This is a genomic window from Pseudonocardia sp. Cha107L01 (assembly GCF_052566575.1).
Window position 1 is genome coordinate 850541 of record NZ_CP199579.1, and the last position, 56577, is coordinate 907117.

The window sequence follows — 56577 nt, forward strand, 5'->3', positions numbered from 1 at the left end:
GTTTCGGGGGCAGGGGGTGGGCGCGGGGGTTCGCCGGGTGCGGGTTCGGCGCCGGGTGCGGATTCGGGCCGGGTGCGGATTCGGGCCGGGTGCGGATTCGGGCCGGGTGCGGATTCGGGCCGGGTGCGGGTTCGTCCGGGTGCGGGTTCGTCCTGGTTCAGGTTCGTCCGGGTTCAGGTTCGGCGCCGGGTGCGGGTTCGGCGCCGGGTGCGGGTTCGGCCGGAGGGCCGGTCGGGCGCGGGTTCGGTCGGGCGCGGGTTCGGTCGGGCGCGGGTTCGGTCCGGGCGCAGGTTCGGCCTGGGTGCGGGTTCGGCCTGGGTGCGGGTTTGGCCTGGGTGCGGGTTTGGCCTGGGCGCGGGTCCGGTACGGGTACGGGTTCGGCCGGGGTGCGGGTTCGGCCGGGGCGCGGGTCCGGTACGGGTACGGGTTCGGCCGGGGTGCGGGTTTGGCCTCGGTGCGGGTTTCACGCCTGAGTGCGGGTACGGGTGCGGATTGACCTTGGTGCCGGTTCGCCCCGGGTGCGGTTTGACTGGGTAGCCCGGTTCCGGCTGGCCGGGGTCCGGGGTGGTCCTAGGGCGGTTGGGCGTGTCGGGCCGGATGGTCGCTGGTCCGGGTTCAGCCGATGTGCCCGGCGCGGGCCGGTCCGGACCGGCTCGGGTTTGCCGGGCTGCGCCGGTTGCGACTGACCTACGAAGGTCGGGCCGGACCGGTTCGGCTGGGACTGGTCGCGGCGGCGCCCACCTCTCGGGTTCAGCTCAGAGGGTCACCAAAGCGTCACCTGGCCTCGCCACACACCGCGTATTTTCATGGTCAACTCAACCTGAGCCGGGTTTTTCCGGGCCAGAACCCCGTTGAGGTTGCGTTGACCATGACTTGCGGCGGCCCATCAGGAATGAGCAGACCCGAGCGATCCGCGCGCAGCGGCGAGCACCCCTCGCAGGTCCCCAGGTGCTCACCGTGATCGGGTCGGCACAGACCCCGTGGTGCTCGCACAGACTCTGCAGGGTCTGCGCGGGCGGCACCTGGTCTGTGCGAGCGGCACCAGGCTCTGCGCGAGCGGTACCAGGCTCAGTGCGAGCGATAACCCGGCTCTGTGCGGGCGATACCCGGTCTGTGCGGGCTGAGCGGCGGGGCGGTGGCCGCCGTCGGGGTTCGACTGGGCGCATAGAATGTGACCTGCATCACATCTACATGGTTGCCTGGAACCAGCGCTGCTTGGGTGGCGACATGACTCCCGGCGCGATGCTCGTGCACCGGTTACACGTCGATCTGCTCCGAGTTTGCACCTGCGCCTGTCACTGAGCCGTCCCCGGCCCGACCGCGCCCGTTGCGCTCCGGAGCGACCCTGAACTGCCAATGCGAGGAGCCACAGCATGTCCACGCACAGTGACCCGACGTTCTACCGCAGCCCCAGTGAAGCGGCCGCCGCTCCGGCCGAGAAGCTCGCCTACGTGGTGGCCTTCGACCGGGCCGGGCAGAAGCCGGACGCGTTGACCGTGCTCGACGTGGATCCGTCGTCCAGCCGCTACGGCCAGATCGTGGGCTGGACCGACCTGCCCACCAAGGGCGACGAGCTGCACCACTTCGGTTGGAACGCCTGCTCCAGCGCGCTGCTGCACGAGGGTCACGACCACGGCACCGACGGCCTGCAGCGCCGCTACCTGCTGCTTCCCGGGCTGCGCAGCTCGACGATCCACGTGTACGACACCCACCCGGACCCGACCCAACCCAAGTTGATCAAGACGATCACCTCGGAAGAGCTGGCCAGCAAAGCCGGTTACTCGCGCCCGCACACCTTGCACTGCGGGCCGGACGGGATCTTCCTGTCCTGCCTTGGCGGCGCCAACGGCGCGGACGGGCCCGGCGGCATCGCGCTGCTGGACCACAATACGTTCGACGTGCTGCGCGCCTGGGAAACCGACCGCGGCCCGCAGTACCTGGCCTACGACGCCTGGTGGCACCTGCAGGCGAACACGCTGATCACCAGCGAGTGGGGCACCCCGTCCATGATCGAGGACGGGATCAACCCCGAGCTGCTGCTGTCCAACAAGTACGGCCACAAGCTGCACTTCTGGGACCTGGCCAAGGGCGTGCACGAGCAGGAGATCGACCTCGGCGCCGAGCACCAGATGGTGCTCGAACTGCGCCCGGCGCACGACCCGGAGGCCGCCTACGGCTTCGCCGGCGTGGTGATCTCCACCGCCGACCTGTCCGCGTCGGTCTGGCGCTGGTACCGGGACGGGGACAGGTGGGCCGCCGAGAAGGTGATCACCATCCCCGCCGAGCCGGCCGACGAGGACGACCTGCCACCCGCGCTCAAGCCGTTCAAGGCGGTCCCCCCGCTGATCACCGACATCGGGCTGTCGGTCGACGACCAGCGGCTGTACGTGTCCTGCTGGGGCATCGGTGAGCTCAAGCAGTACGACGTGAGCGACCCGGCGCGGCCGAAGGAGGTCGGCTCGGTGCGCCTCGGCGGCATCGTCCGGCGGGCCGCTCATCCCGCCGCGCCCGAACTGGCACTCGCCGGCGGACCGCAGATGGTGGAGGTCAGCCGGGACGGTCAGCGGGTGTACCTGACCAACTCGCTCTACGGATCGTGGGACGACCAGTTCTACCCGGATGGCGTCGGCGCCTGGGCCGCCAAGCTGGACGTCGACCCGGCCGGCGGGATCAGCGTGGACCCGAAGTTCTTCCCGGAGGGCGAGGTGTGGCGCGGACTGCGTGCGCACCAGGTCCGGCTGCAGGGCGGGGACGCGTCCTCGGACTCCTACTGCTACCGCTGAACAGCACAATGGCGGGCCGGGTGACTACCCGACCCGCCATCAGCGGTTACTCCTGAGATCAGCTGGCCTGCGCGCGGCGCGGCTGGCGCTGGCTGGGCCGCCCGCCGGCGGAATGCGCCGCCAGTGAACTGCCGCCGCTACGGCCGCGACCGCCACCACGGGGGCCGGCACCGCGGCCGTTGCCGACGCGCGGGTTGCCGCCACGGGGGCTGCCGTTGCGCGGGCCGCCATTGCGGGACGGCGCATCGGGTATCGCCACGACCGGAGCCGGGGCGACGAACGTGCGATCCCCCGGCGCGAGCCGGGCGAGCAGCGGGTCACCGGGGCGCAGCCGCGTGGTGGTCGGCTTGATGCCCGCCCTCCGCGTCAGGTCGCGCACCTCGTTGGCCAGGTCGTCGGTCATCAGCGTGATCACCGTGCCCGATGCGTCACCGCGCGCGGTCCGCCCGGAACGGTGCAGGTACGCCTTGTGCTCGACCGGCGGGTCGGCGTGGATGACCAGCGCGATGTCGTCGACGTGGATACCCCGGGCGGCGATGTCGGTCGCCACCATCGTGCTCGCGGTGCCGTCGGAGAACGCCTGCAGGTTGCGCTGGCGGGCGTTCTGGGAGAGGTTGCCGTGCAGGTCGACGGCGGGCACCCCGGCTGCGATGAGCCGACGCGCCAGCGTGCGCGCGCCGTGCTTGGTCCGGGTGAACACCAGCGTGCGGCCCGGCGCGGCGGTCAGGTCGACCAGCACCGGCAGCCGGTCGTCGCGCTGGATGTGCAGCACGTGGTGCTCCATCGCGGTGACCGGGGACAGCGCCGAGTCGACGCTGTGCGTGATCGGGTTGTTCAGGAAGCGCCGGACCAGCACGTCGACGCCGGCGTCCAGCGTCGCGGAGAACAGCAGCCGCTGCCCGGAGCGCGGCGTCTGGTCCATCAGCCGCCGGACCTCGGGCAGGAAGCCCAGGTCAGCCATGTGGTCGGCCTCGTCGAGCACGGTGATCTCCACCGCGTCCAGGCTGGCGTGGCCCTCCCGGATGTGGTCGGCGAGCCGACCCGGGCAGGCCACCAGGATGTCGACCCCGGCGCGCAGGCCGCGGATCTGCGGGTTCGCGCCCACGCCGCCGAAGACGGTGAGCGTGCGCAGCGACAGCGCGTTGGCCAGCGGCGCGATGGCCGCCTCGATCTGGGTCACCAGCTCGCGGGTCGGCGCCAGGATCAGCGCGCGCGGCCGCGACGGGCGACGGGACGCACCGCCGGCGGACAGCCGGGCCAGCAGCGGCAGCACGAACGCGTAGGTCTTGCCGGAGCCGGTGCGACCGCGGCCGAGCACGTCACGGCCGGCGAGCGAGTCGGGGAGCGTCGCTGCCTGGATCGGCCTCGGCGTGGTGATGCCCTGCGCCGCGAGTGCCTTGACCAGCACATTCGGCACGCCGAGCTCGGCGAAGGTGGCTTCCGAGTCGTACTCGGTCACCGCGGCGGCCTGAGCCACTGGGGCGATGGAGGACGGCGCGGCGGCGCGGGCGCCGCGGTCGGCGGATCGGGGCGCGCCCCGGTCGGCGGACCTGTCGGGGCCGCGGCGGTCGCCGGAGCGGGTCGATGCGGCGCGGACGCCGGAGCGGTTGGCCGTGCCGCGGTCGTTCGACCTGGGCTCGTTCGACCTGGACTCGTTCGACCTGGGCGTGCCGGACCTGCCGGACGCGGGCCGATCAGCGGTCCTGCCGTTGGCGGACCGGTCGGTGGAACTGGAAGGCGCGGCCTGGTCGATGAAACTGGCGGGCGCAACAGTGGAAGTGAGGTGGGGGCGGCGGGCCGCCATACAATCTCCGAACGTGGAAGGGTCGTCCTGCCCGGCGCAGACCCACTGGTCGCGGCGCGTGGTGGTCGACATCGACATCGGCCCGAGGCAGAACTGTGCGGGCCGATGCCTGAAGTCTAGCCGATCCAAGACCAACATTGATCGACCCCACCTGTGATGCTGCCGATGTCTCGGCGATCACACCCACCCGGCCGCTGATCAACTACTGATCACTCACCGGGCGTCGCGAGCCGGGCGCGGGCATGCTGGACGGCGTGCCGACCGACGCCGCAGTCACGTCCACCCAGCCCTCGGACGACCACCCCGGTGGCGAACCAGGTGGCGAACCGGGCGGCGAACCGGTCGGCGAACCGGTCGGCGAACTGGGCGGCGAACCGGATGGCGCGGCCCACTACCCGCTGGGGGCGTACGGCTCCGGTGACGGCGGGCCCGAGGGCACCCCGGTCGGCGTCGGGCTGGACGCGCTCGCCGAGGCCGACCCCGACGCACCGGCCGTGACCTGCGGCGATCTCACGCTCAGTCGCGCGGACCTGGCCCAGCGGTCCAATCGACTGGCCAGGCAGCTGTCCCGGCTCGGCGTGACGCAAGGCTCGCTGGTCACCATCGGGTTGCCCAACAGCGCCGAGTTCTACGTGGCGGTGGTCGCCGCCTGGAAGCTGGGCGCGATCCCGCAACCGGTGTCCGCGCGGCTGCCGGCGAGCGAGCTGAGTGCCCTGCTTGGCGTCGCCGACCCGCCGGTGGTGATCGGTCTGGAAGCAGCCGACGGCCGGCCCTGGCTGCCGGCCGGCTTCGAGCCCGACCCCACGATCTCGGGCGAGCCGCTGCCGCCGTGCACCCCGCCGTCCTGGAAGGCCCCCACCTCGGGCGGCAGCACCGGCCGCCCGAAGATCATTATCGCCGGGGGCGCCGGGACCGTGGAGACGGTCACCGCCCGCTCCGCCGCGCTGCGCATCGCGCCGGACGAGGTGTTCCTGGTCACCGCGCCGCTCTACCACAACGCGCCGTTCATGTTCTCCCTGGTCGCGCTGGTGAATGGCGGGCACGTGGTGGTGCTGGAACGGTTCGACCCGGCCGACGTGCTCGAGCAGGTCCGCCGCCACCGGGTCACCTGGCTGTACGCGGTGCCCACCCTGATGGGCCGGATGCTGCGACTGCCCGACGAGGTCCGCGCGGCCGCCGACCTGTCCTCGGTGCGCACCCTGCTGCACGTCGGCGCGCCGTGCCCGGAGCACGTCAAGCGCGGCTGGCTGGCCTGGATCGAACCGTCGAAGATCGTCGAGTTGTACGGCGGCACGGAGTCGATCGCGGTGTGCATGATCGACGGGGAGAGCTGGCTCCGCCGGCCCGGATCGGTCGGCCGGCCGACCTCCGGCGAGCTGCTGATCACCGACGACGACTTCCGGCCACTGCCGCCCCGGGAGCCCGGCGAGGTGTGGCAGCGGCCGCCGACCGGCGTGCGCACCTACCGGTACCTGGGTGCCACCGCGCGCACCAGGGACGGCTGGGAGTCCATCGGCGACATGGGCTGGCTGGACGAGGACGGCTACCTCTACCTGACCGACCGGCGACAGGACATGATCCTGGTCGGCGGCGCGAACGTGTACCCCGCCGAGGTCGAGGCGGCCCTGGAGGAGCACCCCCGGGTGCTGTCCTCGGCCGTCATCGGGCTGCCGGACGAGGACCTCGGCAACGTGGTGCACGCCATCGTGCAGACGGACGACTCTCCCGGCGACCCGGTCTCCGACGAGCAGCTGACCGAGCACATGCGCCGCAAGCTGGCCTCGTACAAGGTGCCGCGCAGCTTCGAGCGCAGCCCCGAGCCGCTGCGCGACGACGCCGGAAAGGTCCGCCGCGCGGCACTGCGTGAGGCTCGACTGCCCCGCCGCTGACCGGAGCCGTGCCAGCTCGTTCTGAGTGGTGATGGTGAGTGGCGAGTGGTCCGGGGGAGACCACTCGCCACTCACGGGATAGGTCGGGCCAGGGGCGCCGCGGTGAGCAGCAGCCGCACGCAGTAGTCGGTCAGCTCCTGCTCGGAGGCTTCCAGGGTGCCGTCGAGCCAGCGGACGAACAGGTTGGACAGCGCCCCGATCAGGGCCGTCGCGGTCATCCGCTCGTCCAGCGCCGCGGTCGTCTGCGCCCCGCCTGGCGCTTCAGCGAGTTGCACCCTGATCAGCTCGCCGAACATGGGCATCAGGCCGACCGCGTGCGCACTCAGCGCGGCATCGGTCATCGGCGCGAGCAGGAGCACCCGACCCTTGCGCGGATCGCCGGTGAGCAACCCGACGAAGGCCAGCACCGCACTGCGCGCGACCGCCTCCGGCGCCACCGGCCCGGGCGCGGCCTCCGCCACCGCCGTGCCGACCGCCACCGCCATCGCGTCCCGGAACTGCTCGGCCACCTGCTGGTAGACCGCCACCAACAGTCCGTCCCGGTCGGCGAAGTTCTCGTAGAAGTACCGGTCGGTGAGCTTCGCGTGCCGGCAGACCGAACGCACCGTGACCGCCGCGCTGCCCTGCCCGCCGAGCAGCTCGAACCCCACCTCGAGCAGCCGCCGGCGGCGGGTGTCGCGGCGGGTGTCCAGCGTGGTGCCGCCCCACACCCGGGGCGCGCTCTCGGTCATCCGCGCCTCCCGACGGGCAATTGACGACAGGTGTCCTCGATCGTACAGTGAGGACAGTTGTCCTCAGTTGCGCTCACGCTGTTGGTCCCACACTGTTGATCTCGCACTGTCGATCCCGCTCTGTTGAGCTATGCCGATCGGAGCCACCATGACCTCGGAGGTGACCCGCGGCGCCCGGTTGGGCAGCGGCAACGCCCGGCAGCCGGTCCCGCTCGGGCCCGACTCGCTCACCTGGCAGCTCTTCGGCGACTGGCGCGGACTGCTGCAGGGGCCGTGGGCCGGCTCGATGCAGAACATGCACCCCCAGCTCGGCGCCGCCGTCGAGCAGCACTCCATCTTCTTCGAGGAGCGCTGGCAGCGGCTGTACCGCTCGCTCTACCCGATCGGCGGTGTGGTGTTCGACGGTGACCGCGCCCCGGCCACCGGCCGCCAGGTGCGCGACTACCACCGGGGCATCTCCGGGGTGGACGCGAAGGGCCGCCGCTACAACGCACTCAACCCGGACGTGTTCTTCTGGGCGCACGCCACCTTCGTGATGGGCGTCGCGCGCGTGCAGGACTATCTCGGCTACCCGCTGACCGACGCGCAGCGCGACCAGCTCTGGGTCGAGGGCCTCCAGTGGTACTCGATGTACGGCATGCCGATGGACAACCTCCCCGCGGACTGGACCGCCTTCCAGGCCTACTGGGACCACATGTGCGCCGAGGTGCTGGAGGACAACAAGGCCACCCGGGACGTACTGGACCTGTCCGAGCTGGCCAAGCCGCCGATGGCACCCTGGCTGCCGGAGGCGGCGTGGCGGCTGCTGCGCATCCCGGTCAGCAAGGGCTTCGTCTGGCTGACAGTGGGCATGTACGACGAGTCGGTGCGTCGGCTGCTCGGGTACCGGTGGACGGAGCGGGACGAGCGTGCGCTGAAGGTGCTGCGCTGGACGATCCGGAACGTCTGGCGACTGGTCCCGTTCGAGCGGCGCTACCACCCGAGGGCGCGGTCGGCGTGGCAGCGGGCGCGCGGCAAGCTCCCGGTGGACAGTCCGCTGCCCGAGACGCCGGACCGGAACCTGCCGCCACCGGCCTACCTCGACTCACCGCACCACTACGTCGGCACGCACAAGCCAGTCGACAGGGCTATCGACGAGGCGACCCGAGGGCGCACCGCCGACCACCCGACCGAGGGTGACATCGGGGGGCCGGCGGCCCCCTGAGCACGTACGGTGTACCCGGTCTAGCGAAAGGACCGGGGTGCCGGAGTCAGCCGAGTCGCCACGCGGTGCGTTGAGCCGGCAACGGATCATCCGCGCGGCCGTGGAGCTCATCGAGCGGGACGGCAGCGACGCGGTATCCATGCGCCGGGTGGCCGCCGCGCTCGGCGTCGGCACCATGTCGCTGTACAACCACGTGCCCAACAAGGCCGCCCTGCTCGACGGGGTCGCCGAGTTCATCATGGCCGACATGGCGTTCGCCGCCGACCCCGACGCCGCCTGGCAGGACCAGACCCGCGCGCTGGCCAGGACCTTCCGCGACATCGCACTGCGTTACCCGCGCAGTGTGCTCGTGGTGACCACCCGGCAGCCCCGGTCCACGGTCGGGCTGCAGCCGGTGGAGATCGCGCTGGCCGCCGTGCGCAAGGCCGGCTTCGACGACCGGGTGGCGGTCCGGCTGGTGCGCACCTTCGTGGGGTTCATCCTGGGCAGCCTGATCCACCAGGTCAGTGTGGCCGAGGCGGGTACCGCCGGCCTCGACGCGGTGGACAAGGCGGCGCTGGTGGCCGCCCTGGAACAGGCCCAGTACACCAACGTCCGCGACCTGCTGCCGGTACTCGCCGAGCACGACCACGACGGCGACTTCGAGTTCGGCCTGGAACTGCTGATCGGCGCCATGCAGTCACTGCCCCGAGACGGCTGAACCCGGCCCGCACGACGACCCGCACCTCAGCGAGAGGAAGGCAACACCCATGTCCGACGAAGTACTGGTGGAGCGCCGTGACCAGGTCCTGGTCATCACGATCAACCGCCCGCAGGCCCGCAACGCGGTGAACCGAGCGGTGGCCGAGAGCATCGCCGCCGCGATCGACGAACTGGACGGCAACCGCGAGCTGACGCTGGGCGTGATCACCGGCGCCGGTGGTTCGTTCTGCTCCGGGATGGACCTCAAGGGCTTCCTGACCGGGGAACGCCCGAGCCTGCCGGGGCGCGGTTTCGCCGGGCTCACCCAGGCGCCACCGAAGAAGCCGCTGATCGCCGCGGTCGAGGGTTACGCGCTGGCCGGCGGCTGCGAGATCGTGCTCGCCTGTGACCTGGTGGTGGCCGCCGAGTCCGCCAAGTTCGGCATCCCCGAGGTGAAGCGCGGTCTGGTCGCCGCCGCCGGCGGGTTGATGCGACTGCCGCACCGGGTGCCGCCACAGATCGCCATGGAGCTCGCGCTCACCGGCGACTTCCTGGACGCCGCCGACGCGCACCGGTACGGGCTGGTCAACCGGCTGACCCCGACCGGCGGTGCGCTGGACGGCGCGCTCGGGCTGGCGGCCAAGATCAGCGCGAACGGGCCGCTCGCGGTGCGGCTGTCCAAGCAGATCCTCGTCGAGTCCGCCGACTGGTCCAGCGCCGACATGTGGGACCAGCAAGCCAAGATCATCGAGCCGGTGTTCAGCTCGGCGGACGCACGGGAGGGCGCTCAGGCGTTCGCCGAGAAGCGCGCCCCCGTCTGGACCGGCGAGTAGCGGCAGGCGAACTTCGTCGAGTTGAACACCACGCTGCTTCGATCATGACCTGCCAGCGTGGTGTTCAACCCGGCGGCGCGGTTCCGGGACTCAATGCAGCTCGGGGCTCAGCGCAGTTCGGGGCTCAGCGCTCGCGAGTGCCGGAGAGCAGCCGGATGAAGTTCAGTCGGGGCACCACGCTCGCCACGTCGTCGATCGTGCTCTCCAGGCGAGGGAACCGGACGGCGATGCCGGCGACGTCCTCGGTCACCTGGATCATGGCGAGCGCCAGCTCACCGAAGATCCGGACCAGCGCGATGGCACCGAGCACCGGGAACGGCACGGTGACCAGCGCCAGCAGGCCCAGCCAGAACGCCGTGCTGAATGCCGCCACGATGGCGGTCACACCCCCGACGCCGGCCAGGACGGTGAACCCGAGGAACAGCGGGGGCACCAGCCGAGGCGTCAGTGGCAGGTCGAAACGGGCGCGCAGCAGTGCGCGCAGCGTGCCGGCGGGATCGGGGAGCACGCGGAGCGTGTCGGCGGGATCCGGCAGCCCGGTACTTGGGGGCTCGTCCTTCATGTTCGCTGCCTCCTCGTGCGTCGGTGAACTGCTAACTCTAGCAAGCAAAGTGCTTGCTGGAGTAACGCACTCGCTGCCTGCACTGAGCTGCACCGGGAGCGGCGATCGCCCCGTCAGCCTTGTTTCCACTCGCGCTACCCCTGCGGTGGCATCCGTCTCACTCTCGCGGACTGTCAAACATGGGATGTTAGTTTCATCCCATCGGGGAAATCAGTTCACCCCGTAGAGGGGGATGACGTGCCACTGCGCACCGCGGAACGGTCCAGCCTGGTCGGCCGGGTGATCGACCAGCTGCGCTCGCTGATCGAGTCCGGCGAGTGGCCGATCGGCACCAAGATCCCCGCCGAACCGATGCTCGTGGAGAGCCTCGGGGTGGGGCGCAACACGGTGCGCGAGGCGGTCCGCGCGCTGGTGCACAACGGCATGCTCGAGCCGCGCCAGGGCGACGGCACCTACGTCCGCGCCGACGACGACCTGGGCGCCGCGATGCTGCGCCGGTTGCGCCGGTCCGGGCACCTGGAGGCGATCGAGGTACGTGCCAGCCTGGAGCGCGACGCCGCCCGGCTGGCCGCGCTGCGCCGCACCCCCGCCGACATCCGGGCCCTGCGCGCCGCGATGGCCCGCCGGGAGGCCGCCTGGGCGGAGCGTGACGACGAGAAGCTGATCACCGCCGACATCGACTTCCACCGCATCGCGGTCGCCGCCGCGCACAACGGCATGCTCGCCGACCTGTACGGCCATCTCACCGAGGGTCTGCGCGCGGTGCTGGAGACGATCGTGCACAGCGCGCTGACCGAGGAGGAGCGCTACCAGCACCCATCGCACCAGGCGCTGGTCGACGCCATCGAGTCCGGCGACCCGGATGCCGCACAGCGCTGCGTCGAGAACTACCTCGGCGCCTCGGTCAACTCGGTCCGGACGCTGCAGGACGCGGACGAATGAGCGAGGCCACGAGCGAACAGACAGCGCTGAGCGAGGCCACCAGCGAACACAAAGCGCCGAGCGAAGCCACCAGCGAACACACAGCGCCGAGCGAGCTGGCGAGCGAACACACAGCGCCCAGCGAGCTGGCGAGCGGACAAGCAGCGCTGAGCGAAGCCACATGCGAACACCCGGCGCCGCGCGGGCGCGGTCAGACAGTCCTGCTGGCCGCCGGTGTCATCCTGCTGGCGCTGAACCTGCGGCCGCTGGTGGTCGCGGTGTCCCCGCTGCTGAGCACGATCCGGGCGGACACCGGGATGTCGGCGACCATGGCCGGCCTGCTCACCACGGTGCCGGTGCTGTGCTTCGGCCTGCTCGCGCCGCTGGCCCCCCGCCTGGGCCGCCTGGTCGGCATCGAACCCGCGCTGCTGATCACCATGGTGATGATCGGGGCCGGTGCCGCGGTCCGGCTGCTGCCGCCGCTGCCCGCACTGCTGGCCGGCACCGTCCTGATCGGCGCCGGCATCGCGCTGGCCAACGTGCTGATCCCCAGCGTGATCAAGCGTGACTTCCACAACCGGGTCGGCATGATGACCGGGCTGTACACCATGACGCTGTCCGGTGGCCCGGCGATCGCGGCCGGTCTCACGGTGCCGATCGCGCAGATCACCGGGTGGGGTTGGCGGCCGGTGCTGGCGTCGTGGGGACTGCTCGCGGTGCTGGCGGCCGTCGTCTGGCTGCCGCAGGCGCGCCGGCACACCCGGATCCGGGCGGCCGAGGCGCGGGCTGCGGCACACCCGGTACGCGGACTGTGGCGCAGCCCGCTGGCCTGGGCGGTCACCTCGTACATGGGTCTGCAGTCGCTGAGCTTCTACGCCCCCGCTGCCTGGCTGCCCACGCTCCTCGCCACCGCCGGGATGAGCAAGGCGGCGGCCGGCGGGATGCTGGCGCTGTCCAGCCTGGTGAGCATCGCCGGTGCGTTCGCCGCGCCGACACTGGCCGGGCGTGGTGTGCGGCCGGGGTTGCTGGTGGTGATCGGTACCGCGTGTTCCGGGGTCGGCTTCGCCGGGCTGCTGGTCGCGCCGGTGGCAGGGGCGTACCTGTGGATGTCGCTGCTCGGTATCGGTACCGGCACGGCGATCAGTCTGGCGCTGCTGTTCATCGTGCAGCGGGCGCCGGACATCCGGCACGCCGCGCAGCTGTCCAGCATGGCGCAGTGCTTCGGCTACATCCTGGCCGGCCTCGGCCCGTTCGCACTGGGCGCGGTGCACGACGCCACGGGTGGCTGGACCGTCCCGTTGCTGCTGCTCATCGCGCTACTGGTACCCCAGGCGGTGGCCGGCGTGATCGCCTCCCGGGACCGCCACGTCGCCGGGCGCGACCGCGCGGCCACCCCCGCCCCCACCGCCGCCGTGCACTGACGTTCCGCGAGCCCTACAAAACCCCCGACTCACCCTGACAAATTCACCGACTCGCCGGGGAGGCGAGCGCCGAGCGCAGGAAGTCGACCTGCAGCAGCAGCAGGTTCTCGGCGACCTCCTCCTGCGGCGTCATGTGGGTGACGCCGGACAGCGGCAGCACGCTGTGCGGACGCCCGGCCGCCAGCAGCGCGGAGGACAGCCGCAGGGTGTGCGCGGCAACCACGTTGTCGTCGGCAAGGCCGTGGATCAGCAGCAGCGGGCGGGTCAGCTTCGGCGCGTCGGCGAGCAGCGAGGACCGCTCGTAGGCGGCCGGATCCACTGCCGGGTCGCCGAGGTACCGCTCGGTGTAGTGGGTGTCGTAGAGCGCCCAGTCGGTGACCGGGGCGCCGGCCACCGCCGCGTGGAACACGTCCGGGCGGCGCAGCACGGCCAACGCCGCCAGGTAGCCGCCGAACGACCAGCCGCGGATGCCGACCCGGCTCAGGTCCAGCTCGGGGTGCGCGGCGGCGGCCAGCTCGAGCGCGGCGACCTGGTCCTCCAGCGCCGGAGTGGCCAGGTCACCGGCCACCGCACGCTCGTAGGACGGCCCGCGCCCCGGAGTGCCCCGGCCGTCCGCGACCACCACCGCGAAGCCCTGGTCGGCGAACCACTGGCTGGTCAGGTACGCGCCTCGGGCGGCGAGCACGCGCTGCGCGTGCGGCCCGCCGTACGGGTCCATCAGCACCGGTAGCCGCTGGCCGGGGCGGTGGTCGGTGGGCAGCAGCACGGCGGTCCTCGGCCCGCGCGGCTCGGCGGTGGTGGCCGAGGTGTCCTGGGTGTCCGGTGCGTCCGGGACGAGCGACAGCCGCAGCGGCAGCTCCGGCGCGTCGGCCAGCGAGGTGATCGGGACCGAGCCGCCGTCCGCCCGGTGCACCCGGACGCTCACCCCGTCCTGCTCCAGGGTCTGGGCGGTGATCACCGTGGTGCCGCCGCGGCGGCGGCCGCCGAACACGCCCGGCTCCGGGGTCAGGCAGCTCAGCCCGTCGCCGGGGCGGTACGTCCACAGTCGCACCTCGGTGGGGTCCTCGCTGGCGGTGAACAGCACCGTGTCCGCGTCCACGTCCAGCACCGAGCGGACCCGCAGGCTCGGCGGCGTGACCAGCTCGCCGCCGACGTGCAGCCGCCGCGCGTCCTCGGAGTCGGCGACCCAGACCAGCGCGCCACTGTCCAGGTGCGCCGGCACCCCGGGCACGATGTCCACCCAGTGCTCGTCGGTGTTCTCGGTGACCGGGGTGCACGCGCCGGTCACCGGGTCCACCCGGAGCACCCGCAGCGCCCGCTGGTCCCGGGGCGCCGCGGTGATCAGCGGCCCGGAGTGGTCCCGCGCGTCGTCCCAGTGCACGTCGGCCAGGTACTCCTCGCCTCCCGTGTCACCGCCCGCGGCCCAGAGCACGTCGGTGCGGGAGCCGTCCTGGCCGAGCAGGTACAGCTCGGTGACCGCGTTCGGGGTGCCGGCCGCCGGGTAGGCAAGCTCGGTGGCCGGCCGCTCGGGGTTGGCCGAGTCGGCCACGTGCCAGCGGGTCACCGGGGCCTCGTCGACCCTGGCCACCAGCACCGCGCCGCCGTCCGGGGACCACCAGTAGCCCCGCATCCGGCCCATCTCCTCGGCCGCGATGAAGTCGGCCAGCCCGTAGCGGACGGTGTCGGACTCGGGCTCGGCCAGCGCGGTGGAGGTGCCGGTCGCGCGGTCGTACAGCCACAGCGCGCCACCGCTGACGTAGGCCACCCGGTTGCCTGCGGGGTCGGGGCGGGGGTCGATCACCCCCGGTGGCGTGCTGACCGGGCGTGGCTCGGCGTCCGGCTTGTCGAGCTCAGCCAGGTAGAGCGTGCCGGCGAGGACGAACGCCGCGACGGTGAGCGCGCTGTCGGTGGCGTAGCCGACGATGCCGCCGGCCTGCTCACGGGTGCGCTCCCGGCGGGCCCGCTCCTCGGCGGGTAGCTCGGCGTCCGGGTCGGCGAGCGCCCTCGGATCGGCCACCAGCCGTTCCTCGCCGGTCTCAGTGTCGAGGGACCAGAGGCAGGTCACCGGGTCGGTGCCGCCGCGACTGCGCAGGAACAGCACCCGCTCGCCGTCCGCCGAAATGCTGAAGCCGCGCGGAGCGCCCAGGGAGAACCGTCGGGTGCGGGCCTGTCGACGTGGAAAACTCTCGGTCACTTCGTCATCCTGCCGCGGCGCGATGGCCCGGCGCCCGGCGGAGCCGAAGCGCGGAACGTCGACATCGGGTTCGACCGGTGAGTGGCTCGACCCACCGAGATCGACAGGAGGGCGCTCCACTCCATGATCGAATGACCCGCACGTCGATCTCGGCGCCGGGACCTGCGCCGTTGCGTAGCCCTACGCAGAGCTGCACCGGGACCTGCGCTTTTGTATACCTAGCAGAGCCGCGCCGGGGCCGGGAACGTCCGGCCGACACGGCTTAGCATGGCGCCATGCCATCCACCGGGGGGTCGCCGGCATGACCGGAACACGTGGTCAGGCCCGCGAGCGGCTGCTCGAGGCGGCGATGACCTACTTCGGCACCCGGGGCATCAGCGACCTCAGCCTGCGCCAGCTGGCCGACGCGCTGGGCACCAGCCACCGGATGCTGATCTACCACTTCGGCTCGAAGGAAGGACTGCTCACCGAGGTCGTTCGGGCAGTGGAGGCAGCGCAGCGCGAGCTGTGGAACGAGCTGGTCGCCGATCCCGACCTGGACCCCACGGAGCGGCCGAGGCGCCTCTGGCAGCGAGTGTCCGATCCAGGGATGGAGCCGTTCGCACGGCTGTTCTTCGAGATCTACGGGCAGGCACTGCAGGGGCGGGAGCCGGCCACCGGACTGCTGGACGGTGACATCACCGCCTGGTTGCTGCCGAGCGTGCGGAGCCTGGTCGACAGCGGCGTCCCACCGGAACGGGCCGAACCGATGGCCCGACTCGGCGTGGCGGTGGCCAGGGGCCTGTTGCTTGACCTGCTGGCCACCGGACAGCGAATGGCGGTGAACGACGCGTTCGAGCTGTTCCTGACGTTGTTCCGCCAGCTCGCCGAGAGCAAGCCGGTCGCCGGGGCGGGCTGAGCGGCGGGCTCGCGTCCCCCGGGCGGGCGCTCAGCCGAGGACGCATCCGGCGGTTCCAGCTCGAAGCTCGCGGTCGTGTTCGTCACGTAGTGCCCGTAGATCCGCTCGATCGCGCCGAGGTCCGCAACCTCGGCCGGGCGGATGATCGGTACCTCGGCGGCCATCCCACCATCCTGGTACCTCTCACCACGTGAGATGGCCATATCAAGGCGTGGACTTCGAGACCTAGCATCGGGGGCATGCCGAGGCAACGCTGGGTGGTTCTGGTCGCCGGGCTCATCGCGGTCACAGCGGGTTGCGCGGTGCAGTACGGCGCGCCGTTCCTGATCCCGGCGCTGCGCGCGGACGGACTCACCCTCGCGCAGGCCGGGCTGCTCGCCGGCTGCCCGATCGCCGGGCTGCTGGTCACCCTGGTCGCCTGGGGCGCGGCGGCCGACCGGTACGGCGAGCGCCGGGTGCTGACCCTCGGTCTCGGCGCGGGTGGGCTGGTACTGCTGGCCGGCGCCCGGCTGCACGGTTCGGTCGCGCTCGGTGCCACGTTCCTGCTCGCCGGCGCCGCGACGGCCGCCGTGCACGCCGCGAGCGGGCGGCTGGTGCTCGGCTGGTTCGCCGCACACGAGCGGGGCCGGGCGATGGCCATCCGGCAGTGCGCACAGCCGCTCGGGGTGGCCATCGCCGCGCTGGCACTGCCGTCGCTGTCGCACCCGTCGGCGACACACTCCGGCCTCCCGCTGGCGGTCGCGGCTCTGGGCGGCGGCTGCCTGGCCGCGACCGGTCTTGCGCTCGCCCTGGTGCGGGATCCGGTCGGACCGAGGTCGGCGGCCGGGCAGCTCCCCGGGTCGCCGTACCGGTCGCCGACGCTGTGGCGGATCCACGGGGCGAGCTCGATGCTCGTGGTACCGCAGTTCGTGATCGCCACGTTCTCGCTGGTGTACCTGGTCGACGTGCAGGGTTGGTCGGCCGCTCCGGCCGGGCGGCTGCTGGCGGCGGCGCAGGTCGGTGGCGCGGCGACCCGGCTGGCCGCCGGGTACTGGTCGGACCGGGTGGGCAGCCGGCTGCGGCCGATGCGGCTGCTCGCGGTGGCCACCGGCGTGGTGCTGGCCGCCCTGGCCGCCGCGACGCTGGCCAGTGCGACGGCCGCCGCGGTAGTCGCCCTGGTGGTCGCCACCATGCTCGCGGTGAGTACCAACGGACTGGCCTTCACCGCCGTTGCGGAGCGCGCCGGCAGCGCCTGGGCCGGCCGGGCACTCGGTGTGCAGAACACCGCGCAGAACGCACTGGCGGCCGCCACCCCACCGGTGTTCGGGCTGCTCATCGGCGTACTGAGCTACGGCGTCGGGTTCGCCGTCGCGGTGGCGTTCCCGGTGCTGGCCTGCCTGCTGGTGCCGGTCGGCGACGAGGCGACCGGGGTGGGAGCGGCCCAGCGTCCCCCGGTCAGCGACCGCCGCGAAGGGCCTCGCGAACGGCGGTGATCACCTTCTGGCCACCGTCGCCCCGGCGCAGGACGTCGTAGCCGGTGCGGATGATCCGCGACGGGATGAGTTCGACGGCCGGCGGGTAGGTCCACACGTCGCCGCCGAACTTGGTCTTGAACAGGTCCGGTCCGGGCAGCGAGTCCTGGTCGACCGGGCCGGCGGAACGCAGCGCCTCGACCGACTCGGGGCGCAGTCCGCCGAAGTCGTAGGCGTGGTAGCCGTTCGCCTTGCCCCAGGAGATCGCTTCCCAGATCATCGCGCTGGCTACGTTCAGCTTCGCGGCCTCGGTGGAGGTGCGGTCCATCCCGGTGATCCGGCTCTTCAGCACGCCCCCGCAGCCGGTCAGCAGCTCGGCGGCCACCGGCGCGCCGGACAGCTCGCCCAGCAGCAGCACCACGTGCCCACCGGGGGCCAGCTCGTCATAGGTGACCTCGAGATAGTTCTCCGGGAACGGGGTGAAGCCCTGGTACTGCGCGGTGCTGGCGGCGAGGCGGGCCAGCACCGGGATGTCCCGCCGGTCGCCGACCCGGACCTTCACGCCGCGCTCGGGCCACTGCCTGGTCCAGGTCCGCAGCCGGCGGGTCAGATTGGCCCGCAGCGCGTCCTCGGACTGGGTCAGGTCGACCCGCATGGTGGACGCCGGGGCGATGCCGGCCTGGGAGAACCGGAACCCGCGCTGCAGCAGCGCGATGGCGATGTCCTCGCCACCGTCCGGCGGCTGCACGAACAGCGCCGCGTGCGAGCGGGTCAGGGTGTGCAGCGTGTCCGCCAGCTGCTTGTTCACCGAAGCCCTGATCGTGACCAGGTGGTCGGCGATCGTCGGGCCGTAGGGCAGGTAACCGACCCGGCCGAGGCCCCGGACCTTGCGGCACAGCACGGTCGCCCCGCCGAGCACTTCGGCGCCGGAGGTGGCGAGCAGGTACAGCGGCTCGTAATCGGCCAACCGGCGGATGTTGGCCCACGCGGACAGTTGGGCGACGTCGCTGTTGATGGTGCGGGCGAGCAGCTGATCCCACGCGGCGAGCAGCTCGGAACCCGGGTCCGGCGTGACCGTGACGGTCAGCCCGGACAGCAACTGCTTCTCCCGCGCCCGCTCGGCCGCGGTCACACCGGGGCGGTTCCCGCCGCCGGCCTCCTTCGGCAGCCCGCCGAACTCGGGGGGCTGCGATGCGGAGTGCACCTGCATGGTAGAGAGCATCCTTAGCTACAACGAGTGAAATCCGCCGGAGGTACGCTCACCGGAGGGTAGTCGGCCCACGCACTTTCACAATAAGGAAATGTCCCCGACGATGTCGGGACTGGACCCCGAACAGGGGCGCTGAAGTGGGCAAAGACCACTCAACTCAGTCTGCTCATAAGCGCCGGGACGAGCAGTTCGGGCCGTAGCCAGGTCCGTCGGACACACAGCTGAGCCAGGCCGGGCGATCACTGCCCCGGCGCGCCGTGCCACCGAATTCGAGCCCGGTCCGGGTAGCGTCCGCGGGTTCCGGCCGCGGGCGTCGCGAGACCCCAGCACAGGGGTTCGGACTGCCACGCCGCTCGTCACGGCGGCGAGATTACCGGAGATCCGCTGGGGGCCGGCGGGGCCGGGCCAGCGCCCCCGACCCCGGTTGCGGGCGGCCGAGCCCGTCGCGGCGGCGGCGTCCGGCCGGCCGATCTGGCGGCGGCGGGAATATCCGCCGGGCCCCAGGACTTGTCGGGGGTGGCTGCTGAGCTGCGTGTTCAGCCAGTTTCGGCGGCGCCGAGCCGGCGACCGGAGGGGGGTCGCCGGCTCGTGCCGGGGCTCTCGGCACCGCTGGTGCCGCCGGTGCTCACCGGCGGCCCGCCACCCGGATTTACCGCTGAGACGTGTGCTCAGGTCTGAGGGGTGATCTCAGGCCAGACCGAGTGCGGACGAGGCCGCCGGGTCGGAGTCGGCCAGGAACTGCCTGCAGCGGGCCGCCTCGTCCTGCTCACCGATCGCCTCGGCGGCCTTGGCCAGCGCCGCCAAGGCGCGCAGGAAGCCCTGGTTCGGCTGATGCGCCCAGGGCACCGACCCGAAGCCCTTCCAGCCGTTGCGGCGCAGCTGGTCCAGGCCGCGGTGGTACCCGGTGCGCGCGTAGGCGTACGCGGCCACCGGCTCGCCCTGCGCCAGCGCGCGCTCGGCCAGCGCCGCCCAGCCCGCGCTGGCCGCCGGGTGTGCCGCGGCCACCTCGGTGGGATCGGTGCCGCCGTCCAGCGCGGCCGCGACCACGTCGTCGGCGGGCAGCAGGGTCGGTTCCGGGCCGAGCAGATTGCCTTGCAGACTCATGTGTCCTCCGGTGGGTGAGTGGCTGTGCCGCTCACGGTTGCGTCACTTCAGGCTGTGGCCGGCCGAGTTCAGGTTCTGGCAGGCCAGGACGATCCGGTCGGCCATCGCCACCTCGGCGGCCTTGAGGTAGGTCCGAGGGTCGTAGAACTTCTTGTTGCCGACCTCCCCGTCCACCTTGAGTACGCCGTCGTAGTGGGTGAACATGTGCCCGGCGATCGGGCGGGTGAACGCGTACTGGGTGTCGGTGTCGATGTTCATCTTCACCACCCCGTAGCTCACCGCCTCCTTGATCTCCTCCGGCAGCGAGCCCGAGCCGCCGTGGAAGACCAGGTCGAAGGGCTTCGAACCGGCCGGCAGGCCCAGCTTCTCGATGGCCACCTCCTGGCCCTGCTTGAGGATCTCCGGGCGGAGCTTGACGTTGCCCGGCTTGTACACGCCGTGCACGTTGCCGAACGTCGCGGCCAGCAGGTAGCGGCCCTTCTCGCCGTGGCCGAGCGCGTCCAGCGTCGCCTCGTAGTCGGCGGGCGTGGTGTAGAGCTTCTCGTTGATCTCGTTGGCGACGCCGTCCTCCTCGCCGCCGACCACCCCGATCTCCACCTCGAGGATGATCTTCGCCTTGGCCGCCTGGGCGAGCAGCTGCTCGGCGATGGCCAGGTTCTCGTGCAGCTCGACGGCCGAGCCGTCCCACATGTGCGACTGGAACAGCGGGTTCTCCCCGCGCGCCACCCGCTCCGCGCTGACCGCCAGCAACGGCCGGACCAGCCCGTCCAGCTTGTCCTTCGGGCAGTGGTCGGTGTGCAGCGCCACGTTGATCGGGTACTTCGCCGCCACCACGTGCGCGAACTCGGCCAGCGCGATCGCGCCGGTTGCCATCTCCTTCACGCCGGTGCCGGAGAGGAACTCCGTGCCGCCGGTGGACATCTGGATGATGCCGTCACTCTCCGCCTCGGCGAAGCCGCGCAGTGCCGCGTTCAACGTCTCCGAGGACGTCACATTGATCGCCGGGAAGGCGTACTCGCCCGCCTTCGCGGCATCCAGCATCTGGTTGTAGACCTCAGGGGTCGCGATCGGCATGACGTCGCCTGTCCTGCTCGGTGGTCGGGTCGGGGCCCAGTATTCCGTAACTCGGCAGACCGGCAACGGCACAGCGCGCGGACGGGCTCGCTACCCTCGGGGTCGTGAGCTCGGAACCGATCGACGAATCCGTCGAGAACCCGCTGGCAGGGTTGATCGAGCGCACCCTGTCCCGGTTGCGCCGGATCGACACCGCACCAACCGACGACCGACCCAAGACGCTCGCCGACCTGTACGCGGAGCACCGGATGCGGCTGGTCCGACTGGCGATCCTGCTGGTCGACGAGCAGGGCACGGCGGAGGACGTCGTGCAGGAGGCGTTCACCGGGCTGCATCGGCACTGGTCGGAGCTCCGCGACGAGCGCGCCGCGCTGGGTTACCTGCGCACCGCCGTGGTGAACGGGTCCCGCTCGGTGCTGCGCCGGCGGCGCACCGCCCGGGAGTACGTCCCGCCACACCAGGTCAACGCCCGCTCGGCGGAGTCGCTCGCGATGCTCTCCGCCGAACACCAGGCGGTGGTGGCGGCACTGGGCTCGCTGCCCGCCCGGCAGCGGGAGGTGCTGGTGCTGCGCTACTACGGCGGGTTGTCCGAGGCCGAGATCGCCGAGTCCACCGGAATCAGCAAGGGCGCGGTGAAGTCCACCGCGAGCCGGGCGCTGGCCTCGGTCGCCAAGGTGATGGCCGGCCGGCCGGGCCCCGGCTGAGCAGCGGACGAGCGGACGAGGTGGGAGATGGACCCCGAGCGGATGGTGTCCGAGGCGCTGCGCGCGTCGGCGGTGCAGGGGCGGCCGGCGCCACCGGCGGGCACCCGCATGCCGGCCCCGCCGCCGAGGCCGTTCCCGATCGGCTGGGTGCTGCTGATCGCATTGCTCACCGGAGCGCTGGTGGGCGTGTCACTGGCCATGATCTCGATCTTTGCGCCGGGCGCGCTCCCGGCTCTGGGCGCCGGTTAGGGAGTATGTAGTGGGTAGCGAGCCGCGGCCATCGGGGTACGGCCGGTACCGTTGGACACCGTGACCCATCCCGCTTCGTCTCTGGCTTCTTCTCTGGCTTCTCCGGGTTCGGGCACGGTCCTGGCGCTCGGTCCGCAGTGGCTCGACCCGAGCTACCTCATCTCCGCGCTCGGCCCGTTCGTGCTGGTCGGCCTCTGCCTGATCATCTTCGCCGAGTGCGGCCTCCTGGTCGGTTTCTTCCTGCCGGGCGACTCGCTGCTGTTCACCGCCGGTCTGTTCGTCGCGTCCGGCGCGATCAGCACGCCGCTCTGGCTGGTCTGCACGCTGCTGGTGGTGAGTGCGCTGCTCGGCAACGTCTCCGGGTACTGGATCGGCCGGGCGGCCGGCCCGGCCATCTTCGACCGGCCGAACTCCCGGCTGCTCAAGCCCGAGCACGTGGAGCGCACCCACGCGTTCTTCGAGAGGTACGGCAACCGGGCCATCGTGCTCGGGCGTTTCGTGCCGATCGTGCGCACATTCATCACCGTGATGGCGGGCGTTGGCAAGATGGAACCGAAGCGCTACCTGACGTACTCCGTGATCGGCGGCGTTGCGTGGGCGGCGGGTGTCACCCTTTTGGGATACTTGCTGGGCGGCTTCACCTTCGTCCGTGAGCACATCGAGTTGATGCTGATCGCGGTGGTGGTGCTGTCGCTGATCCCGCTGGCCGTGGAGTTCCTCAGGGCCCGGCGGGAGCGGCGCAAGGAAGTCAACGGTAATCGAGAGGTCACCGAGCTCGGCTGAGGTCGACAACCCCAACCCGCCTAGTCACCCTGGAGCACCGTGAGCACCCTGCTGGCATCGGCCAACGGCCTGGCCTGGCCGCTGCTCGCCGGTCCGCTGGGGTCCGGGATGCACACGATCGACCTGGCGTCGTCGGGGTTCCTGATGCGGGCCGCGCCCACCACGGTGTGGGTCGTGGTGCTCTCCTTCGTGTTCCTGGAGTGCGCGTTCATCGTCGGTCTGTTCCTGCCGGGCGACTCGCTGCTGTTCGCCGCCGGCGTGGTGCTCGCCGCGCACGAACAGGAGCTCAGCGCCTGGCTGCTGGCCCTGGCGGCCAGCGTCGCGGCGGTCGCGGGCAACCAGGTCGGCTTCCTGGTCGGCCGGCGTACCGGGGTGAAGATCCTGGCCCGCAAGGGCGGCCGGATCCTGAGCCGCTCGAACCTGGACCGGGCCAGCGCGTTCTTCGACCGGTGGGGGTTCTGGTCGGTGGTGGTCGCACGCTGGCTGCCCTGGATCCGCACCCTCGCCCCGATGATCGCCGGCGCGGCCGGCATGGACAACCGGCGCTACATCACCGCCAACGCGCTCGGTGCGGTCATCTGGGTGCCCGCGCTGCTGCTGCTCGGCTACTACGGCGCCGGCCTGCTCGACTCGCTGCCCTGGGTCCGGCGGGCCACCACGATCGGCTCCATCGCGTTCTTCGTCGTCGGCACCGGGTACGGCCTGTACCGCTACCGCCAGGAGATGCGCAGGCCGATGGACGAGGACCCCGTCCCCGCCGAGTCCCGCTAGTGTCCTGAGTCGCTGGTCAGCGGCTCAACACGGTCTTGATGTCGCCGGTGCGATAGTGCGCATCGAGCACCCGGTGCGCATCGTCCAGCGCGCCGCGGGTGCTGATGACCCGCTCCGGCTGGAACCGGCCGTCGGCGATCAGCTCCAGCACCGAGGGAGCCAGTGCCCGTACGTCCGTGCGGCCGACGTGGAACGAGATGTTGCGGGCGTAGAGCTGCATCATGGGGATCCGCGCCGTGCGGTGCAGTCCGCCCAGGCTGCTGCACACCCCGTCCGCCGCGGTGTGCGACAGCGCCGCCCACAGACCACGCGAGGTGGCGCTCGCCGCCACGACCAGCGACGCCGGCGGCGTGGTCCGCAGCGCGCGCGGGTGTACCGGCTCCAGGCCGAGCCCGGCGGCGACCGCGCGCACGTCAGCCCGGCCGTCGACCAGCCGGACCCGCCGAGCCCCCAACGCCAGCGCGATCAGACCGGCGTAGAGCGGGACGCTCGCGCTGTAGATCGTCCGGCCGCCCAGGCACGCGATGACCAGCACCTCGGCGTCCGGGTCGCGGCGCAGCAGCCCGGGCAGGTGCGGTGCGACGTGCCGGTACGCGTCGCAGATGGTGTCCGCCACGCTGGCCGCCGCGACCGGGTCGACGCCCTCGGGCAGCGGCACCAGCATGGCGTCCGCGAACGGCACCGCGACCTGGTCGGCCAACACGCCGCCCCAATGGCCGCCGCCGAGTCCGAACCCGTACATGGACAGCGGCGGCACCCCGGTGCAGTTGCTGGTGAACCCCGCGCGGCAGGCGCCACAGAGACCGCAGTTGATCTCGAACTGCACCACGACACGGTCTCCGACCTGCACGTTCGCTACTTCGCCGCCGACCTCGAGCACCTCGGCGACGCACTCGTGCCCGATGCTCAGCGGCAGCGGGAACGGCGTGTCCCCGAGCGCGAGCGCCCGGTCGAGGTCGCAGGTGGCCACCGCGATCGGGCGGACCAGGGCGGCGTCCGGCCCCGGTGGTGGCGGCGCCGGTACCGATCGCCAGGTCAGCCGCCCGCCACCGGAGGCGATCAGGGCGCGCATCTGCAAAATGTCCCGACTCGCCGGGACCGAATCCCCGACTCGCCGGGCAAAAACCCCCGACTCACCCTGCAAAAATCCCCGACTCGCCGGGGGCGGGGGGTTACCAGGCGGCGTCGAGGTCGGCGTGCTGGCGGATCCAGGCGTGCATGGCCACGCCGGCCGCGACGCCGGCGTTGATCGACCGCGTCGACCCGAACTGCGCGATGGACACCGTGAGCGCGGCGCCGGCCCGGCCCTCGGCGGACACGCCGGGCCCCTCCGAGCCGAACAGCAGCAGGCACTCGCGGGGCAGCGACGCACGCTCGAGGCGCACCGAGCCCGGCGAGTTGTCCACCGCGACGACGGTCAACCCCTGCTCGGCGGCGAAAACCAGTAGGTCGGCGACCGTCGGATGGTGGTGAAGGTGCTGGTAGCGGTCGGTGACCATGGCGCCCCGGCGATTCCAGCGGGCCCGGCCGACGATGTGCACGGCCGCCGCCGCGAACGCGTTGGCGGTGCGTACCACGGTGCCGATGTTGTGGTCGTGGCCGAAGTTCTCGATCGCCACGTGCAACGGGTGCCGTCTGGTGTCGATGTCGGCCACGATCGCCGGCCGCCGCCAGTACCGGTAGGCGTCGACCACGTTGCGGCGGTCGCCGTCGCGCAGCAGCTCCGGGTCGTAGCGGGGGTCGCTGGGCCACTCATCGGGCCCGCCGGGCCACGGGCCCACGCCGACCGGCTCGCCCGCCGTCCACTCCGTCGGCCCCGGCCCGCCGTCAGCTCCCAGCTCGCCGTCGGCCCCGGACACTCCGTCAGCTCCCGGCCCGCCGTCGGCCCCGGACACTCCGCCAGCCCCCGGCCCGACGTCGGCCCCGGACACTCCGTCGGCGTCCACGACCGGTTTCGGCGAGTTCAGGACGGCAGGTCCAGGTCAGCGGGGCCGAGCACGGCGCGGTAGGTCAGCCCCTCCGCCTCGATGGCCTGCTGGGCGCCGGTCTCCCGGTCCACGATGGTGGCCACCCCGACGATGTTCGCGCCGGCCGCCCGCACGGCATGCACCGCGGTGAGCACCGAGCCGCCGGTGGTGGAGGTGTCCTCAACGACCAGCACCTGCCGGCCGGCGATGTCCGGGCCCTCGACCTGGCGCTGCATGCCGTGCGCCTTACTCTCCTTGCGCACCACGAACGCGTCGATCGCGATCCCGTCGGCCGCCGCCGAGTGCAGCACCGAGGTGGCCACCGGGTCGGCACCCAGGGTCAGGCCACCCACCGCGTCGTAGGCCCAGTCCGCGGTGAGCACCCGCATCAGCCGCCCGATCAGCGGCGCGGCCTCGTGGTGCAGCGTGACCCGGCGCAGGTCGACGTAGTAGTCCGCCTCCGCGCCGGAGGACAGGGTCACCCGCCCGTGCACCACCGCGAGATCCCGGACCAGCGCGGCCAGCTGCTCGCGGTCCCGGTTGTCCGACCCGCCGCCCAACGTCATCGCCGCCCCCGCTCGTACCGGGTCGCCATCCTCCGCACCAAGAACCGCGGCAACACGTCCCCCACTCCCACCAGCATCTTGTACGTCACGCTCGGCACCGAGACCACTCGCCCGCGCGCCAGGTCGGCCAGGGCGTCGGCCACCACCCGCTCGGCATCCAACCAGAGCGGCCCGGTGCGGGCGCCGACCCGCATTCCGGCCCGCTCGTGGAACTCGGTGCGCACGAAGCCGGGGCACAGCGCCAACGCCCGCACCCCGGTGCCCTCCAGCGTCCCGGCCAGGCCCTCGGTGAACGTCGTCACCCAGGCCTTGCTGGCACTGTAGGTGGCGCTGCGGCTGGGGAAGAAACCGGCCACGCTGGACACGTTGACCACCGCGCCGGTGCCGCGCGCCACCATCCCCGGCAGCGCGGCCCTGGTCAGCCGCAGCACGCTGGTCACGTTCACGTCCAGCTGGTGCTGCAGCGCGTCGAGGTCCAGCTCGGCGAATCTGCCGGACAGCCCGAGGCCGGCGTTGTTGACCAGCAGGTCCACCCCCGGGTCGACCAGCCGCGCCTCGACCGCCGCGCGCTGTCCCGCGTCGGCCAGGTCGGCGGACAGCACCTCGACCTCGATCCGGTGGCGGTCGCGCAGCTCGGTGGCGAGTGCCTCGAGCCGCGCCGCGTCCCGGGCGACCAGCACCAGCCGGCCGTGGTCGGTGGCCAGTCGGCGGGCGAACGCGGCACCGATACCGCTGGTGGCGCCGGTGATGAGCGCGGTACGCACCTAGTGGGGTCCCTGCATGAGCGACACGAACCTAGTACTCGTCCGAGGAGGAGCCGCCCGGGCCGGACCACCCGCGCGGCGAGTCGGAGCGGGATCCGGAGTCGCCGGAGCGGCGGTTGGTGAAGGACCTGGCCCAGTCGGCCGCGGCCGACGAGGACTCCGGTGCGTCGGACGGCGAGTCGGGTGCCGGCGAGGGCGGCAGCTGCGGAGAGCTCCCCGACCGGCTGGCCTCTTCCAACGCTCCGGCCACCTCGACCAGCTGGTCGAGCAGTTCCTGAAGCTGGTCCGGGACGTAGTCCAGCGGCGCGGTGCAGAGCACCCAGGAGTCCTCGGCCCAGAGCAGCTCGACGTCATCGCCGATTGCGTCGGCGGCGCGGACCAGCCGAGGAGTGATCAGGGGGCGGATCGCGGCCGCGTCGGAGACGAACGCGTAGCGCTGGCCGACCGGTTCCAGCAGGTCCAGACCGGCGTCATCGGGCAGCGGCGCGGACGGCAGCCGCAGCTCGACCGCGCCGCTCATCGCGCTGCGCCGTTGCACCGCGCACACCACCGAGCTCAGCCGGCCGGCCTGCTCGTGGTCGAACACGTACACCAGGCGGCGCCCCTCAGCGGTCGGCACCGAGCCGGTGACCAGGTTGCGCGCGATCCCGGGTCCGCCCTGGTGGATGGTGCCGTAGCGCCACCGGCTGGGCAGTACCGGATCGCTGTCGAGGTACTCCCACTCCTTCTGCGCGGCCCAACGCCGCCGGTCGCGAGACTGACCGCCGCCGCCCGGCTGCGAAGCCCGCAGCATGAGCAGGCCGAGCACGAGCGCGACAGCGGCGATGACGAACCACACCGAGGTCGGAATGCCCACGGAACCAGGGTAACCGCGACGGCCCGATATCCGTGGTAACCCGCTGTAGTGAGTCTGGGCGACCCCTTCAGCGACCGGAGCGGCTCGCCCTACCTCTGCCCGGCGAATCTCAGCAGCTCACAGTGGCGCCCAAGACTCGAGCCGCGGCCGACTCGCCCCGGTGGAGTCCACGTTCGTGCGTACTCGACACCCGCGCACCGCCCGGCCCGTGACCGACCGAATCGACAGAGCGACCCGCCGGGTACCCGGCGGGTCGCTCCACTGGAGATCGAGCCGGTCAGACCTTCGCGGCCACGCCCTTGCCGACGGTCAACCCGTTGCCCATCGAGCCGTCCAGCATCGAGCCGTTCAGATCCACCCGGACCGTGTCGCCGTCGGTGATCTCGCCGGCCAGCAGTGCCTTGGCCAGCGCGTCACCGATCGCGGACTGCACCAGCCGGCGCAGCGGGCGCGCCCCGTACAGCGGGTCGAACCCGTTCATCGCCAGCCACTCGCGCGCCCCGTCCGAGACGTCCAGGGTGAGCCGCCGCGCGGCCAGCCGCCGCCCGAGCAGCTCCAGCTGGATGTCCACGATGTGCGTCAGCTCCTCGGTGGACAGTGCCTGGAACACCACGATGTCGTCGAGGCGGTTCAGGAACTCCGGCTTGAAGTGGCCGCGCACGGTCCGCATCACCGCGTCCTTGCGGGCCGCCTCGTCCAGCGCGGGGTCGGCGATGGCGTGCGAGCCGAGGTTCGAGGTGAGGACCAGGATCGTGTTGCGGAAGTCCACCGTGCGGCCCTGGCCGTCGGTCAGCCGACCGTCGTCCAGTACCGCGAGCAGCACGTCGAACACGTCCGGGTGGGCCTTCTCCACCTCGTCCAGCAGCACCACCGTGTAGGGCCGCCGGCGCACCGCCTCGGTGAGCTGACCACCCTGGTCGTAGCCCACGTAGCCGGGGGGCGCGCCGACCAGCCGTGCCACGCTGTGCTTCTCGGAGTACTCCGACATGTCGATCCGGACCATGGCCCGCTCGTCGTCGAACAGGAACTCCGCCAGCGCCTTGGCCAGCTCGGTCTTGCCCACCCCGGTCGGGCCGAGGAACAGGAACGACCCGGTCGGCCGGTTCGGGTCGGCCACCCCGGCGCGCGCCCGGCGCACCGCGTCACTCACCGCCCGCACAGCTTCGGGCTGCCCGATGACCCGCTTGCCGAGCTCGTCCTCCATCCGCAGCAGCTTGGCGGTCTCGCCCTCCAGCAGCCGCCCGGCGGGGATGCCGGTCCAGGCCGACACCACGTCCGCGACGTCGTCCGGGCCGACCTCCTCCTTGAGCATCAGCTCTTCCTTCTTGGCGGAGATCTCGTCGGCGGCGGCCAGCTCCTTCTCCAGCTGGGGGATCCGGCCGTAGCGCAGCTCGGCGACCCGGCCAAGGTCGCCGTCCCGTTCGGCCCGGTCGGCCTCCCCGCGCAGCCCTTCCAGCTGCTCCTTGAGCACCCGGGCGCCCTCGATGGAGGTCTTCTCGTTCTGCCAGCGGGCGGTCAGTGCGGCCAGTGCCTCCTTCTTCTCGGCCAGCTCGGCACGCAGTGCGGTCAGGCGCTGCTTCGACGCCGGGTCGTCCTCCTTGGCCAGCGCCATCTCCTCGATCTCAAGGCGGCGCACCGCCCGCTCGACCTCGTCGATCTCCACCGGCCGCGAGTCGATCTCCATCCGCAGCCGGGAGGCTGCCTCGTCGACCAGGTCGATGGCCTTGTCGGGCAGGAACCGGGCGGTGATGTAGCGGTCGGACAGGGTGGCCGCGGCGACCAGCGCGGTGTCGGTGATGCGCACGCCGTGGTGCACCTCGTAGCGCTCCTTGAGCCCGCGCAGGATGCCGACGGTGTCCTCCACCGACGGCTCGCCCACGAAGACCTGCTGGAACCGCCGCTCCAGAGCCGGGTCCTTCTCGATGCGCTCGCGGTACTCGTCCAGCGTGGTGGCGCCGACCATCCGCAGCTCACCGCGGGCCAGCATCGGCTTGATCATGTTGCCGGCGTCCATGGCGCTCTCGCCGGTGGCGCCGGCGCCGACGATGGTGTGCAGCTCGTCGATGAAGGTGACGACCTGACCGGCGCTGTCGGTAATCTCCTTCAGCACGGCCTTGAGCCGCTCCTCGAACTCACCCCGGTACTTGGCGCCGGCCACCATCGAGCCCAGGTCCAGCGAGATGACCCGCTTGCCCTTGAGCGACTCGGGCACGTCGCCGGCGATGATCCGCTGGGCGAGGCCCTCCACGATGGCGGTCTTGCCGACGCCGGGCTCGCCGATCAGCACCGGGTTGTTCTTGGTGCGCCGGGACAGCACCTGCACCACCCGGCGGATCTCGGTGTCGCGGCCGATCACCGGGTCGAGCTCGCCCTTGCGGGCCCGCTCGGTGAGGTCGACGCCGTACTTCGACAGCGCCTGGTAGGTGCCCTCCGGGTCCGGGCTGCTCACCCGGGTCGAGCCGCGCACCTTGGTGAACGCCTCACGCAGCGCGTCGACGGTGGCGCCGTGGCGCTGCAGCAGCTGGGCCACCGCGTCCCTGCCGCTGGCCAGGCCGACCAGTAGCACCTCGGTCGACACGTACTCGTCGCCGAGCTCGGTGGCGAGGCGTTGAGCGGCGGTCAGTGCGGCCACCGCGTCGCGGTTGAGCTGCGGCGCGCTGACCGTGGCACCGGCGGCGGACGGCAGCCGGTTACCCAGCTGGGCCAGCTCGGCGCGCACGGTCGCCGGATCGGCACCGACGGCCTCCAGCAACGGGATGGTGATGCCGTCGGCCTGTGCGAGCAACCCACCCAGCAGGTGCGAAGGGCCGACGTCCGGATTCCCAGCGAGGGTGGCCGCCTGCACCGCGGCCGACACGGCCTGCTGGGTCTTGGTGGTGGGGTTGAACGAGTCCATCCTCGCTGTTTCCTCCTGCTTTGTCCTGCGTTGTCCTAGTTCGCGCGGGGCCACCAGCTCTCTCTGCCAGTGTGCCCGTCGCTATGCATAACGGCAGGAAACTTGAGTCTGTTCCGCTCAAGTCCATGTTGTGTCAAATTCCCCGACTCAGTGTGCTGAGCGCCCCGACTCGCGGACAGGGGGTGCGTCGGCCGCGGGGGTAACACCGGCCAACCCGTTGGCGATCACAGAGCGAAACGTTGTGTCGAGTGGCACGCTCGATACGGTGCCACGGAAGGACCAGGTCGTGACGCTCAGGGCCGGAAAGTGCCACCCTCTGCGCTCGACGGTCCGGCCAGCCACTACTATCGGCCATCCCCAACCGCCCGAAAGAGTGAAGGGCACTGTGATCGTTTAGTGAGACGTTCTTGCGTCGCGGTGCCGGACGGTCAACCCCGATAGACCGGCGCGACCCCGAACCGTTGCCGCTTCCCGAGGAGAGAGCCAGCCGCCTGCGATGACCGCCCAACCTCTGCTGACAGATCTCCCCCAGGTCCAGCCGACCCAGGAACGCGCCTCCGAGATGGTCACGATCATCCGGAACAGCTGGACCGAGGTCGAGGCGCAGGCCGATGACCTGGCCAAGCATTTCTACGCGGTGCTGTTCCAACACGCGCCGACTACCCGGGAGCTGTTCCCGGCCAACATGCAGATCCAGCGCAGCCGACTGCTGCGGGCCCTGGTGCACGTGGTGCAGATGGTCGACCGCCCCAACGACCTGATCCCGTTCCTCGGCCAGCTCGGCCGCGACCACCGCAAGTTCGGCGTCATCGCCCAGCACTACGACGCGGTGGGCTACGCGCTGCTCAGTGCCCTCGAGCACTACCTGGGCAACGCCTGGATCCCGCCGGTGGCCAAGGCCTGGACCGACGCCTACGGACTGATCGCGGAAGCCATGCGCACCTCCGCCGAAGCCGAGCGCGGACCGGCCTCCTGGCTCGGCCGGGTGGTCGGGCACCGCCGCCTGAGCTGGGACGTCGCCATGGTCCAGATCCAGACCGGGCAACCCATCCCGTACCAGGCCGGCCAGTACCTGAGCGTGGAAACGCCCCGGCGACCCCGGCTGTGGCGCTACCTCTCACCGGCCAACGCGCCCCGGCAGGACGGCGTGATCGAGTTTCACGTGCGCGCGGTCGAGGGCGGTTGGGTCAGTCGGGCGATCGTGGCGCACACCCAGCGCGGCGACACCTGGCGGATCGGTCCCCCGATGGGCCGGATGGCGGCGAACCGGCAGTCCGGCCGCAGCCAGCTGATGGTCGCCGGCGGTACCGGGATGGCACCGATCAAGGCGATCCTGGACGAGATGTCGCAACACCCAGACAACCCGCGCACCGAGGTGTTCGTGGGCGGCAAGAACTGGGACGAGCTGTACGACTTCGGCAGCCTGCGCCAGCTGTCCTACACCAACCCGTGGCTGAGTGTGGTCCCCGTGGTGGAGCAGGACGACGACGGAGCGGGCGCCGAGTCCGGCACGCTGGCCGACGTGGTCACCCGCTACGGCGCCTGGAAGGACCACGACGTGCTGGTCTGTGGCTCACCGGCGATGGTGCGGGCCACTGTGTCCCGGATGCTCGTCGCCGGCACCCCCCTCGACCAGATCCGCTACGACCCCTTCACGATGGACTGACGGCGCGCACAAGCCCAGTACGGGCCGCACAGAGGTTGCAGGGTCTGTGCGGCCGGTACTGGGTCTGTGCCGGCCACCTTGGTGCTCTGGCGTCAGCGTTGCGGGGGTTGCTTGGGGGTAGGGCGCCAGACCGCGATCGTGGTGTGTTGTTTCACCGGGACCAGGTCACGGCGGTAGGAGGCGTGCACGCTCGCGGCGGCCTGCTCGGCGGCGACCCGCGCGGCGGCCAACTCGTCCAGTAGCGCACCGATCTGGGTGCGCAGCTCGTCGACGGTGCGCTCCAGCTCGATGATCCGCTTCACGCCGGCGAGGTTGACCCCCTCGTCCTGCGACAGCCGCTGCACCTCACGCAGCAGGGCGATGTCCCTGGCGGAGTAACGGCGGCCACCGCCGGCCGACCGGCCAGGGCTGACCAGCCCCAACCGGTCGTAGCCGCGCAGCGTCTGGGCGTGCAGCCCGGCGAGCTCGGCGGCCACCGAGATGACGAAGATGGGTGAGTCAAGGTCGGTGCCCGGTGGCAGCCCCGACGCCTGGCCGGGGCGGTCCTGCGTGGTCATCTCATCACCTCGTTCCCTCCTAGGAGCGCCCTGAACAACGCATGCTCTGCTGCGCGGCGCCCAGTCGGCGCCTCGCGGCGTTGTCGTCGCGGCCGATACAACAACGGTATCGGCCACTCCTCCGCCTTGCGACGCATCCGACTGGATCACCGCTCGCGACGAGCGGCATCATTCAGGACCCTCCTAGCGCGTGCGGCTAACCGAGCAGGCCAGCTCTCGGATCGAACGACTTGGTGGACTCAGCGTAGGTCCGCAGCGCGGCCGTCGCCTCCTCGTCCAGCTGCCTCGGCACCGCGACCTCGACCGTGACCAGCAGGTCACCGCTGGTGCCGTTGGCCCGCCGGACCCCCCGGTCGCGCACCCGGAAGGTTCGCCCGCTCGCCGTGCCGGGTGGCACCTTGAGCGAGACCTTGCCGTCCAGGGTGGGCACCGTCAGGGTGGTACCGAGCGCGAGCTCCGGGTACGTGACCGGCACCCGCAGGGTGAGGTCGTCCGGGTTGCGCTCGGAGCGGCCGAACAGCTGGTCCGGGTTCACGTGCACCAGGACGAACAGGTCGCCGGCGGGTGCACCGCCGCGACCGGGCTCACCCTGGCCCTTGATCCGGATCCGCTTGCCGTCGGTCACCCCGGCGGGGATCCGCACGTTCAGCGTGCGGGTGCGCGGGGTGACCCCTTCGCCGCCGCACTCCGGGCACGGTTCGTCGATGATCCGACCGGTTCCCCGGCAGTCCCGGCACGGCTCGGAGAACGCAAACGCACCCTGGTTGCGGGTGACCAGGCCGACGCCGTCGCAGGTCGGGCACGCTCGCGGCGTGCTGCCGACCCGGGCGCCGGTGCCGCCGCAGGTATTGCAGCGGCCCTGCGTGGTCAGCCGCAGCGCCACCGTGGCCCCGCGCACCGCGTCGGCGAAGTCCAGCTGGATCTCGCTCTCCACGTCGGAGCCCCGCCGGGCCGTGCCGGACGGTCGGGTGCCGCCCCGCCCGGTACCACCGAACAGGCCACCGAACAGGTCACCGAGGCCGCCGGCACCGCCGCCGGCCCTGGCACCCCCGGTCCGGTTGAGAATGTCGTCCAGGTTGAAGTCGGCTCCCGCGCCGGTGCCGAAGCCCCCGGTGCCGGCGCCGTAGCCGCCGAAGCCGCCACCCGCGCCGCCACCGGAGCGGAACAGTCGCCTGGTCTCGTCGTACTGCTTGCGCTTCTCGGTGTCGGAGAGCACCGAGTAGGCCTCACCGACCGTCTTGAACCTGGCCTCCGCCTTGGCGTCACCAGGGTTCTTGTCCGGGTGCAAGGTGCGTGCGAGCTTGCGGTACGCCTTCTTGATGTCGTCGGCGGATGCGTCGGAGGAGACGCCCAGCTCGGCGTAGAAGTCCTTCTCGATCCAGTCCCGCTCGGTCACCGGGCGCCCCCTCTCGATCTAGTTCTGGCTGTTGCCTTCGTGTTCGGCTCCGTCGTCCGTGGGCCGCTCCGGCACCGGGCCGGCATCCGGGTCGCGGTCGGTCACGGCCACCATCGCCGGGCGCAGCAGCCGCTCGCCCAGCCGGTAGCCCGGCCGCAGCACGGCAGTCACCGTCGGTCCGGTGACGTCGTGCGACATGGTGTGCTGCACCGCCTCGTGCACGGCCGGGTCGAACTCGTCGCCCTCCGTGCCGAACGGGGTCAGCCCGATCTTGTTCAGTGCGCTGACCAGCTTGTCGGCCACCGACTTGAACGCGCCGGTGAGGTCGCCGTGCGCCTCGGCGCGGACCACGTCGTCGAGCACGGTGAGCAGCTCCCCGGCCACCTGGGCCCGGGCCGCCACCGTGATCGCCTCCCGGTCCCGGTCGGTCCGGCGCCGGTAGTTCGCGTACTCGGCGCTGACCCGCTGCAGATCGGCCGTGCGCTCGTCCAGCTGGGCGGACAGTTCCGCCAGCTTCTCCTCGGCCGGGTCCGGCGCCGGGGCGACCTGGGCCGCCCCCTGCGCCGGATCGCCGGGGCCGGCGCCGGCGGGTGACTGTGCACCCTCCGGCGACCGGACCTCACCGGTCAGCGGGTCGATCCGCCGCCGGTCACGCACCACGACCCGCTCGGGCTCGGCGGGACCGCGATCGGGCCGGGTGTCCCGGCCGTACTCGGTACCACTTTGCTCGTCGCTCACTTCTTGTCGTCCTCATCCACGATCTCGGCGTCGACCACGTCATCCGAACCGGCGTCCGCGCCGGCGGCACCCGGGGCACCCGGGGCGCCTGGCCCGGCCGGCCCGCCCTCGGCGCCCTGCTGCTGGTACAGCGCGGCGCCCAGCTTCTGCGACTCGGTGGCCAGCTTCTCCATCGCCGCCTTGATGGCGTCGGTGTCGGTGCCCTTGAGCGCTTCCTGGGCCTCGCCGAGCGCGCCGTTCACGTCGTCCTTGACCTCGGCCGGGAGCTTCTCGTCGTTGTCCTTGACGAACTTCTCGGTCTGGTAGACGAGCGTCTCGGCCTGGTTGCGGACCTCGGCCTCGTCGCGGCGCTTCTTGTCCTCGTCGGCGTGCTGCTCGGCGTCACGCATCATCCGGTCGATCTCGTCCTTGCCGAGAGCGGACCCGCCGGTGATCGTCATGGCCTGGCTCTTGCCGGTGCCGAGGTCCTTCGCGGAGACGTTCACGATGCCGTTCGCGTCGATGTCGAAGGAGACCTCGATCTGCGGCAGACCCCGGGGGGCCGGCGGCAGGCCGGTGAGCTCGAACATGCCGAGCTTCTTGTTGTAGGCGGCGATGTCGCGCTCGCCCTGGAAGACCTGGATCTGCACCGACGGCTGGTTGTCGTCCGCCGTGGTGAAGATCTCCGAGCGCTTCGTCGGAATGGTCGTGTTGCGCTCGATCAACTTGGTCATCACGCCGCCCTTGGTCTCGATCCCCAGGGACAGCGGGGTGACGTCGAGCAGCAGGACGTCCTTGACCTCGCCGCGCAGCACGCCGGCCTGCAGAGCCGCGCCGACCGCGACGACCTCATCGGGGTTGACGCCCTTGTTGGGCTCCTTGCCGCCGGTGAGCTCCTTGACCAGCTCGGTGACGGCGGGCATCCGGGTGGAGCCGCCGACCAGCACCACGTGGTCGATCGCGCCGACCGAGATGCCGGCGTCCTTGACCACCTGGTTGAACGGGGCGCGGGTGCGGTCCAGCAGGTCGGAGGTGATCCGCTGGAACTCGGCGCGGGACAGCGTCTCGTCCAGGAACAGCGGGTTCTTGTCCGAGTCGACCGTGATGTACGGCAGGTTGATCGTCGCGCTGTTGCTGCTGGACAGCTCGATCTTGGCCTTCTCGGCGGCCTCACGCAGCCGCTGCATGGCCATCTTGTCCTTGGTCAGGTCGATCCCCTGGGCGGCCTTGAACTTCTCGACGAGCCAGCTGATGACCCGCTCGTCCCAGTCGTCGCCACCGAGGTGGTTGTCGCCGTTGGTCGCCTTGACCTCGACCACGCCCTCGCCGATCTCCAGCAGGGACACGTCGAACGTGCCGCCGCCGAGGTCGAAGACCAGGATGGTCTGTTCCTTCTCGCCCTTGTCCAGCCCGTAGGCCAACGCCGCCGCGGTCGGCTCGTTCACGATCCGCAGCACGTTCAGGCCGGCGATCTGGCCGGCCTCCTTGGTGGCCTGGCGCTGGGCGTCCTCGAAGTAGGCCGGCACGGTGATGACCGCGTCGACGATCTCCTCGCCCAGGTACGCCTCGGCGTCCCGCTTGAGCTTCTGCAGCACCCGCGCGCTGATCTCCTGCGCGGTGTACTTCTTGCCGTCGATGTCGTCGGTGGACCAGTCAGTGCCGACGTGGCGCTTGACCGACCGGATGGTCCGGTCCACGTTCGTGACAGCCTGGTTCTTCGCCGACTGGCCGACCAGCACCTCGCCGTTGCGGGCGAAGGCCACGACCGAAGGCGTGGTCCGCGAACCCTCGGAGTTCGCGATGACCGTCGGCTCGCCACCCTCGAGGACGGCGACGACGGAGTTGGTGGTCCCGAGGTCGATTCCGACCGCACGAGCCATAGTGGTTGTCCTCCCAGCCAATCTTCCAAGTCATGCTTGAGTTGCTCTGACTCAAGTTTGAGCGAGCGGCCCGAGATCGTCAACTTCAATCTTGAGTCTCACACACTCAACCCTGTCGAGCTGCACAACGACCGGCCGGCCGGATCTGTTCCCAGCGCCGGCGAATTTTCCGGCGGGCGCTCAGACCCGGTCGTCGGCGGGGCGCGGCTCGATCCGACCGGCCGACGCCGGCGGGATCGGGTCGGTGACGGGCGCGAGCACCCGCGTGGCATGCGCGTCCGGGATCGGCTGCTCGGCGGCATCGCGGAAGATCAGCCCACCGTCGGCGTCCAGGTCGGCCACGTAGCCGACGAAGGCCAGCTGGTCCTCGTCCAGGTCGGTGAGCAGCTCGCGGCGGCTGGCCACCACCTGGTACACCGGCCAGTCCAGCTGGCGGTACGCATCGTGCAGGTCGGCCAGCAGCGCGACGAACACCTGCTGCCAGCGCAGCGGCATCGACTGGGCCAGTGACCGGGGCACCACCAGGTAGTCCGTCGAGGCACCGGGGCACGGCCGGTCCGCGTAGTCGCGCACCGGGGTGGACGACGCCGGTGGCGGGGCCGTACTCGACGAAGGGGCGAACGGGTCGCTCGACATGGGGGTAATTCTGCGCCGGAGGGCTCAGGCGGGGTTCGGCGCGGTGCCCGGGCGGGTCGCCAGCGGGACGAGCTCGCGGTTCTTCCAGTCCATCGGCCGGGTCCGCACCGGGACGCCGCTGTAGGGCGCCTCGGCGATCATCCCGTTGCCGAGGTAGAGCATCACGTGGTGGATGGTCGCCGGATCGTCCGGATCGGTGGCCAGGAAGAGCAGGTCGCCGGGCTGCGCCTGGGCCAGCGGCACGTGCCCGCCGGCCCGGTACTGCTCGCGGGACACCCGGGGCAGGTAGATCCCGGCGGCCTGGAACGCGCGCAGCATCAGCCCGGAGCAGTCGTAGGCGTTCGGGCCGGTCGCACCCCACACATACGGCTTGCCCACCTCGGCGAGCGCGAAGGTGATCGCGGTGCGCACCACACCCTCGGGCAGGTTGGCCGCGCCGATCCCGCAGCCCAGCGGGTCAGCGACGTCGCCGAGGGTCTGCACCAGCTGCGTGGCCAGCCCTTCCCACCGCGCGTAGGCGTCCGGGAACGCCGAGCGCTGGACGGTCTGCGCGGCGTCCGTCACCGCCAGCTGGTCCCAGCCGGGCACCTGGACCAGGCGCTGCAGGAACGTGGTGGTGGCGTACACCGGGTCGGTGACCTGCGCCGGGCTCCCCCAGCCCTGCGACGGCCGTTGCTGGAACAGCCCGAGCGAGTCACGGTCGCCGTAGCCCAGGTTGCGCAGCCCGGACTCCTGCATCGCGGTGGCCAGCGCGATCACCCACGCCTTCGGCGGCAGGTTCAAACCCTTGGCCACCCCGATGATCACGGACGCGTTCTGCCGCTGCTCGTCGGTGAGCTGGGCGGCGTTGGTGGCCCTCGGCGTCACCGAGCTGTCCGCGATGGCCCCCGGCGGGGCACCGCATGAGCTGATCGCGCCCCGGCCGCCTAGACCGCCGAAGCTGATGATCAGGCCGACCCCGAGGAACAGCAGCAGCGCGGCGCCGATCGCCACCAGCGGGAGCAGCAGGCGCAGCGCCCGGAACTTGCGCAGCGGGCTGGGCGGGCTCATCGACCCGGCGCCGGCGCTCCAGCTGGCTGCTGAGCGCCCGCCGCGTTCGGGTCGTCGGTGGCGCGGTCGTAGCCGGCCACCTTCCACTGGGTGCCTTCGGTGTTCACCACCAGTACCACCAGGTTGACCGCGTCGGTGGGCACCTGGACCCGCACCGACCGCGGCGACACCAGTACGGCCCTGGCCGGCCCGGTCACCCTGCTGGCCGGCACGTTGGACGGGTCGACCGTGGACAGCACGCCGAGGTACTCGTCGGTGGTGTAGGGCCGCAGCCCGTTGACCCAGCTCTGGGTGGTGGCGCCGGCCGGGTGGCGGGCCCATGCCTCGGTCCACCGGGTGGCCGCGGTGAGTGCGGCGCGCGGCGCCTGCGACGGGGCCAGTGCCTGCGGGGTCAGCTCGGGTACCGGGGGCAGCGCGGTGGCCTGGGCGGGCGGCGCCGCGCCGGCGGTCGGGGCGGCGGCCGCCGGCGGCGGCGAGGTCGAGTCGGTGTCGGGGCCGGCGAAGATGCCGGGCCGGCCCTTGGTGTGGCCGGTCACCAGCCCGAGCGCCGAGTTCGCCGCCAGCGCGAGCGCGACGAACACCACGAGGCAGCCGATCAGCCGGGCCGGTGAGCGCAGCGGCCACTGCCACAGGGACCGGTACGCGGCGCCCCGCCCCTTGGGGGACCTAATCGGCACTTCGCACCTCTGTGCTGGTCAGATTCGGGCTGGTCAGATTCGGGCTGGTCAGATTCGCGCTGGTCGGATACGCGCCGGTCGGGATCGCGCTAGTCGGCACGGCCGCCGCCGGACGGGTAGATCGGCTGTATCGGGCGCGGGCGGTAGATCCGGTACACCGGCACCCCGTCGACCAGCTCCGGCGCCACCGGCTGGCGGCGCGGGCGGTCGACCGGCGCGTCCGCCCGCCGGTAGATGACCCGGTCGTCGACCTCACCGGGCTCGCCGCCACCGGGGCGGAACCCGCCGGCCACGCCCATCCCGCCGCCGCCGCCGCCCAGTGCCCGCCGCGAGCCGACCGAACTCACCGCCCGCCCACCGGAGCCGTCCAGCTGGTTACCCCGGTCCGAGGCCCGCCAGCCGCCGGCGTAGCGCTGCTCGGGTACCACGGACGCGGTGGCCTGCACCGACTCCGGCCGGTACTCGCCGCGCTCGGGTGGGCGGCCGGCATCGGCGCGGCGCTCCTCCCACCAGCGCTGCTGCCGTTCGTCCTGCTCGTTGCCGCGCATCCGCCGCCACATCTGCGACATCGGGCCGGTGCCGGCACCGGGCACCACGCCGCCGAACTGCTCGCGGGTCAGCGACACCATCGACACCAGCCGCCGGAACGGCCGGGCCACCGCCCACAGCACCACCGTGGTGACCCCGGTGATGAGCAGCGCCAGCCACAGGTCGATGCCGCTGTCCGGTTTGAACAGGGAGATCACCAGCAGCGCGTGCAGGCCGGCAAGCGCACCCACCACCAGCGTGTTGACCAGCGCGGCGCCGGCCACCTTGGCCACCGTGGGCAGCACGTCCGGGCGCAGCACACCGATCACCGCGATGGCCGGCAGGCACATCACGATCAGCCGCAGCATCAGCATGGCGACCAGTACCAGCACCTTCGACAGCAGCTGGAACAGCGCGATGCAGACCGCCTCGATGACGGCCAGCACACCGTCACCGATGCGGCTGCCGGACTTGCCCTGGAAGTAGGGGTAGCGGTCGCCCATCTTGCCGGCGACGTCGGCGAAGGCCTTCTTCTTGGCGTCCACGTCGGCCTGCTGGGTCTTGCCCTGGGCGACGTCGTCGTTGGTGAAGGTCTGCGCGCGCAGCAGGTCGCGGCCCATCTGGACGGCCTTGGGGTCGGTCGGTGAGCCGAACTCGCCGCGCAGCCAGTTGTCGTAGATCACCTGGTCGGTGAGCACCGTGGGCAGCGTGTTCACATCGCCCTGGCCGAGCGCGTTCAGGAAGCCCTGCTGCATCTGGGTAACGCCGTCCAGCAGTAGCCCGTCGGCGACCTTGGCCCAGTTCACCGGGGCCAGGTATGCCGCGGACCCGATCATCAGCGCGAGCGCGGCGAACCCGGCCCGCTGCGCCTGTCTGGCCAGATCACCCCGGAACGCCAGCATCAGCAGGATCAGCGCGAGCAGCAACAGCGCCGGGCCGATGAAGGTGCTGAACACGCCGTCGTACATGGCCTTGGTGGCCTTGGTGAGCACCTGGTCCAGCGGCGTGAGCACGTCACCGCCGCCGGCCAGCAGGTAGTGCGCCCAGTTGACCCCGGCGACGGCGAACTTGGCCAGGTTGAACGTCTGGTTGCCGAGCCAGGTGTCGGTACTCACCGAGGGGTCCGCCACCGAGCCGGCGCAGCCGAGGTCGTAGGTGTGCCAGACCAGTCCGGCGTAGCCGACCTCGTTGTAGACGCTGCCCGGTTCGCCGACACCCACCGCCGAGTCGAGCGAGCCGACCAGTCCCGAGCCCGGCCGGTCCGGCTCCGGCGCGTCCTTGCAGTCGAACGGGGAGGCGTAGGCCGGCAGGCCGATCAGCATCGAGCCGGCCAGCAGTCCCGCCACCACGGCCACCCGGGCCCCTCGGGAGCTCCCGGTCCGGCGGCGCGCCTCGCCACCGCGCCGACGCAGGCCGAAGACCAGCGCCAGTGCGACGACGAGCAGCACCGCAATCACGCCCGGGTCACCGCACGCCCTCGCCGGAGTGATCCAGCTCGTCGAGGTCGTCGAGCAGGTCCATGCCCTCGTCGTCCGTCGGGCCGTGCCCGTTCCCGGTCCTCGGGACCACGATCCGGCCGCTCTCCAGCGAGCGCGCGGTGCCGTTGGCGCCGGTGACGGCGGCCGGCGCGGTGCCGTTCGGCGGCAGCGCGGGATTGTCGCCGCCCCGCCCGACAGCCGGCGAGGGCGGGCCCGACGCGGACACCCTGGCGGCGTCCGGGTTGGTGTCCAGTGCCTCGGCCAGGTGCGCCAGGTGCGGCGCCTCCATGTCGATCCGGATCTTCTCCACCCCGCCGTGTCCGTCGGCGAAGACGAACTGGCGCGGTGTGTCGTCCGGGCGGTCGTCGTGCCGCGGCCGGGGCGACAGCGTGCCCAGCATCTGCTCGTAGCCGACGCCGGTGGGCACCCGCAGCAGCCGCAGCGCCTCGGTCTGTGCCTCGTCGTCGTCCGTGCGGCCGACGAACACCGCGTTGACCAGCGAGGCGAACCCGGACACCCGCAGCAGGTCGCCGGCCAGCTGGGAGGCGAACAGCGCCCGGACGTTGAACTTGCGGGAGTCGCGGGCCAGCCGGTCGATCAGCACCTTGCCGGTGGGCACCTGGGACAGGAAGTGCGACTCGTCCAGCGCGACGCCCTTGCGGGTGTTGCGGTTGGCGTCGTAGATGGTGCGCTGGGTCAGCCAGGACGCCAGGTTGAGCAGCTCGACGGCCAGCGACTCGCCGTCGGTCCACTCCTCGCGCGGGCTGCCCGGGCGGGGCAGCGTCATGCCCTGCATGGTCAGCACGGTGAGCCGGTACTCCCGGTCGGCCTGCCACGGGTCGTCGCGGCTCTCGTCCGGGAACAGCAGCGCGGCCTGCGGCAGCTCGCGGCGCTCCTCCAGGAAGTCGGCCACCACACCGGCATGGTCCTCGCCGTCGCGCGCGTGCCGGCGCAGCACGTCGATCACCTGCGCCGGGTTGCGGTCCGGCGAGCCGCCGACCTCGCGCACCGCGCGCAGCAGCACGATCCGGGTATGCGGCAGCCGGGACACGTCGAACGGCAGCAGCCCGGTGAGCACGTCGAGCACCAGCCGGCGCCGGGTGGCCGCGGCGAGCGAGCGCTCGCGGCGCCAGGCCCGGTCGGCGTCCTCCTCCTCGAGGAAGTGCTCCAGCTTCGGCTCGGCCACCACGCGGTACGGGTTGAGGATGCCCGGGTCGGCGCGGAGCAGGTTGATGTGCCGGGAGAACGGCGCCAGCTCGGGCAGCCGGGTCAGCTCGGCCAGCGGGCCGGACGGGTCGAGCACGGTCCACTGCGCCCCGGCGCGCAGCGTCTTGTACACGATCAGCCCGGTCAGGAACGATTTCCCGCTACCCAAACCGCCCACGACCGCGGTCAGCCCGGAGGCGCGGCGCACCTCCTGCGCCAGCCACGGGTCCCAGGCCACCGGGCGGCGGGTGGCGGTGCAGGTCTCGCCGAGCATGATGCCCCGCCGGTCACCGACGGCGGCGGTGGCGGCCGGCACCGCCGCGGCGGCCCAGCTCACCGAACCCCGGCGGCGGTAGGCACTCGAGGCCAGCGGCTCGCCCGGGATGAACTCGCGGGCGTAGCGGTACTGCGCCTCGGGGTGCTCGATGGACACCTTGGGCCGGTAGATCTCCAGCAGCTGCTGCGCGCGGGAGACCGCCTCGGCCTCGTCGCGGCCGGCCACCGCGACCCGCCACCAGCCGTACAGCCGGGTGTTGGTCTGGGTCAGCCCGCTGGACAGCTCGTCCTCGATCTCCAGCACCCGGTCGGCCTGGCGCGCCAGCGACATCGGTGGGTCGAGGTCGTGGTCGTGGGTGTAGTGCCGGATCTGGCTGCGCACCTTGCCCATCTGGCGCTGCAGCTCCCCGGTCACCTCCTCGGGGCGGCGGATGTACATCCGGGCGGACCACTCCACCGGGAAGCTCAGCCGGTCGCTGCGCTGCATCCACGGGTCGTCCACCTCGGGGATGCGCAGCCCGTCCATCAACCCGATGGAGAGCACCGCGACGTGCCGGGTGACGGTCTGGCTGCGCAGCCGCCCGACCACCCGCACGGTCGGCGCGTACGGCTCCTGGTGCAGCTCGACGCCGTCGGTGAAGGCGGCCAGGTCCTCGGTCTCCCAGCGCCCGCCCGGCACCGAGGCGAGGGTGCGCGGCGCCGGCAGCCCGAGCGAGCAGGACCGGTGCATCAGCCAGGCCATGTCGTCGGCCAGGGCGGGCACCGCGTCCAGCCCGGTGCCCGCGACCAGGTCGTTGACGTGGCGCACCTCGGACTCGAGGGCGGCCAGCTCGGCGGCCACCGCGCCGGGCACCAGTTTGCCGAGCACCGGCGCGGCCCGCTCCACCCAGCGGTCCAGGGCGCCCCGTCCCGAGATCTCGACGCCGAGGAACACCTCCTTGTCGGACATGGACAGCCCCATCAGGTGGCGCTGCTCGCCCTCCAGGAAGCCGTCCCAGCCCATCGCGCCGGCCACGTCCGGCGGGCGGCCGAGCGCGTTGTGGTCGAATGCCTCGGCCCACATGTGCACCGGGTACGGCCGGGTGGTGACCCGCAGGTGCAGCCAGCGGCCCTGCAGCTCGCCCAGCTGCGCGGCGATCTGGTGGATGAGCAGCTCCCGCTGGTTGTCGCTGCGGAAGCTCCAGGCCTGCGGGGCGAGGCGGTACCAGGCCATCACCTGGGTGCCGGTGCGGGTGAGGTGCCCGTCGATGGAGCGCAGGTTGATCGCCGACTCGTAGCGCGGCGCGGCGGACTCGCCGGCCCGCGACCGGGCCACCTTCGGCTTCGGCGGCTTGAGCGGCTTCGGCGGAGGCTGGCGCTGGGGCTGGCGGGCCGGGCGGGCGGCCCTGGCCGGCTTGGGGCGCCCGGTCCCGGTCTGTTTGCCGCCGAACATCAGCGACCTCCCCGGCGGCCGCGCGGCACGGCGCGGCGGACCCGGACGTGGCTGGTGCGTACCCGGCCGCCCTGGTGCGCGGTGCGCTCGCGGGGACCGGTGACCTCGTGCCAGAAGTGCTCGAAGAGGTGCACTACACCCTTCTCATAATTGACCTTGCGGGAGATCACCCTGGTGAGCGCCACGGTGATCACCAGCGCCCATGCGGTGGGCAGGATGTTGAACGCGATGCCGATCCGGCGCTGCACGAACAGCACGGCGATGAAGATCAGGAAACCGACCAGGTAGCTGGCATAGGTCGCCCGCCAGGGGAAGGTGGCCCGAGGGGGCCCCAGCCACACCTGGTCGATCCGGTAGATCTCGTCATCAGTTCGCACCCGCATCGCGGTCACCTCGCAGCGCCCGCCCGAGCGGCACAGGATAAGGCACCTGAACCCACAGACGTCGAACGCCCGCCGGGTACACACCGGGCGGGCGCGAATCGTTGTCGGGGTGTGATTGCACTCGCTCACCCGACAATGAGGCTGGCCAGAAACTTGCCGACGTCGGCCGCCTTGCCGGATACCGCGATACCGAGTGCGACCAGCCCGACGACCAGCCCGACGCTGCGCCGCGCCACGCCGGCGTTGTCGCCACGGCCGCCGATCCACAGCAGGATGACCGCGATCGCGAGCAGCAGGAGCGGGATGATGTTGCTCTGGATGAAGCTCTGCAGACCACCGGTGCCGAACTGCTTGTCCTGGGCCAGCCAGCGATACCCCCCGGCCGCGGTGGCGAACAGGCTGGTCATGACGGCTCCTCACGTGTACTGCGCCGGCGGTACAAGCGCCTCCACCCGGCCCGCTCGGGGGGCTGACCGCCCGACCGGGCGATACCTGCCACTCGGCCGGTGACGAGTAGAACACGCTGACCTGTCGAATCCTAGGACGACCGGCCGAGACCCGGTGGCGGTATGCGGAATGTAGGCACCAGTCGGGCAAACCGTCGCCCATTAGAGTGAGCGACGGCTACCTAACGACCCCCGCGCTGCGTCCGTACGAAGGAATGGCGTTATCTGTCCCACGCCACGCCGCACTATCACTCGCTCGTTGTTACCGTCCAGTAGCTTCAGTGACCGGAGCGCGTGGCATCCCAAGCGCCCTGCTCCCGCCGGGTCTACCCTGCACCGGCAACACATACCGGGAGGAACAAACCGTGATCGCGCGAATGGTGATCGGCCTAGGTGTGACGGTCATCGTGCTGGCCATCGCCGGCCGGCGGGCGTGGTGGCTCTACCGCCTGATCAGCTCGGGGCAGCCGGCGCACGACCGCTCCGACCAGCTGGGCGCGCGGCTGCGCACCCAGTTCGTCGAGGTGCTCGGCCAGCGCAAGCTGCTGAAGTGGACGGTGCCCGGGATGGCGCACCTGTTCACCATGTGGGCGTTCATCATCCTGCTCACGGTCTACATCGAGGCCTACGGCGCACTGTTCGAGGAGAAGTTCCACATCCCGCTCGTCGGGCACTGGGCGGCGCTGGGCTTCCTGCAGGACTTCATCGCGGTGATGGTGCTGATCTCGCTGGCGGTGTTCACCGTCATCCGGATCCGCCAGGCCCCGGAGCGGCGCCAGCGCGAGTCGCGGTTCTACGGCTCGCACACCGGCCCGGCCTGGTTCATCCTCTTCATGATCTTCAACGTGATCTGGACGCTGTTCTTCTTCCGCGGTGTCGAGGCGGCGGCCGGGAACTTCCCGTACACCTCCGGCGCGTACGTCTCGCTGGGCATCGGGCATCTGTTCAGCGGCCTGTCGGCCGGCGCGCTGGCGGTGCTGGAGGCCATCGGGCTGGTCCTGCACATCGGCGTGATGCTGGCGTTCCTGATCATCGTGCTGTACTCCAAGCACCTGCACATCTTCGTGGCGCCGATCAACGTCGCGGCCAAGCGGCTGCCCAAGGGGCTGGGCCCGCTACTGCCGATGGAGTCGGGCGGCAAGCCGATCGACTTCGAGGACCCGGGCGAGGACGACGTCTTCGGCCGGGGCAAGATCGAGGACTTCACCTGGAAGGGCATGCTCGACTTCGCCACCTGCACCGAGTGCGGGCGATGCCAGAGCCAGTGCCCGGCCTGGAACACCGGCAAGCCGCTGTCCCCCAAGCTCGTGATCATGGACCTGCGGGACCACCTCTTCGCCAAGGCGCCGTACCTGATCGGCGGCAAGGACATGCCCGAGGAGGGCGCGATCGAGCTCGGCGACGAGGAGAAGGGGCACGCGGTGCCCGAGGCCGGGTTCCCCCGGGTCACCGGATCCGGTCCCGAGCAGGCGCTGCGTCCGCTCGTGGGCACCCTCGAGCAGGGTGGCGTGATTGACCCGGACGTGCTGTGGTCGTGCACCAGCTGCGGCGCCTGCGTCGAGCAGTGCCCGGTGGACATCGAGCACGTCGACCACATCATCGACATGCGCCGCCACCAGGTGCTGATCGAGTCGGAGTTCCCGACCGAGCTGGGCGTGCTGTTCCGCAACCTGGAGAACAAGGGCAACCCCTGGGGCCAGAACGCCAAGGACCGGCTCGAGTGGACCAAGGGCCTGGACTTCGAGGTGCCGGTCTTTGACGGCGAGCTCTCCGAGGACACCGAGTACCTGTTCTGGGTCGGCTGCGCCGGCGCCTACGACGACAACGCCAAGAAGACCGTGAAGGCGACCGCGGAGCTGCTGCACCGGGCCGGCGTCGGCTACGTGGTGCTCGGCCCGGAGGAGACCTGCACCGGCGACCCGGCGCGCCGGGCCGGCAACGAGTTCGTCTTCCAGATGCTCGCCCAGCAGAACGTCGAGGTGCTCAACTCCGTCTTCGAGGGCCGCGAGCCGGGCAAGCGCAAGATCGTCACCACCTGCCCGCACTGCATGAACACCCTCGGCCGGGAGTATCCGCAGCTGGACGGGCACTACGAGGTCGTGCACCACACGCAGCTGCTGAACAAGCTGGTCCGCGAGGGCAAGCTGGTACCCGTGGCCGAGGCGGCCGGCACCGGTCCGGACGTCACCTACCACGACCCGTGCTACCTGGGGCGGCACAACGGCGTCTACTCACCGCCGCGTGAGCTGGTCGGCGCGGCCGGTGCCCAGCTGACCGAGATGCCCCGCCACGCCGACCGCTCGATGTGCTGCGGCGCCGGCGGTGCGCGGATGTGGATGGAGGAGAAGATCGGCAAGCGGGTCAACATGGCCCGTACCGAGGAGGCGCTGGCCACCGAGGCCAAGCAGATCGCCACCGGCTGCCCGTTCTGCCGCACCATGCTCACCGACGGGCTGACCGAGAAGCAGAGCGAAGGCATCGGCGAGGACGTCCAGGTGCTCGACGTGTCCCAGATGCTGCTGAACTCGGTCAAGCGCGGCGACCCGCACACCAACGGCAAGGCGAACGGCAGTGCGCCGAAGCCGTCGGAATCCGAGCCGGTCGAGAAGCCGGGCGCGACGTCGGGGTCCGAACCGGTGGAGAAACCCGCCGAGAGCTGATCCGTGCCGCCCGCCCTGCCGCTGGTTCAGTGGCAGGGCGTGTAGCCGGTGACCAGGTAGCGGTCCTGGTCGAAGCGGCGCATCGTGAACTGACCGGGCAGCGGCCCCGGCGCCGTGGCGGCCGAGGGCCAGCTGGCCCGGCACCCGTCGACCGTCGCCGTGTCACCCTGCTTGACGATCGAGCCGGTCGGGAGCCGAGGGCTCCGGTAGGCGTTCTGGTCGACCACCTTGGCCCGCAGCTGGTGGACCGCCGCCGCACAGTCCGGCGCACCCGCCGAGGCGGCGAACTGGGCGCCCGCCGGCGAGCCGAGCAGGCTGCACAGCCGCACGTCCTCACCGACCGCGATGTCCTGGGTAACGGTGAACATCAGCAGCTCCGGGCGCAGCGCCGACCTGCTCGACAGGTACTGGGCGTCGGCCTGCGCCTGCTCAGTCTGCCGCTGCGCCGCCGTCCGGTAGTGCGCGACGCCGTAGGCGAGGCCGAACACCAACACCAGACCGCCGCCGACGATCACCACCCGCCGGTCCGGCAGCCGGGACAGCCCGACACCGGTCACGGCGATCCCGGCCGCCAGTCCCCAGGCCCACGGGTCGCTGCGGGCGGCCATCAGGACTACGACGACCAGCCCGGCGAGATGCGGTGCCCAGCCGAGCAGCAGCCGGTCCAGGCGCAGCAGGTAGAGCAGGACCAACACGCCGAGGCCGGCCACGATCGGCCACCAGGACCAGTCCGCGAACGGCCAGAGCAGCCCGATGGCCGCCAACAGGATCAGCCCGGCGAGCACCCGGATGGGCCAACGCCGCCGGCCCGGCGCCGACGTCCGCTGAAACGCTGTCACCCGGGCAGCCTAGAACCAGGTGGCCGAACCGCGCGGCGCACCGCGGTACGCCCGGGCGCGCCGCCTTGTGCCCGAACCGCGCGGCGGTCTACCCGAGCACCAACCGCGACGTACGTCTCATGGTCAACTCAACACAGTTCTGGTCACAGGCATGATCAAACAAGAACTACGTTGAGTTGACCATGAAATGCAGCCGTCAGCTGGAGGCGTCCTCGGACTGCCAGGTGAGGGCCGTCAGTTCCGGGCGTTTGGCGAGCAGCCCGTCCCCGGAGGAGCGCCCGCGCACGTGTCGCCACAGCCAGGGCGTGAAGTACTCGCCGAGCCAGGTCACGTCCCGGGTGAGCGCCTCGCGGCGGGTCAGCACCGGCGGTGGCGGCAGCTCCGAACCCTCGCCGACGCCGGGGTCACCGACGACCGGAGGCAGGCCGAGAGCGCCGGCGATCGTCGCGGCCATCCGGGTGTGGCCGAGGGAGTTCAGGTGCAGCCGGTCCACGCTCCAGAACAGCGGGTGCGTCGCCGCCGGCATCCGCGCGAAGTCCACCACCAACACCCCGTGCCGGGCGGCGCTGGCCCGCAGTTCCTCGTTGTACGCGTACAACCTGCGCTGCACCGGTTTGGCCATCCGCGGCACCGCGACCGGGTCCGGCTGGGTGATGGTCAGCACGGTCGCCCCGGTGGCGGCCGACGCCGCGTACATCGCGTCCAGGTGCCCGATCAGCTCGGCCAGGTCGCAACGCGCCCGGAACAGGTCGTTCACACCGGCAATGACGCTGATGAGATCGGGCCGCAGGGCCAGCGCCGGTGCCAGCTGCTCAGCTCTGACCTGGGCGGCATAGCGGCCCCGGACGGCCAGGTTGGCGTACCTGAAGTCCGGCACCATGGTGGCGAGCCGGTCCGCCAGCCGGTCGGCCCAACCCCGGTAACCGCCGGTCGGGGTCGGGTCGTCCATGCCCTCCGTGGTGCTGTCACCGAGGGCGACAAAACTGTGGAACCTCCGCTCGGTACGCTGACCGGCCGAGGCCCCTGACCTGGTGGTGGGTTGCTCGTTCATCCCAAACCAAGATAATCCCGGCGCCCGCCTCCGGCACGTGACCACACCGGGCGCTCTCAGGTTTCGCTCCGGCGGGTCAGTCTCGGCGCGTGTCCACCCGGTGGAAGTTCAGGTACGCGCGGGATGGGGTCGGGCCGCGCTGGTTCTGGTACCGGGAGCCGGCCCGCGCGGTGCCGTACGGGCTCTCCGCCGGGCTGGACAACCGGAACAGACACAGCTGGCCGATCTTCATGCCCGGCCAGAGAGTGATCGGCAGGTTGGCCACGTTGGACAGCTCGAGGGTGATGTGGCCGCTGAACCCGGGGTCGATGAAGCCGGCCGTGGAGTGCGTCAGCAGGCCGAGCCGACCCAGGCTGGACTTGCCCTCCAGCCGACCGGCCAGGTCGTCCGGCAGCCCGACCGACTCGTACGTCGAGCCGAGCACGAACTCGCCCGGGTGCAGCACGAACGGGTCGTCACCAGCAGGTTCGACCGGCGTGGTCAGCTCGTCCTGCTGCTGCCTCGGGTCGATGTGGGTGTAGCGGGAGTTCTGGAACACCCGGAAATGCCGGTCCAGCCGGACGTCGACGCTGGACGGCTGGAGCATGTCGGGATCCCAGGGGTCGAGCAACAGACGCCCGGCCTCGATCTCCTTGCGCAGGTCACCGTCCGACAGCAGCACAACGTCACCCTAGCGAGTGGCTCGGCGGCACCCGGCGGCACCCGGCGGCACCCGGCGGCACCCGGCGGCGGTCGCGTTCAGGGCGACCCGGTGCGCGCCAGGATCAGTCCTCGGTGCCGGGTGCCGACGAGGTGGACTGCCCTGTCGCCCCCGCCGCCGAGGTCGGTGTCGGGTTGGCTTCCAGGCCGAACATCCAGGCCAGCGCGTGCTCGGCCCGCCCGGCGGCGGTCGGGTCGGCGTAGCGGCACCGACCGTGCGGGTAGGCGGCGAGCAGCTGCGCCATGGCGGTGAGCACGGCTGCCGGGTCGGCGGGGATCGCGCCGGGGACCAGGTCGGGGTGCCGGGCGCGCTCGACCAGCAGCATCGGCAGGCCGAAGTCCAGGCCCTCCCGCTCGGCGTAGCGCCGGTCGGTCACCCCCAGCGTGCTGACCGCCAGGATGCCCACCACGTCGGGCAGCGCCGAGTGGGCCAGCACGGTCACGCGCGGGTGACCGACGAGCTCGGCATCGGCGGGCAGCCCGATGAACACCACCTCGACGTCCGGATGGCTGGCCAGCAGCCCCGGGGTGGCCGCCACGACCGGCGCGGCGGCGCCTTCCAGCAGCGCAATCCGGACCTCGCCCTGCCTGGCCCGCTCGGCCAGGGCGGCCAGCTTCCGGTCGGTCAGCCCGGATGCGGCCATCGTGTCGCCGACGACGATGGTGTTCGGGCCGCCGTTCGGGATGGTCTGCGAGGTCTGGCTGCCGCACCGGAGGAACAGCGACGTCAGCTGGCTGATCACCCGCAGGTTGCCGCCCTCGGGGAACGGGCAGGAGTCGACGTCGGCCCCGTGCTCCAGGTAGACCACCGGGATCTGCCGCCAGAACGCCACCTGTGCCGCGATCACCGCGGTGATCCCGCCACCGGAGAGCAACACCGCCGACGGGTCCCGGTCCACCATCAGCTCGTCCAAGCGGACGGCCAGTGCCGCGGCGGCCGCCACCTGGCTGTGCGGTGGCTCACCGAGCAGCAGGGTGACCGCCGCCGGCACCCCCATGCCCTCCAGCGCCTCGTGCACCGCCATCGGGTCCTGGCCGGCGGCCACCGGCACCGGCTCGATCCGGCCGGCCCGGACCATCGCGGTCACCACCGGCGCCAACCGCGCCGCCTCGGCTCGACTTCCCGCCACGAGGAGCACGTCGTGCACTGGGCCGTCGCCGCCCGACGCGGCGGGGTTGAACAGGGTCATCGGGTCCCTTTCGCCGACGGGGAGCTCGCCGACAAGAGCTTGAGCGGCCCACCATGCCGTGCGCGTGCTCAGCCGTCGATCCGGCACTCGGGGGTGTGTCCGGCGTTCGGTGGTCACTCCGATGGACGTACCGGTCGTGGTGCTAAGCTCGGCAACCGCAAGGCAGCGCGGATGTAGTTCAATGGTAGAACGTCAGCTTCCCAAGCTGAGAACGCGGGTTCGATTCCCGTCATCCGCTCTCACGACGAAGGCCCAGCTCAGGTGATGTCCACATCGGAGCTGGGCCTTCGTTGTAGAGACTCCCTCGATCGTCACCGTGCTGTCCGCGTGCTATCCGGTCGGCACCAGAACCCCGGCGGCGAATCCGGACGATGACGGACCGGTCCTCGATGGTGTCGGGCATCGCGCCGATCCCGGCGAGCGCCGCCATGGCGAAGGTCGGGCTGGACTCGACGCGTTTGCTGGCCGCGTCGTAGCGCTTGGCTGGTCGGTTGCGCTGGTGGCCGGCGTTGAGCAGTCCACGCAGGTCTTCGTTGCCGTCTCGATCCAGAGCGTGACCGCGTCGGCGGCGTATGGGGTGGGCACGACGACGTAGCGCACGAGTGCGCGGCCAGTGCCGGGGTCCGCGCAATCAGGCACACCCGACTCGTTGACCCGAGCTTGGTTGATCTGGTTGGCGATGAGGGCGGTGGCGATGGTGAGGAGGTCCGCGCTGTCGCGGGTCAGCCAGATCAGGGCGTCGTCGGGCTCGACCGCAAGCACCTGGCGCAGCAGGGGGTGTGCGCGCAGGGTCGCCACGGTCAGGGCGAAGCCGTGCGCGGCCCTCTCGGCCAGTGGTTGGGTCGGTTCGAGTTGTGCGGCGATCTGAGCGAGGACGCGGCGGCATTCGTAGGCGAGTGCTACGCGGATGAGCTGGGGCTCAGAAATCCGTCGGTGCAGGGTCTTGCGGTTGACCTGTGCGCGTCGGGCGATGTCGTCGGTCCCGGCGCGTCGGATCCCAACGTAGGTGAATTAGCACTGGTCAGGCCGGTCGGAAGGCGGGGATGTGCTCGTCGTCGCCATGCTGGCGGATGAATGTGGCGCGCATGGGCATGCCTTCGCTCAGGGTGTCCAGCGTGGCGTCGACGAGCAGGGTCTCCAGCCAGGGGCCCTCGGTGAGTTCGACGTAGCCGAAGATCGTCACCGGCTGGTCGGGGTCGTCGCGGGCGGGTGGGGTGGCCGACCAGGTGATCAGGGTTGCGTCACCGCTGGCAGGTAGCCAGGTCAATTTGGTACCGCAACCGCGGCATTGCTGGGCTCGGTGGATGGCGTTCTGGTGGCAGTTCGGGCAGGTTTTGATCAGGAGTTGTCCGGTGGCGGTGGCGTCGAAGAACGGAGCCGAGGCCTCGTCCCGCCGCACGCTGATGTTGGGCATGGGTATCCCTAGGTCTCTAACCGGGTTGGGGGCTCAGGATGAGGGTGGCGTGGTGGGCGAGGACGCCGCCGTTGCCGCTGACCAGGATGACGTTGTTGTCGTCGACCTGGCGGGCGCCGCCGTGGCCACGGGCCTGGGTTACCGCTTCGATTAGTGGGGTCATGCCGACGAGGTAGTAGGCCGAGAGTTGCCCGCCGCCGGTGTTGGTGGGCAGGGCGCCGCCGGGGGCTAGTGCGCCGCTCTCGGCGAGTGGGCCGCCTTCGCCTTTGGCGCAGAATCCGTAGTCTTCGAGGGTGACCAGGGTGGTGTAGGTGTAGCAGTCGTAGATCTCCCGGATGGTGACCTCGGCCGGGGTGATGCCAGCCATTTTCATGGCCGCTCTGCCGGCTTGGACGGCGCCGGTGACCAGGCCGAACTCGCTGCCCCGGTGCCAGGAGTAGCCGGGGTGACCTTGGCCCCACCCCCACACGTAGGTGGGCGGCTGGGCTAGGTCGCGGGCGCGTTCCGCGCTGGTGACGATGACCGCGGCACCGCCGTTGCTGACCAGGCAGCAGTCGAGCAGGTGCAGCGGGTCGGAGATCATTCGGGAGTTCTGGTGGTCGGCCAGGGTGATGGGTTCGCGGAACTGGGCGCGCGGGTTGTGCTGGGCCCACTGGCGTTGGGACACGGCGACCGCACCGAGCTGTTCGCTGGTGGTGCCGTAGCGCAGCATGTGCCGCCGCGCCGCGAGCGCGTATTTCGCCGCGGCGGAGGAGAGCCCGCTGGCCGCTCGTAGGCTGGCGAATCCGGTGCTGGCGCCGCGGCTGGCGTACTCCCGCCAGGCCCCGCCGGCGCTGGCCCCCGGGCGTAGTGGGGTGTCGGCGAACACGCAGGCCACGGCGCTGACTGAGCCGTTGGCGACGGCCATCGAGGCGTACTCGACCATCGCGGCGGCGGTGGCGCCGTAGGTGTTGATCTGGGCCAACAGGCGCAGATCGGACAGCCCGAGGGTATCGGCGAGTTCGAGGTTGACTCCCTTCGCCATGCCGGCCATCACGAGCAGGCCGTCGAGGTCGGTCATGGCCAAACCCGCGTCGGCGACGGCCAGGCGAACGGCTTCGGCGGCGAACTGTCCGGCCGTGCGGTCGTAGACCTTGCCGACGTCGGTCAGGCCCAGCCCGGCGATCGCGGTGGCACCCGGCGCGGTCATCCTCAGCTCCCGGTCCATTGTGGTGGCCGCTTCTCAGCGAAGGCGCGTGGTCCCTCGCGTGCGTCGCGGGAGCCGACGACGCTGCGCACGATGTCGTCGTGCCAGGCCCATAGTCGGGGGTCGTGGACCTCGCCGTAGACAAGGCCTTCGTAGGCCAGGCGTTTGTTGGCCTGCACGGCCAGGGGGGCGTTGCCCGCGATCCGCTCAGCCAGCGCAAGGGTCTGCGCCAGTACCTCGCTAGCGGCGACCACGCGGTTGACCAGGCCAACACGCGCGGCGGTCTGCGCGTCGATGCGGTCGCCGAGCAGCAGCAGCTCCATGGCCAGTTTGACGGGGATCTCGCGCGCCAGCCGCAGCGCACCACCGCCGGCCGCGGGCAGGCCACGGGTGACCTCGGGTAGCCCGAAGACCGCTGTGTCGGCGGCGACGACCAGGTCGCAGGCCAGCGCAATCTCGGTGCCGCCGCCCAGGGCTGCGCCGTTCACGGCCGCCAGCAGCGGCTTGCTGACCTGGTGGCGGAACAGGGCGCCAACCCCACGTTCGCGGTCTCCGCCCGGGGACAACGACTCGCCGGCGGCCAAGGCCTTGAGGTCGGCTCCCGCGCAGAACGTCCGGTCCCCGGCTCCGGTCAGCACACCCACACGCAGTGCCGGGTCGCTGTCGAGGCGGCGCAGCGCCGTCTCCAGGCCGAGACCGAGCGCCGCGTTGATCGCATTGTGCGACCGCGGGCGGTTGAGCGTGATCAGCAGGACAGCGCCCCGGACCTCGGTCAGAACTTCCGACCCGGCGCCGGTGCCGGTGCTCGTGCTGGTGTCGTGGGTGTTCGCTTCGGCGCTCACGCTCGCTCCAGTTCGTAGCGGATGGGCAGGCGTTTGACGCCGCCGACGATGAGAGACTGGCTCCAGGCCGGTTCACCAGCCAGCTCCAGGTGCGGCAGGCGGCGCAGCAGCTCGGCGAACAGCAGCCGCATCTCCATCCGGGCGAGGTTGGCGCCGAGACAGGTGTGCACGCCGAGCCCGAAGGCGACCTGCCGGTTCGGCGTGCGGGTGACGTCGAACCGGTCCGGGTTGGGGAACACCGTCTCGTCGCGGTTGGCCGCCACGTAGGACAGCATCAGCGACTCGCCGGCCCGGATCCGGGCGCCGCCGAGTTCGCGGTCTCGCTGGGCGGTGCGCATGAAGTGCCGGGCCGGGGTGGTCCAGCGCAGGATCTCCTCGACGGCCCCGTCGATCAGTTCCGGGCGGCGGCGCAGCAGCTCGAGCTGGTCGGGGTGTTGCAGCAGCGCCAGCAGGCCGCCGGCGATGGAGTAGCTGGTTGTGTCGTGCCCGGCAGTGGCGATCAGGACGTAGTAGGACAGCCGTTCGACCTCGCTGATGTCGGCGTTCGCGATCACCGAGGACAGATCGGTCGTGGGCTCGGCCCGCCGGTCGCGGGTCAGGGCGGCGTAGTAGCGGAACAGGTCGCCGAAGACCTGGCCGTAGGAGTTGCCGGCGTTTTCCTCGCGGCGCAGGTCGGGGTCCTGGGCCCCGAAGAGCTCTTGGGTCAACCGCAGCATCAGCCCGTAGTCCTTGGCCGGCAGCCCCATGATCGACAGGATTACTCGCAGCGGGAAGCCCAGTGCGATCTCGGCGGCGAAGTCGCACTCGCCGCCCAGCGCGACCAGGTCGTCGAGCGCCCGGGTGGCTTGCGCGGCGACCTCGTCTTGGACGGCTCGCAGGCTTCGGGGCCGGAACCAGTCGGCGGTGACGCCGCGATGGGTCCGGTGCTCGGTGCCGTCCATGTGCACCAGCGTCCGTAGCTTGCCGCTCCGGTTGAGCCGGGCGTCGAGTTCGGCGGTCTGCAGGACGGTGCGTGGATGGTTGGTGAACCCGGCCGCGTCACGCTCGACGGCCTGCACGTCGGCGTGCCGGGTGACCAACCAGAACGGCTCGTAGCCCGGCACGTCGACCAGGCTGACCGGGTCGTGGCGGCGCAGGTCGGCGAAGACTGAGTTGATCTTTTCCGGATCGGCCCAGGCCGTGGCCTCGGCAGCGATGCGACCATCCATACCGACATATTTACTGACTGAGTGCACGGTCAGTCAAGAGTTAGGAGGCGGCAACCTTATGGGTGGGTGCCACGGCCGCCCGGACGACGGCGGGCATCGGGCCGGCTGGATCCGTCAGTCGAGACAGGGCGAACCGGTCGACAAGCAAGCCGCCAAGAAACACGTCGATGTAGGTGGCGGCAACCTCCTCGGCGGTGCGCCGCCCAGCCGGGTCGAACCAGGTCCACATCCACTGCGCGGAGCCGAAGATCTGCACGGTCACGACGCCGACATCGACCGGACGGAACACGCCGGACTCGACGCCCCGCCGCAGTTCCTCGGTGAGCATCCCGGCCAGCTCGTCGCGCATCTGTCGGATCTCCTGCATCTCCGGGTCGTCGGCCAGCTGGACGATCTCGCGTTGCGTGGCAATGGTGGCGTACCGGTCGACTACCTGCATCAGGACGGTCGCGTAGATCAACGCGGCGACCCGCTCGTCCGGTGCTGACAGTTGATCCCAGATCAGTTTCAGGTCGGCGATGCGCCGCCGCATGTAGTTCTCTTCCAGCTCCCGCAGCAGTTGGGCCTTGGAACCGAAGTGGTAGACGATCGTGCCCTGCGCCATGCCCAGTTCGCTGGCCATATCGGCCATGCTGACCTGTTCGTAGCCGCGTTCGGCGACGTGGCGAACGAAGGTGGCCAAGATGTCGTCGCGCCGGCTGGCGCGCGGTTTGCCCGGCATCGCTCTCCCTCGTTCTCTCGCCCACGTCCGCCCGACGGGGCGTGACCCGTCGGGCGACCGAGCCTACGGCGCCGGTCGACGTCGTCGCGCAGCCGGAGCTTGACAGGTCGCGCGGCCCCATCC

50 protein-coding genes and 1 tRNA gene are annotated in these 56577 nt (G+C 71.5%); 17 read left to right on the forward strand and 34 right to left on the reverse strand.

Going from position 1 to position 56577, the window contains the following annotated elements:
- Positions 1-1373 precede the first annotated feature (1373 nt).
- A complete protein-coding gene (locus tag ACTXG6_RS04050; RefSeq protein WP_445186411.1) occupies positions 1374-2783 on the forward strand; it encodes a selenium-binding protein SBP56-related protein in 1410 nt (469 codons plus the stop codon).
- Between the two features lie 58 nt (positions 2784-2841).
- Here ACTXG6_RS04050 and ACTXG6_RS04055 read toward each other — a convergent pair whose 3' ends face one another.
- Positions 2842-4242, reverse strand: a complete 1401-nt coding sequence (locus ACTXG6_RS04055) for a DEAD/DEAH box helicase (protein ID WP_445186412.1) — start codon at positions 4240-4242, stop codon at positions 2842-2844.
- A gap of 25 nt (positions 4243-4267) precedes the next feature.
- On the opposite strand from ACTXG6_RS04055, the gene ACTXG6_RS04060 reads away from it, so the two are divergent.
- Complete coding sequence (locus ACTXG6_RS04060; RefSeq protein WP_445186413.1) at positions 4268-4744, forward strand: hypothetical protein; 477 nt, start codon at positions 4268-4270, stop codon at positions 4742-4744.
- Between the two features lie 97 nt (positions 4745-4841).
- A complete protein-coding gene (locus ACTXG6_RS04065; RefSeq protein ID WP_445186414.1) occupies positions 4842-6476 on the forward strand; it encodes an AMP-binding protein in 1635 nt (544 codons plus the stop codon).
- Positions 6477-6547: 71 nt separating this feature from the next.
- Here ACTXG6_RS04065 and ACTXG6_RS04070 read toward each other — a convergent pair whose 3' ends face one another.
- Complete coding sequence (locus ACTXG6_RS04070; protein ID WP_445186415.1) at positions 6548-7207, reverse strand: TetR/AcrR family transcriptional regulator; 660 nt, start codon at positions 7205-7207, stop codon at positions 6548-6550.
- Positions 7208-7355: 148 nt separating this feature from the next.
- On the opposite strand from ACTXG6_RS04070, the gene ACTXG6_RS04075 reads away from it, so the two are divergent.
- Genes ACTXG6_RS04075 through ACTXG6_RS04085 form a run of 3 tightly spaced genes read left to right on the forward strand, consistent with a single transcriptional unit; the run spans position 7356 to position 9925 of the window.
- Positions 7356-8411 (forward strand): oxygenase MpaB family protein, encoded by a 1056-nt coding sequence (locus ACTXG6_RS04075; RefSeq protein WP_445186416.1) that lies wholly within the window; start codon positions 7356-7358, stop codon positions 8409-8411.
- A gap of 37 nt (positions 8412-8448) precedes the next feature.
- Positions 8449-9111: a TetR/AcrR family transcriptional regulator C-terminal domain-containing protein gene (locus ACTXG6_RS04080; protein ID WP_445186417.1), complete on the forward strand. Its 663-nt coding sequence runs from the start codon at positions 8449-8451 to the stop codon at positions 9109-9111.
- A gap of 49 nt (positions 9112-9160) precedes the next feature.
- Positions 9161-9925, forward strand: a complete 765-nt coding sequence (locus ACTXG6_RS04085; protein WP_445186418.1) for a crotonase/enoyl-CoA hydratase family protein — start codon at positions 9161-9163, stop codon at positions 9923-9925.
- A gap of 124 nt (positions 9926-10049) precedes the next feature.
- Here the strand turns inward: ACTXG6_RS04085 and ACTXG6_RS04090 are convergent, their stop codons facing one another.
- Complete coding sequence (locus ACTXG6_RS04090) at positions 10050-10487, reverse strand: DUF4282 domain-containing protein (protein WP_445186419.1); 438 nt, start codon at positions 10485-10487, stop codon at positions 10050-10052.
- 237 nt (positions 10488-10724) lie between these two features.
- Between ACTXG6_RS04090 and ACTXG6_RS04095 the strand changes: the two genes are divergently transcribed.
- Together ACTXG6_RS04095 and ACTXG6_RS04100 are read left to right on the forward strand one after the other, a co-directional pair.
- Positions 10725-11429 carry a FadR/GntR family transcriptional regulator gene (locus ACTXG6_RS04095; protein WP_445186420.1) on the forward strand — a complete coding sequence of 235 codons (705 nt, stop codon included), beginning with the start codon at positions 10725-10727 and terminating at the stop codon, positions 11427-11429.
- Complete coding sequence (locus ACTXG6_RS04100; protein WP_445186421.1) at positions 11426-12829, forward strand: CynX/NimT family MFS transporter; 1404 nt, start codon at positions 11426-11428, stop codon at positions 12827-12829. Before ACTXG6_RS04095 ends, ACTXG6_RS04100 begins: the two co-directional genes overlap by 4 nt.
- Before the next feature lie 43 nt (positions 12830-12872).
- On the opposite strand, the gene ACTXG6_RS04105 is transcribed toward ACTXG6_RS04100, so the two are convergent.
- Positions 12873-15023 (reverse strand): prolyl oligopeptidase family serine peptidase, encoded by a 2151-nt coding sequence (locus ACTXG6_RS04105; RefSeq protein ID WP_445186422.1) that lies wholly within the window; start codon positions 15021-15023, stop codon positions 12873-12875.
- Positions 15024-15324: 301 nt separating this feature from the next.
- Between ACTXG6_RS04105 and ACTXG6_RS04110 the strand changes: the two genes are divergently transcribed.
- A complete protein-coding gene (locus ACTXG6_RS04110; RefSeq protein ID WP_445186423.1) occupies positions 15325-15921 on the forward strand; it encodes a TetR/AcrR family transcriptional regulator in 597 nt (198 codons plus the stop codon).
- A 239-nt stretch (positions 15922-16160) separates the two neighbouring features.
- Positions 16161-17393 (forward strand): MFS transporter, encoded by a 1233-nt coding sequence (locus ACTXG6_RS04115; RefSeq protein WP_445186424.1) that lies wholly within the window; start codon positions 16161-16163, stop codon positions 17391-17393.
- Here ACTXG6_RS04115 and ACTXG6_RS04120 read toward each other — a convergent pair.
- The 3 genes from ACTXG6_RS04120 to fbaA form a co-directional block, all read right to left on the reverse strand.
- Positions 17356-18582, reverse strand: coding sequence for a lipid II:glycine glycyltransferase FemX (locus tag ACTXG6_RS04120; protein ID WP_445186425.1), 1227 nt, complete (start codon positions 18580-18582; stop codon positions 17356-17358). The two genes, ACTXG6_RS04115 and ACTXG6_RS04120, sit on opposite strands and share 38 nt — an antisense overlap.
- Before the next feature lie 687 nt (positions 18583-19269).
- A complete protein-coding gene (locus ACTXG6_RS04125) occupies positions 19270-19686 on the reverse strand; it encodes a DUF3151 domain-containing protein (protein WP_445186426.1) in 417 nt (138 codons plus the stop codon).
- Positions 19687-19728: 42 nt separating this feature from the next.
- Entirely contained in the window at positions 19729-20760 is a 1032-nt protein-coding gene (gene fbaA, locus ACTXG6_RS04130; protein ID WP_445186427.1) for a class II fructose-bisphosphate aldolase, read from the reverse strand.
- Between the two features lie 104 nt (positions 20761-20864).
- On the opposite strand from fbaA, the gene ACTXG6_RS04135 reads away from it, so the two are divergent.
- The 4 genes from ACTXG6_RS04135 to ACTXG6_RS04150 all read left to right on the forward strand — a co-directional run bounded on the left by ACTXG6_RS04135 (position 20865) and on the right by ACTXG6_RS04150 (position 23267).
- Positions 20865-21464, forward strand: coding sequence for a SigE family RNA polymerase sigma factor (locus tag ACTXG6_RS04135; RefSeq protein WP_445186428.1), 600 nt, complete (start codon positions 20865-20867; stop codon positions 21462-21464).
- Positions 21465-21491: 27 nt separating this feature from the next.
- Positions 21492-21713 carry a hypothetical protein gene (locus ACTXG6_RS04140; RefSeq protein WP_445186429.1) on the forward strand — a complete coding sequence of 74 codons (222 nt, stop codon included), beginning with the start codon at positions 21492-21494 and terminating at the stop codon, positions 21711-21713.
- 60 nt (positions 21714-21773) lie between these two features.
- Positions 21774-22496 (forward strand): DedA family protein, encoded by a 723-nt coding sequence (locus ACTXG6_RS04145; protein WP_445186430.1) that lies wholly within the window; start codon positions 21774-21776, stop codon positions 22494-22496.
- 108 nt (positions 22497-22604) lie between these two features.
- Complete coding sequence (locus ACTXG6_RS04150; RefSeq protein WP_445189905.1) at positions 22605-23267, forward strand: DedA family protein; 663 nt, start codon at positions 22605-22607, stop codon at positions 23265-23267.
- 16 nt (positions 23268-23283) lie between these two features.
- On the opposite strand, the gene ACTXG6_RS04155 is transcribed toward ACTXG6_RS04150, so the two are convergent.
- From ACTXG6_RS04155 to clpB, 6 genes are all read right to left on the reverse strand, one after another.
- On the reverse strand, positions 23284-24339 hold the full coding sequence (locus ACTXG6_RS04155) for an alcohol dehydrogenase catalytic domain-containing protein (RefSeq protein ID WP_445186431.1): 1056 nt from the start codon (positions 24337-24339) through the stop codon (positions 23284-23286).
- A gap of 100 nt (positions 24340-24439) precedes the next feature.
- On the reverse strand, positions 24440-25105 hold the full coding sequence (locus ACTXG6_RS04160) for a TrmH family RNA methyltransferase (RefSeq protein ID WP_445189906.1): 666 nt from the start codon (positions 25103-25105) through the stop codon (positions 24440-24442).
- A gap of 125 nt (positions 25106-25230) precedes the next feature.
- Entirely contained in the window at positions 25231-25800 is a 570-nt protein-coding gene (gene pyrE, locus ACTXG6_RS04165) for an orotate phosphoribosyltransferase (RefSeq protein ID WP_445186432.1), read from the reverse strand.
- Entirely contained in the window at positions 25797-26564 is a 768-nt protein-coding gene (locus ACTXG6_RS04170; protein ID WP_445186433.1) for an SDR family NAD(P)-dependent oxidoreductase, read from the reverse strand. Before ACTXG6_RS04170 ends, pyrE begins: the two co-directional genes overlap by 4 nt.
- 31 nt (positions 26565-26595) lie before the next feature.
- Positions 26596-27420 carry a hypothetical protein gene (locus ACTXG6_RS04175; RefSeq protein ID WP_445186434.1) on the reverse strand — a complete coding sequence of 275 codons (825 nt, stop codon included), beginning with the start codon at positions 27418-27420 and terminating at the stop codon, positions 26596-26598.
- Between the two features lie 277 nt (positions 27421-27697).
- Positions 27698-30316, reverse strand: a complete 2619-nt coding sequence (gene clpB, locus ACTXG6_RS04180; protein WP_445186435.1) for an ATP-dependent chaperone ClpB — start codon at positions 30314-30316, stop codon at positions 27698-27700.
- Positions 30317-30878: 562 nt separating this feature from the next.
- Here clpB and ACTXG6_RS04185 point away from each other — a divergent pair.
- The gene (locus ACTXG6_RS04185) at positions 30879-31982 is read left to right on the forward strand and encodes an FAD-binding oxidoreductase (RefSeq protein ID WP_445189907.1); all 1104 of its coding nucleotides are present in this window, start codon (positions 30879-30881) and stop codon (positions 31980-31982) included.
- A gap of 92 nt (positions 31983-32074) precedes the next feature.
- On the opposite strand, the gene ACTXG6_RS04190 is transcribed toward ACTXG6_RS04185, so the two are convergent.
- The 11 genes from ACTXG6_RS04190 to ACTXG6_RS04240 all read right to left on the reverse strand — a co-directional run bounded on the left by ACTXG6_RS04190 (position 32075) and on the right by ACTXG6_RS04240 (position 44605).
- Complete coding sequence (locus tag ACTXG6_RS04190) at positions 32075-32539, reverse strand: heat shock protein transcriptional repressor HspR (RefSeq protein ID WP_445186436.1); 465 nt, start codon at positions 32537-32539, stop codon at positions 32075-32077.
- Positions 32540-32735: 196 nt separating this feature from the next.
- On the reverse strand, positions 32736-33935 hold the full coding sequence (gene dnaJ, locus ACTXG6_RS04195; protein ID WP_445186437.1) for a molecular chaperone DnaJ: 1200 nt from the start codon (positions 33933-33935) through the stop codon (positions 32736-32738).
- An 18-nt stretch (positions 33936-33953) separates the two neighbouring features.
- A complete protein-coding gene (gene grpE / locus ACTXG6_RS04200) occupies positions 33954-34673 on the reverse strand; it encodes a nucleotide exchange factor GrpE (protein ID WP_445186438.1) in 720 nt (239 codons plus the stop codon).
- The gene (gene dnaK / locus ACTXG6_RS04205) at positions 34670-36532 is read right to left on the reverse strand and encodes a molecular chaperone DnaK (RefSeq protein ID WP_445186439.1); all 1863 of its coding nucleotides are present in this window, start codon (positions 36530-36532) and stop codon (positions 34670-34672) included. Before dnaK ends, grpE begins: the two co-directional genes overlap by 4 nt.
- Before the next feature lie 180 nt (positions 36533-36712).
- Entirely contained in the window at positions 36713-37168 is a 456-nt protein-coding gene (locus ACTXG6_RS04210) for a hypothetical protein (protein ID WP_445186440.1), read from the reverse strand.
- A 24-nt stretch (positions 37169-37192) separates the two neighbouring features.
- Entirely contained in the window at positions 37193-38218 is a 1026-nt protein-coding gene (locus ACTXG6_RS04215; protein WP_445186441.1) for a C40 family peptidase, read from the reverse strand.
- Positions 38215-38895: a hypothetical protein gene (locus ACTXG6_RS04220; protein ID WP_445186442.1), complete on the reverse strand. Its 681-nt coding sequence runs from the start codon at positions 38893-38895 to the stop codon at positions 38215-38217. The genes ACTXG6_RS04215 and ACTXG6_RS04220 overlap by 4 nt, the downstream gene beginning before the upstream one ends.
- Before the next feature lie 89 nt (positions 38896-38984).
- Complete coding sequence (locus tag ACTXG6_RS04225; RefSeq protein WP_445186443.1) at positions 38985-40880, reverse strand: hypothetical protein; 1896 nt, start codon at positions 40878-40880, stop codon at positions 38985-38987.
- Positions 40881-40887: 7 nt separating this feature from the next.
- The gene (locus ACTXG6_RS04230; protein ID WP_445186444.1) at positions 40888-43815 is read right to left on the reverse strand and encodes an ATP-binding protein; all 2928 of its coding nucleotides are present in this window, start codon (positions 43813-43815) and stop codon (positions 40888-40890) included.
- Entirely contained in the window at positions 43815-44198 is a 384-nt protein-coding gene (locus ACTXG6_RS04235; protein WP_445186445.1) for a hypothetical protein, read from the reverse strand. Before ACTXG6_RS04235 ends, ACTXG6_RS04230 begins: the two co-directional genes overlap by 1 nt.
- Before the next feature lie 125 nt (positions 44199-44323).
- Positions 44324-44605, reverse strand: a complete 282-nt coding sequence (locus ACTXG6_RS04240) for a hypothetical protein (protein ID WP_445186446.1) — start codon at positions 44603-44605, stop codon at positions 44324-44326.
- A gap of 416 nt (positions 44606-45021) precedes the next feature.
- On the opposite strand from ACTXG6_RS04240, the gene ACTXG6_RS04245 reads away from it, so the two are divergent.
- Positions 45022-47304, forward strand: coding sequence for a (Fe-S)-binding protein (locus ACTXG6_RS04245; protein ID WP_445189908.1), 2283 nt, complete (start codon positions 45022-45024; stop codon positions 47302-47304).
- A gap of 26 nt (positions 47305-47330) precedes the next feature.
- Here ACTXG6_RS04245 and ACTXG6_RS04250 read toward each other — a convergent pair whose 3' ends face one another.
- The 4 genes from ACTXG6_RS04250 to ACTXG6_RS04265 form a co-directional block, all read right to left on the reverse strand.
- On the reverse strand, positions 47331-48143 hold the full coding sequence (locus ACTXG6_RS04250) for a hypothetical protein (protein WP_445186447.1): 813 nt from the start codon (positions 48141-48143) through the stop codon (positions 47331-47333).
- Between the two features lie 196 nt (positions 48144-48339).
- Positions 48340-49194: an SGNH/GDSL hydrolase family protein gene (locus tag ACTXG6_RS04255; protein WP_445186448.1), complete on the reverse strand. Its 855-nt coding sequence runs from the start codon at positions 49192-49194 to the stop codon at positions 48340-48342.
- Between the two features lie 76 nt (positions 49195-49270).
- Entirely contained in the window at positions 49271-49855 is a 585-nt protein-coding gene (gene dcd, locus ACTXG6_RS04260; protein ID WP_445186449.1) for a dCTP deaminase, read from the reverse strand.
- Between the two features lie 103 nt (positions 49856-49958).
- On the reverse strand, positions 49959-51083 hold the full coding sequence (locus ACTXG6_RS04265; protein ID WP_445186450.1) for a UDP-N-acetylglucosamine 2-epimerase: 1125 nt from the start codon (positions 51081-51083) through the stop codon (positions 49959-49961).
- A 167-nt stretch (positions 51084-51250) separates the two neighbouring features.
- On the opposite strand from ACTXG6_RS04265, the gene ACTXG6_RS04270 reads away from it, so the two are divergent.
- A tRNA-Gly gene (locus tag ACTXG6_RS04270) sits at positions 51251-51321 on the forward strand.
- Positions 51322-51413: 92 nt separating this feature from the next.
- Here ACTXG6_RS04270 and ACTXG6_RS04275 read toward each other — a convergent pair.
- From ACTXG6_RS04275 to ACTXG6_RS04300, 6 genes are all read right to left on the reverse strand, one after another.
- Positions 51414-51881 carry a hypothetical protein gene (locus tag ACTXG6_RS04275; protein ID WP_445186451.1) on the reverse strand — a complete coding sequence of 156 codons (468 nt, stop codon included), beginning with the start codon at positions 51879-51881 and terminating at the stop codon, positions 51414-51416.
- A gap of 223 nt (positions 51882-52104) precedes the next feature.
- Complete coding sequence (locus tag ACTXG6_RS04280) at positions 52105-52497, reverse strand: Zn-ribbon domain-containing OB-fold protein (protein WP_445186452.1); 393 nt, start codon at positions 52495-52497, stop codon at positions 52105-52107.
- A gap of 16 nt (positions 52498-52513) precedes the next feature.
- A complete protein-coding gene (locus ACTXG6_RS04285) occupies positions 52514-53686 on the reverse strand; it encodes a thiolase family protein (protein WP_445186453.1) in 1173 nt (390 codons plus the stop codon).
- Between the two features lie 2 nt (positions 53687-53688).
- Positions 53689-54525, reverse strand: a complete 837-nt coding sequence (locus ACTXG6_RS04290; protein WP_445186454.1) for a crotonase/enoyl-CoA hydratase family protein — start codon at positions 54523-54525, stop codon at positions 53689-53691.
- Positions 54522-55733 (reverse strand): cytochrome P450, encoded by a 1212-nt coding sequence (locus ACTXG6_RS04295; protein WP_445186455.1) that lies wholly within the window; start codon positions 55731-55733, stop codon positions 54522-54524. Before ACTXG6_RS04295 ends, ACTXG6_RS04290 begins: the two co-directional genes overlap by 4 nt.
- Positions 55734-55773: 40 nt before the next feature.
- Positions 55774-56454, reverse strand: a complete 681-nt coding sequence (locus ACTXG6_RS04300) for a TetR/AcrR family transcriptional regulator (protein WP_445186456.1) — start codon at positions 56452-56454, stop codon at positions 55774-55776.
- Positions 56455-56577 lie beyond the last annotated feature (123 nt).

What these genes read in the sequence shown, in the direction of transcription:
- ACTXG6_RS04210 (WP_445186440.1), bottom strand. Translation starts at nt 37,168, where the DNA reads ATGTCGAGCGACCCGTTCGCCCCTTCGTCGAGTACGGCCCCGCCACCG.
- dnaK (WP_445186439.1), bottom strand. Translation starts at nt 36,532, where the DNA reads ATGGCTCGTGCGGTCGGAATCGACCTCGGGACCACCAACTCCGTCGTC.
- ACTXG6_RS04300 (WP_445186456.1), bottom strand. Translation starts at nt 56,454, where the DNA reads ATGCCGGGCAAACCGCGCGCCAGCCGGCGCGACGACATCTTGGCCACC.
- ACTXG6_RS04230 (WP_445186444.1), bottom strand. Translation starts at nt 43,815, where the DNA reads ATGTTCGGCGGCAAACAGACCGGGACCGGGCGCCCCAAGCCGGCCAGG.
- ACTXG6_RS04215 (WP_445186441.1), bottom strand. Translation starts at nt 38,218, where the DNA reads ATGAGCCCGCCCAGCCCGCTGCGCAAGTTCCGGGCGCTGCGCCTGCTG.
- ACTXG6_RS04070 (WP_445186415.1), bottom strand. Translation starts at nt 7,207, where the DNA reads ATGACCGAGAGCGCGCCCCGGGTGTGGGGCGGCACCACGCTGGACACC.
- pyrE (WP_445186432.1), bottom strand. Translation starts at nt 25,800, where the DNA reads ATGACGTTGGGCGGCGGGTCGGACAACCGGGACCGCGAGCAGCTGGCC.
- ACTXG6_RS04100 (WP_445186421.1), top strand. Translation starts at nt 11,426, where the DNA reads ATGAGCGAGGCCACGAGCGAACAGACAGCGCTGAGCGAGGCCACCAGC.
- ACTXG6_RS04255 (WP_445186448.1), bottom strand. Translation starts at nt 49,194, where the DNA reads ATGAACGAGCAACCCACCACCAGGTCAGGGGCCTCGGCCGGTCAGCGT.
- ACTXG6_RS04240 (WP_445186446.1), bottom strand. Translation starts at nt 44,605, where the DNA reads ATGACCAGCCTGTTCGCCACCGCGGCCGGGGGGTATCGCTGGCTGGCC.
- ACTXG6_RS04110 (WP_445186423.1), top strand. Translation starts at nt 15,325, where the DNA reads ATGACCGGAACACGTGGTCAGGCCCGCGAGCGGCTGCTCGAGGCGGCG.
- ACTXG6_RS04085 (WP_445186418.1), top strand. Translation starts at nt 9,161, where the DNA reads ATGTCCGACGAAGTACTGGTGGAGCGCCGTGACCAGGTCCTGGTCATC.
- clpB (WP_445186435.1), bottom strand. Translation starts at nt 30,316, where the DNA reads ATGGACTCGTTCAACCCCACCACCAAGACCCAGCAGGCCGTGTCGGCC.
- ACTXG6_RS04235 (WP_445186445.1), bottom strand. Translation starts at nt 44,198, where the DNA reads ATGCGGGTGCGAACTGATGACGAGATCTACCGGATCGACCAGGTGTGG.
- ACTXG6_RS04060 (WP_445186413.1), top strand. Translation starts at nt 4,268, where the DNA reads ATGGAGGACGGCGCGGCGGCGCGGGCGCCGCGGTCGGCGGATCGGGGC.
- ACTXG6_RS04155 (WP_445186431.1), bottom strand. Translation starts at nt 24,339, where the DNA reads ATGCGCGCCCTGATCGCCTCCGGTGGCGGGCGGCTGACCTGGCGATCG.
- ACTXG6_RS04115 (WP_445186424.1), top strand. Translation starts at nt 16,161, where the DNA reads ATGCCGAGGCAACGCTGGGTGGTTCTGGTCGCCGGGCTCATCGCGGTC.
- ACTXG6_RS04125 (WP_445186426.1), bottom strand. Translation starts at nt 19,686, where the DNA reads ATGAGTCTGCAAGGCAATCTGCTCGGCCCGGAACCGACCCTGCTGCCC.
- ACTXG6_RS04280 (WP_445186452.1), bottom strand. Translation starts at nt 52,497, where the DNA reads ATGCCCAACATCAGCGTGCGGCGGGACGAGGCCTCGGCTCCGTTCTTC.
- ACTXG6_RS04185 (WP_445189907.1), top strand. Translation starts at nt 30,879, where the DNA reads ATGGTCACGATCATCCGGAACAGCTGGACCGAGGTCGAGGCGCAGGCC.
- fbaA (WP_445186427.1), bottom strand. Translation starts at nt 20,760, where the DNA reads ATGCCGATCGCGACCCCTGAGGTCTACAACCAGATGCTGGATGCCGCG.
- ACTXG6_RS04190 (WP_445186436.1), bottom strand. Translation starts at nt 32,539, where the DNA reads ATGACCACGCAGGACCGCCCCGGCCAGGCGTCGGGGCTGCCACCGGGC.
- ACTXG6_RS04120 (WP_445186425.1), bottom strand. Translation starts at nt 18,582, where the DNA reads ATGCAGGTGCACTCCGCATCGCAGCCCCCCGAGTTCGGCGGGCTGCCG.
- ACTXG6_RS04075 (WP_445186416.1), top strand. Translation starts at nt 7,356, where the DNA reads ATGACCTCGGAGGTGACCCGCGGCGCCCGGTTGGGCAGCGGCAACGCC.
- ACTXG6_RS04295 (WP_445186455.1), bottom strand. Translation starts at nt 55,733, where the DNA reads ATGGATGGTCGCATCGCTGCCGAGGCCACGGCCTGGGCCGATCCGGAA.
- ACTXG6_RS04090 (WP_445186419.1), bottom strand. Translation starts at nt 10,487, where the DNA reads ATGAAGGACGAGCCCCCAAGTACCGGGCTGCCGGATCCCGCCGACACG.
- ACTXG6_RS04265 (WP_445186450.1), bottom strand. Translation starts at nt 51,083, where the DNA reads ATGACCCTGTTCAACCCCGCCGCGTCGGGCGGCGACGGCCCAGTGCAC.
- ACTXG6_RS04140 (WP_445186429.1), top strand. Translation starts at nt 21,492, where the DNA reads ATGGACCCCGAGCGGATGGTGTCCGAGGCGCTGCGCGCGTCGGCGGTG.
- ACTXG6_RS04285 (WP_445186453.1), bottom strand. Translation starts at nt 53,686, where the DNA reads ATGACCGCGCCGGGTGCCACCGCGATCGCCGGGCTGGGCCTGACCGAC.
- ACTXG6_RS04150 (WP_445189905.1), top strand. Translation starts at nt 22,605, where the DNA reads ATGCACACGATCGACCTGGCGTCGTCGGGGTTCCTGATGCGGGCCGCG.
- ACTXG6_RS04245 (WP_445189908.1), top strand. Translation starts at nt 45,022, where the DNA reads ATGGTGATCGGCCTAGGTGTGACGGTCATCGTGCTGGCCATCGCCGGC.
- ACTXG6_RS04050 (WP_445186411.1), top strand. Translation starts at nt 1,374, where the DNA reads ATGTCCACGCACAGTGACCCGACGTTCTACCGCAGCCCCAGTGAAGCG.